This window comes from Massilia psychrophila (genome assembly GCF_002760665.1).
In the GTDB taxonomy this organism is placed as follows: Bacteria; Pseudomonadota; Gammaproteobacteria; order Burkholderiales; family Burkholderiaceae_D; genus JAFCUW01.
Genome location: NZ_PDOB01000006.1, coordinates 113,644 through 158,908 on the forward strand (window position 1 = coordinate 113,644; position 45,265 = coordinate 158,908).

Here is a 45,265-nt window from a genome sequence, read left to right on the forward strand (position 1 = left end):
TGCCACCACCTGCTGGGCAAAGCCGCCCTGGGCAGTGAAGGCGATCACCTGGTCACCGATCTTGATGCCCGCCACGCCGGCGCCGACTGCCTTGATGACGCCGGAAATTTCGCTGCCTGGCGTGAACGGCAATTCCGGCCTGACCTGGTACTTGCCCTCGATAATGAGGACGTCGGGGAAGTTGACCCCGGCCGCCTTGACGTCGATCACCACCTGGCCCGGTCCCGCCACCAGGTCAGGCAACTCCTGCACTTCCAGGCTGTCGGGCAGCCCCCACGCTTTGCATACTACCGCTTTCATTGCCGTCTCCGTCATGGTTGCTTTTAAAATAGTACGACCGTTTGATTTTAAGATTATGCCCGAAGTGTATGGCGCCAGCCATCGCCGATGAGCTGAGGGCGCGTTTGCGAAAACGCAAAGCGGTAAAAGTCGAGCTTGTTACAGTCTTGGTGGCGAGCGCGCGATGTTGACTTTTGTACATCGGGAGGGTGGAAATGGCAATCCGTTACGGCTGTTTCTTCAGCTATGCACATGGCCGCCGGGACTTGATGATGAACAAGTTCACCACCGAGCTGGCCGAATCCCTGCGTTGCTATCTCGAACCCTATTTTAACGACGAGGACGAGCTGTTCATCGACCGCGAACAGCTCGGCGGCGGCGACGACATCGACCACAAGATCGCCCGCGCGATGTGCGAAAGCGTCGCCATGATCATGATCTATACGCCGAAATACGAGGCCCACCTCTTCACCCGGCGCGAACATGCGGCAATGAAGTTGATCGAAGCCGAGCGCAGCACGTGGTATGCGATGCCGAGCCACCTGATCATCCCGGTCATCCTGACCCACCACCCGGACCACCTGCCGCCGCAAATTACCAGTTCCATGTACGTGGATTTCTCGCGCTTCACGATGGCCACCACCGACATGAAGTCCAATCTCGACTTTATCCCGGATATCAAAAAAATCGCCACTCGCATTGCCCAGCATTACGTGTGTCAAAAGAACCATACGCCGGCTAGTCACAACTGCAACCAATTTGTACTTCCCGCTGTCACACCGGAATGGCGTGAAAAGCCGGAAGTTTCGTTCCCAAAAATATAAGGAGTTCTATGGAAATTAACCGAATTACACTGCCGCCGATAACCGCTCCCGGCGACGTGACCACCTTCTATTCATTCGAGAGTGGAACGGCGCGCAGTGTCGCGCTGTCGAACATGGCGATGCTGCTCGCGGGGCGACAAAATGCCACCGTGCCAGTACTCATGATCGATTGGGATACCGAAGCACCCGGCCTGCACCATTTCTTCGAGCAGCCGGGGCAGACGCAAGGGAAACGGCCAGGCGTGCTCGAGTATTTCGAGGCCTGCCGCGAGCATCTGCACCTGGTGCAGCGCACCGCCCCTGGACTCGACGACGCCGCTCTTGCCATCCGGGTCCTCGAAGCGGTTGACTGGGAACCGTACGTCGAGCGGGTCGACCAGAGCCGTCCGTTGTACCTGATGCGCGCCGGCTGCTTCGACAGCAGCTATGGCGAACGGGCCGACCGGATGGACTGGGACAGCCTGTTTGCCGCCTGCCCGGCGTTTTTCCGCTGCTTCGGCGAACACCTGGCGCGCCAGTTCCGCCATGTGCTGATCGATGCGCGCAGTGGCCGCTCGGCCGCCGTCAGCATCTGCACCACGCTGCTGCCGCGCAAGCTGGTGGCGCTGTTTACGCCCAACCAACGCAGCCTCGAAGGCCTGGCCGGGGTGGTCAACCGCGCCATTGAATACCGTTGCAGCCACGAAGATGAACAGCGGCCGCTGCTGGTCTACCCGCTGCCGTGCTCGGTCGACAGCGCCGACTGCGGGCGCCGCCTGCAATGGCGCCGCGGCGACCCGCACAAAGGCGTCGGCGGTTACCAGCCGGTGCTCGAAAAACTGCTGCGCCAGACCTATGGCATGGCGCAGATATCGCTCGACGGCTATTTCGACGAAGTGCAGCTGCAGCAGACCAGCGCGATGTCCAGTGGCGACCATTTGACGGCCTGCCCGGAACGCGGAGGCGATCGCTTTTCACTGACGCGCACCTTTGAAATCCTGCTCGACTGGGTTGCTGACGGTCATTTTCCATGGCAATCGCGCGCCGAGATCGCGCTGCTGTCGAACATCGCCGCGGCCCGGGCGCTGTCGATCGACGGCATCGCGACGGCGGTGTCGATGCCGCTTGCGGCCGACCTCCTGCGGCTTGGCGAGCTGTACCGGCTGCAGGGCCGTTACCGGCAGGCCGAGCAATGTTTCGAGGAAAGCGTCACCTTGCGCGAGTGCCTGCTCGGCATTGATCATGCCGACACCCGCGCCAGCCGCGCCGGCCTGGCCGGTCTGCTGCGCGAGAACGGCAAGCCGGACGAAGCGAGTCTCCTTTACGCGCTGCTGGCCGGCGACTGCCGGCGCCTGCTTGGCGCCGACCATCCCGAAACGCTCGGCGTGCTGGCCGGGATGGCCGCTACGCTGGCCGACTTGCGAACATTCCCCCAGGCGCTGGCCTTGCACGGGGAAGTCACCGAGGCGTGGGAGCGGCTGGTCGGTCCCAACCACGTCCAGTTCCTGACCAGCCTTGCCGAGCAGGCCGGCACGCAGGCGCGCTCCGGCGAGCTGAGCCGGGCCCGTTATGGCTATGAACGGGTGCTCGAAGGGCGACAGCGCCTGCTCGGCACCGAACACGAGGACACTTTGCGCTGCACCGAGCAGCTAGCCACGCTGCTGTGCGAGCTGGGCGATCTCGGCAATGCCCGCAAATTGCAGGACGAAGTGGTACTGGCGCGCGAGCGGCATGTCGGCGCCGACCACGTCGATACGGTGCGCTCGCGCGAATCCCTGGCCGAAATCGTCGCCACGCTGGGCGACCTGGACGCCGTGCGCACCATCCAGGAGACGCTGGCCGGGTCGCGCGAACGGCGGCTCGGCGCCGAGCATCCTGAAACGCTGAGCATCAAGCTGCGGCTGGCGACGACGCTCGGCGAGCAGGGCGACCTGGAAGCGGCGCGCCGCATCCAGCAGCACGTCGTCAACCAGCAGGAGCGGATGTACGGAATGGACGATTTCGAGACGCTGCGCAGCAAGAAAATGCTGGCCGCTACTTTGTCGAGCCAGGGCAATGCCGATGCCGCGCGCCAACTGGTCGAGACCGTCCGCCTGGGCACCAACCGGCTGCGCAACATGGGCGGCATGGCCTCCGGCCCGCACGAGTCGGACTTCGGAACGGTCGGCTTGAAGGCGGCGATCCTCGAAGCGCGCGGCGGCAATGGCGACCCCGACACGCTCGACCATAAGCTGGCCCAGCTGCAGCAGTTGATCGACAACCAGAGTCCGCGCGAGGCGCGCGCGCTGGCCGACAGCCTGCGCGCAATGGTGCTGCAGCCGTGCGTTGCGCATCCCCTGCGGCGGCGCGGCGTGGCAATGATCAAGCAGGTCTATGAACAGGAGGGCGACCTCGGTGCGCTGGTGGCCTTTTTGAAGGCCGAATTGACGTCGGTGAGCGGGGCGCTGATCAATGCAGTCGGCGGCAAGACAGCAGTCGCCCAACAAGCCGATGCGTCAGGTTAAATCAGCCGGCCACCAGCTGCGCCAGCTTGGGACCGAAGTCGGCTCTGCCGTTGGCAGAGCCGACTTCGGCCATTGGCACAAGCAATTTTCTGCAAAGGGGAATCGGCGCCATTTTGCCCCCGCTGTCGGCGCTGCGACGAATGTTTTCCGCCACCCGCCGATGTGGGCTTCGGTTGGGGTAAAATTGCTGCATGAGAATACTAATCAGCAATGACGACGGCTATCTCGCCCCCGGTATCAACGCCTTGGCCGAAGCGCTCGCCCTTGTCGCCGAGATCGTGGTGGTTGCGCCCGACAGCAACCGTTCGGGCGCGTCGAATTCTCTGTCGTTGGACCGGCCGTTGTCAGTCCAGCGAGCCGCCAACGGCTTTTACTTCGTCAACGGTACGCCGACCGACTGCGTCCACGTGGCGCTCACCGGCATGCTCGACTACCGTCCGGATCTGGTGGTGTCGGGCATCAACAACGGCCCCAACATGGGTGACGACACCTTGTATTCCGGCACCGTCGCGGCCGCCACCGAAGGCTACCTGTTCGGCATTCCCGCGATCGCTTTTTCACAGGCCGAGCACGGCTGGACCAACCTCGACGCCGCCGCCCGCGTTGCCCGCGACCTGGTGCTGCGCCGCTTCGACGAGCTCGCCTCGCCCTATCTGCTGAACGTCAACATCCCCAATTTGCCGTACGAGCGTCTCGGCGCCATCACCGCTACCCGGCTCGGCCGGCGCCACCAGGCCGAGCCGGTGATCCGCGCCCTCGACCCGCGCGGGCGCGAGATTTTCTGGATCGGCCCGCCCGGCGCTACTCTTGACGCCGGCGAAGGCACCGATTTCCATGCGGCCGCGCATGGCCTGGTATCGGTGACTCCCTTGCAGGTGGACCTTACCCACAAGACCCAGCTCGCCGCGCTGGCACGGGGCCTCGCATGAAAGACCGGTTCGGCGCCGCGAAGAACAGCAATTTTCCCTTGCCGCTGTCGTCGCTGACCCGGCCGGCCGAACGCAACAAGGCATCGTTTTCAACCGCAGGCGTGGCCACGCCGCAAACTGCGACGCAGAACGCGGCGCAGTCCGTGCCAAGCCCGGCGCCGCACCGCGCTGCGTACCCCGGACAAAAAACCGGCGCCGCGCCGTCGAAGTCGCACAGCGAGGCCATGCAGCGGGCTCAGCCGGCAGCGCCGATCCCGCCGCGGCCCGATCTGATGGTGTCGGAAGCGATCCGGCGCGCGATGGTGGCGCGGGTGGCCAAACAGGGCGTGCAGGACCCGGTGGTGCTGGCCGCGCTGGAAAGCGTGCCGCGCCACATGTTCATCGAGCCGGCGATGTCGGCCCAGGCCTACGTTGACGCCTCGCTGCCGATCGGCCATCACCAGACTATTTCCCAGCCGTACATCGTGGCCCGGATGATCGAAGTGATGCTCAATGGCGGCAAATTCGGCGGCAAACTCGGCCGCGTGCTCGAGATCGGCACCGGCTGCGGCTACCAGGCCGCAGTGCTCGCCCGCGTGGCCCAGGAAGTGTATTCGATCGAGCGGATCAAGCCGCTGCACGAGCTCGCCAAGTCCAACTTGCGGCCGTTGCGCATTTCAAACCTGCGCTTGCAGTACGGAGATGGTATGCTTGGCCTGCCGCAGGTTGCCCCTTTCGACGGCATCATCTTGGCTGCGGCCGGCCTCGAGGTGCCGCGGGCACTGCTCGAACAACTCGCCATCGGCGGCCGCTTGGTCGCGCCGGTGGGCGCACAGGTCCAACACCTGCAACTGATCACTCGCAGCGGCAAGGCGGAATGGACGAGTGAGACGCTCGAGGGCTGTCACTTTGTGCCACTGCGTCCCGGCATCGCCTAAGCCCTGCCCAAGATTGCCGACACCCTATACAATGAGAATGAAACAAACACGAATCCTAGCCCTGCTGACCATTGCCTTTGGATTGTTGAGTGCCTGCAGCACCGCGATCCGCCGCGCGCCGGTCATCGACCGCGTCGCCCCTCCCGTAGCAAGCCGCCCGTTAGCCCCTGCAGCAGATGATTCCAAAGAAGACGGCCGCGGCACCTACACCGTCAGGAAGGGCGACACGCTGCTGCGGATCGCGCTCGACCATGGCCAGAACTACCGCGACGTGGTGACCTGGAACAACCTCGTCAATCCAAACGACATCAAGGTCGACCAGGTCCTGCGGGTTGCCCCGCTCGACCATGTAGCCAGTACCGTGACCGCCCCAGTGAGCATGCCGGAAATCCGCCCATCGGCGTCGCCAGCGCCAAAGAAAATCGCGCCGCGCGGCGACAAGCGGGCGTCCACCGACACCGCGCTTGTCGAGCTGAAGAAGGACGACAATGCCAAAGGCGAGCGCGACGAATCGAAGATCGACAAGCCGGTCATCGTGGCGGCTGCGCCGTCGATCGGCGCCGGCAGCATCGTACGCGCCGACGACGACGAGAAGCTGAGCTGGATGTGGCCCTCGGACGGCAAGGTCGTCGCCACTTTCGATGAAGGCAAGAACAAGGGCATCGACATCGCCGGCAAGCCGGGCCAGCAAGTGATGGCGGCGGGCTCCGGAAAAGTCATGTATGCCGGCAGCGGCATCCGCGGTTATGGTAATCTAGTCATCGTCAAGCATAGCAACAGCTTGCTTTCGGCCTACGCCCACAACCGCAGCATTGTGGTGAAGGAAGGCCAGAACGTAAACAAGGGCCAGATGATCGCCGAAATGGGCGACTCCGACGCCGACTCGGTCAAGCTGCACTTCGAGATTCGCCAGCAGGGCAAACCGGTCGATCCATCCAGGTTCCTGCCAACCCGTTAAGCCCATGCCATGAAGCGTCCATGACACCGCATCCGCCACACCCGCTGGAAGACGATCCAGTTGCAGACGACTTCGCCGACGGACGGTTGGATGACGGCGCCATCGATCCGGAGGAGGAGGGCGAGGGTGCCAATCAGGGTCGCGATGGCCACGATGGTCATGCGGTGCCGGTCCCGGAGGTTGCACTGGCTAGTGTCGATGAACTGAAAAAAGTGCTGGCGGCCGAGTTGTCGACCGACACCACCCAGCACTATCTGAACCAGATCGGCACCCGGCCGCTGCTGACGGCGCCGCAGGAAGTGCATTTCGCCACCCTCGCCAAGGCCGGCGAGTTCAGCGCCCGCCAGACCATGATCGAACACAACCTGCGGCTGGTGGTGTCGATTGCCAAGCACTACATCAACCGCGGCGTCGTCTTGCTCGACATGATCGAGGAGGGCAATATCGGCCTGATGCGGGCAATCGACAAGTTCGAGCCGGAGCGCGGCTTTCGCTTTTCCACCTACGCCACCTGGTGGATTCGCCAGAGCATCGAGCGCGCCATCATGAACCAGGCCCGCACGGTGCGATTGCCGGTGCACATGGTGCGCGAACTGAACCAGGTGTTGCGCGCCAAGTACCACCTCGAAGCCCGGCATCACAACGGCAAGGACGCCACCGCTGAAGACATTGCCCACCTGGTCGGCCGCCCGGTCGAGGAAGTACAGGACATCCTGGCGCTGTCCGAGCACGCCACCTCGCTCGACGCCCCGCTCGACAACGATCCTCAATCGAGCCTGATGGACATGCTGCCGGGCGACGCCGACGACAGCCCCGACGCCCGGGCCGAACACCACGAAATGACGGTACTGGTGCGCGACTGGCTCACCAAGTTGCCCGACAAACAGCGCATCGTCGTGATGCGCCGCTTCGGCCTCGACAATGACGATCCGGCCACGCTCGAAACCTTGGCCGAGGAGATGGGCGTGACGCGCGAGCGGGTGCGCCAGATTCAGCAGGAGGCGCTCGTCAAGCTGAAGCGGGCCATGGCCGCCCGTGGCGTGGTGCGCGATTCCTTGCTATGATGCGCCCGGGCCGACCCGCCCGGTTCACACCTTTTCCCTTCCATTCCAGTTCACTGGCGCCGTTTGCGCCTGCGACCGTTTTTTTGCCACCCCTGCTGCCACCCCTTTGCCTACTCACATGCCAGATACCCAGATCGACATCAAATCCCTCGACATGGACGCCCGCGGCGTAGGTCACCTGGTCAATGAGGATGGGTCGCAGGGCAAGGTGGTGTTCGTCGAAGGCGCGCTGCCGGGAGAAACGGTCAGCTTCCTGACGTTCAAGAAAAAGAAGAACTGGGAAGCGGCCCGCATGACCGAACTGCACCACGCCACGCCGATGCGGGTGGTGCCGCAGTGTCGCCACTTCGACAACTGCGGCGGCTGTTCGATGCAGCACCTCGAGCCGTCGGCCCAGGTGGCGATGAAGCAGCGGGTGCTGGAAGATAATCTCTGGCATATCAGCAAGGTCAAATCGGAAAACATCATGCGCCCGATCTACGGGCCGACTTGGGGCTACCGCTACCGCGCCCGCCTGTCGGTGCGCCACGTTGCCAGGAAGGACGTGGTGCTGGTCGGCTTCCACGAAAAACGCTCCGGCTTCGTTGCCGACATGAGCACCTGCAAAATCCTGCCGCCGCATGTCGACGCCATGCTGTTGCCGCTGCGCGCGCTGATCAAGGCGCTGTCGATTTACGACCAGGTGCCGCAGATCGAAGTGGCGGTCGCCGAAACAGTCACTGCCATGGTGCTGCGCATCATGGCCCCGCTGTCAAGCGCCGACGAAATTCTGCTCAAGGCCTTCGCCGACCAATGGAACATCCAGTGGTGGCTGCAGAGCAAGGGGCCGGAAACGGCGGCGCCGTTTTACCCGCAGGACAAAGAACTGTTTTACTCGCTGCCCGAATTTAACGTGAAAATGCCGTTCAAGCCGGTCGATTTCACCCAGGTCAACCCGATGATCAACCGGGTGCTGGTGTCGACCGCGCTGCGCCTGCTCGACGTGCAACCACATCACCGCGTGGCCGACCTGTTCTGCGGCCTTGGCAACTTTACTCTGCCGCTGGCCACCTTGTCAGCCGAAGTGGTCGGCATCGAGGGCAGCACCAGCCTGTCCGAGCGCGCGCGCGACAATGCGCTAGCAAACGGCCTGGCCGGCAAGACCAGCTTCCAGACGCGCAACCTGTTCGACGTCACTGTCGAGGATCTGGTCGCGCTGGGCAAGTTCGATCGCATGCTGATCGACCCGCCGCGCGACGGCGCGCACGCGCTGGCGCTGGCGCTGGCGGGCCTTGCCGCCAGCCGCCCCGACATGCTGCCGCAGCGCATCGTGTACGTGTCGTGCAGCCCGTCGACGCTGGCACGCGATGCCGGCATCCTGACCCATGGCGCCGGTTACGTGCTCAAAAAAGCAGGGGTGGTGAACATGTTCCCGCACACGTCGCACGTCGAATCGATGGCGCTGTTCGAGCTGCCAAAGTAGGGACGTAAAAAAGCCGACCCGCGGGTCGGCTTTTTTACACGCGCCGCAACGATCAATCGCGGCTGCCGCCACCCAGGCCCAGTAGGGACAGCAGACTGGTAAAGATGTTGTACACGTCGAGGTAGATCGACAGCGTCGCGGTAATATAGTTGGTTTCGCCGCCGTTGATGATGCGCTGCACGTCATACAGGATGAAGGCCGAGAAAATACCGATTGCCATCACCGAGATCACAATCGACAGCGCCGACATGCCCAGGAAGATGTTGGCGACCGACGCCAGGATCAACACGATCACGCCAGCGAACAGCCACTTGCCCATCATCGAGAAGTCACGCTTCGACACCGTGGCGACGCTGGCCATCACCGCGAAAATGCAGGCGGTACCGCCGAAGGCGGTCATGATCAGGCTGCCGCCATTGCTGTAGCCGAGGGTATGGCGCAGCAGCGGCGTGAGCATCAGGCCCATGAAGAAGGTGAAGCCGAGCAGGAAAGCGACGCCGGCTGCCGAATCCTTGGTTTTTTGGATTGCGTAGATGAAGCCGAAAGCCACCGCCATGAAAACCATGAAGCCCATGAAGCCGGCCGGCATAGGCAGTTGCATCGACACGCCGACGGCAGCGCCGATGACAGTGGGAATCATCGACAACGCCAGCAACCAGTAGGTATTGCGCAGCACGCGATGGCGTACCGCCTGGCTGTCGATCGCAGGTTGGTAACTTTGTTGCATGGTTGGAATCATAGTGCCTCCGGTACGTGAATGAGGTTGGGGCCCGCTTAAAGAATAGCACGGCGCGCGAAAAGCGTTTACAAATGCCGAAATTGCCGGCAGGATTTTGCTGCGCCACTCTATCACCTCAATGGCCGCAAGTGCAATACCAGTCAGGTGGGGTGTTGTATGGTAAAATCAAAGGTTGATTGAGTTCTTTTTTTCTCGATTTAAACCTTTCTTTTTATTGGAGTTTTTACACATGGCAATCGAACGCACCCTGTCGATCATCAAACCAGATGCAGTGGCAAAAAACGTCATCGGCCAAATCTACAGCCGCTTCGAAGGCGCTGGCCTGAAGATCGTCGCTGCCCGCATGACCCAATTGTCGCGCGAACAGGCTGAAGGCTTTTACGCCGCCCACAAAGAGCGCGGCTTCTTCAAAGACCTGGTCGACTTCATGGTGTCCGGTCCAGTCATGATCCAAGCCCTCGAAGGCGAGAACGCAGTTGCCGTTCACCGCGACCTGATGGGCGCAACCGATCCGAAAAAAGCAGATAAAGGCACGATCCGCGCCGATTTCGCCGATTCGATCGACGCAAACGCAGTCCACGGTTCCGACGCTGTCGACGCCGCGGCAATCGAAATCGCTTACTTCTTCTCGAAGTAAGCGCATTTTAGGCAGTAAGGCACGCATCAAGAACCGCTCGCCGAGTACCTCGGGTCCTGCGAGCGGGGTTCGCATCTGCTTCGCACCTGCTTTGCATCCGCTTTTAAGTATCAAATTTAAGTATTGAAAACATCATGACGACTCTCACCAACTTGCTGGACTTCGATCCCGCGCAACTCGTCGCTTACTGCGCCGGCTTGGGTGAGAAGCCGTTCCGCGCCAAGCAGCTGCAGCGCTGGATCCACCAATTCGGCGCCGCCGACTTCGACAGCATGACGGACCTCGCCAAATCGCTGCGCGACAAGCTCAAAACGCGCGCCGAGATCCGCTCACCAAGCGTCATCAGCGACAATACATCGACGGACGGTACCCGCAAGTGGCTGGTTGACGTCGGCAACGGCAACGCCGTCGAAACCGTGTTCATCCCGGAAGAAAATCGTGGCACGTTGTGTATTTCGACGCAAGCTGGCTGCGCCGTCAATTGCCGCTTCTGTTCGACCGGCAAGCAGGGCTTCAACCGCAACCTCACCGTTTCCGAAATCATCGGCCAGCTGTGGATGGCCGAATTCGAGCTGCGCCGCACCAAGGGGATCGAACCCGGCCCGAAAGGCGAGCGCCAGATCACCAACGTGGTAATGATGGGCATGGGCGAGCCGCTGCTCAATTTCGAGCCGACCGTCACCGCCCTCAAGCTGATGCTCGACGACAACGCCTACGGCTTGTCGCGCCGCCGCGTCACCCTGTCGACCTCGGGCGTGGTGCCGATGATGGACAAACTGTCGCAGGAAGTGCCGGTGGCGCTGGCCGTGTCGCTGCATGCGTCGAACGATGCGCTGCGCGACGGTCTGGTGCCGCTGAATAAAAAGTACCCGTTGCGCGATTTGATGGCCGCCTGCAAGCGCTACCTCGCATTTGCTCCACGCGACTTCATCACGTTCGAATACTGCATGCTCGACGGCGTCAACGATACCGACGAACACGCGCGCGAACTGCTGGCGCTGGTGAACGACCCGGTGCTCGGCGTGTCGTGCAAGTTCAACCTGATTCCTTTCAATCCCTTTCCCGAGTCCGGCCTGCTGCGCTCGAAAAACCCCCGCATCAAGGGGTTTGCCCAGGTGCTGATGGACGGCGGCCTGGTCACCACCATCCGCAAGACGCGCGGCGACGACATCGATGCTGCCTGTGGCCAGCTGGCCGGCGAAGTGCAGGACCGCACCCGGGTGCAGGAGCGGATGGAAAAGATGGACGAATATAAGAAGAAATTCGGCGCCAACTTCGGCCGCATCGTGGAGATCGCTTCTTGAGCGCCGGCCGGGCAGGGCGTTTTGCCGCGCGGCTCGCGCCGTGCTTATTTGTGTTGGCGCTGGCCGGTTGCGCCGCGGTCGGCAAGGGTAGTGCTGCCAGCGCCGGTGGCGAACTGAAAACCGCCTCCGACCAGACGCCGGCCGAAAAGCGCGCCGGCATCCGGCTGCAGCTGGCGGTCGGCTATTTCCAGGACGGCAAGCTGGAAGTGGCGCTCGACGAAGTCAAGCAAGCCATCGCCATCAATCCGGACCTCGCCGATGCGTACGGCGTGCGGGCGCTGATCTATTCGCAAATGGGCGAAACGCGGCTGGCCGATGAAAACTATGTGCGCGCGTTGAAACTGGCGCCGCGCAATCCGGAACTGGCCAACAACTACGGCTCCTTCCTGTGCCAGAACGGCCGCGGCGCCCAGGGCATCGATTACTTCGACAGCGCGCTGAAGAACCCGACCTACCAGTCGCCCGTGAAGGCGTACCTGAACGCCGGCTCGTGCAGCCTGAAAATGAAGAACCTCGACGCCGCCGAGCGCTACCTGCTCGACGCCTTGCGCTACGAGCCCGATCATCCGGCTACCAACGCCAACTTGGCGCGGGTCTACCATGAACGGCGCAACTACCAGCGCGCCGGGTTTTTTATCAGCCGCGTCAAAGCCGCTGCCAAGCTTGACAACCTGCCGGCCGACGTGTTGTGGCTGGCGATGCGGATCGATCGCAAGCTCGGCGACAAGGCCTCCGAGGCCAGCCTGGCGACCTTGCTGCGCCGGCATCACCCGGGTTCGCCCGAGTATGCCGCCTTCCAACGCGGTGCATTTGATGAATGAAACAGGATCGACAATGAGTTCAGAGTGGGCACAACAGCCGGCACATCCCGATAATAACGGCGTGCCGGGCAGGACCTTGGCAGCGCAGCGCGAGGCGACGGGCTGGACCGTCGAACAGGTGGCCGACCAGCTCAAGCTGGCGGTGCGCCAGGTCGTCGCGCTCGAGGCGGGCGACTATGCGTCGCTGCCGGGGCCGGCCGTGGTGCGCGGTTTCGTGCGCGCCTACGCCAAGATCGTCAAGCTCGATCCGATCCCGCTGGTGGCCCTGATCGCGCTCGACGCCCCAGGCCCGACCGACGCCACCGGCACCACGCTGCGGCGCGACAAGCCGGCCTCGTTCTCGGAAGTGCGCTTTCCCAGTTACGGCAAGCGCGCCTCGCTGCCCTTGGTGCCGATCATTGCCGCGCTGGTAGTGGCTGGCGCCGCCGCTGCCGCCTGGCACTTCAACCTGATTCCCCATGGCCTGGTGCACGGCACCGAGACCGCTGCCGTGCTGCAGCCGAATGTGACGGTTGCGGCGCTGACCGCCGGCGCGTCCGCCGCCCCGGCGGTCGAAGTGGGCACGCTGCAAAACCAGGCGGTGCCGCTCATTTCGGTGCCGCCGCCAAGTGTCACCGCTGCCGGCGTGGTGCCTGCGTTGCCAGCCGCTGCCGCCGGCGCCAACGCGCTGGTGATCGTCGTGCGCGAAGATTCCTGGATCGCCCTCAATCGCGCCTCGGGCGCTCCGCTCATTTCGCGCCTGGTCAAGGCCGGCACCACCGAAGCGTTCGACGTCACCGAGCCGGTCACGCTGGTGGTGGGGAAACCTGGCGCCGTCAGCGCCACCTTGCGCGGCAACCCGGTGGTACTGCCGCCGACCGCCGGCAGCGCGGTTTCGCGCATCAACCTCAAGTAGCCGATTGCCGTTTATGTCTTTATCCAATTTTGCGATTCCTTCCGGCCCGCTGGCGCGGCGCCTCTCCCGCTCGGTACTGGTGGCGTACGGCGCGCGCCAGGTCCGGGTCGGCGGCGACGCGCCGGTCGTGGTGCAGTCGATGACCAACACCGATACCGCCGACGTCATCGGCACCGCCATTCAGGTCAAGGAGCTGGCACGCGCCGGCTCCGAACTGGTGCGCATCACGGTCGACAGGCCGGAAGCGGCCGCCGCCGTGCCGCTGATCCGCGAGCAGCTCGACAAGATGGAGATCGACGTCCCGCTGGTCGGTGATTTTCATTACAACGGCCACACCTTGCTGCGCGATTTCCCGGAATGCGCGCGGGCGTTGTCGAAGTACCGCATCAATCCAGGCAACGTCGGCCAGGGCGCCAAGCGCGACAGCCAGTTCGCCCAGATGATCGAAGTGGCGGCGCAGTACGACAAGCCGGTGCGCATCGGCGTCAACTGGGGCAGCCTCGACCAGTCGCTGCTGGCCCGCATCATGGACCAGAACGCCGCGCGTTCGCAGCCCTGGAGCGCGCAGGCGGTGATGTACGAAGCGTTGATCACGTCGGCCATCGACAACGCGCTGCGGGCCGAAGAGCTGGGTCTGGCGCGCGACCGGATCATCCTGTCGTGCAAGGTGTCCGGCGTGCAGGACCTGATCGCGGTGTACCGCGAACTGGCGCGCCGCTGCGACTATCCGCTGCATCTGGGCCTGACCGAAGCGGGCATGGGCAGCAAGGGCATCGTTGCGTCCACCGCGGCGCTGGCGGTGCTGCTGCAGGAAGGCATTGGCGACACCATCCGCATTTCGCTCACCCCCGAGCCGGGCGGCGACCGCACGAAGGAAGTCATCGTCGCGCAAGAAATCCTGCAGACCATGGGCCTGCGCAAGTTCGCCCCGATGGTGATCGCCTGCCCGGGCTGCGGGCGCACCACGTCGACCACGTTCCAGGAACTGGCCGACAACATTCAGACCTATCTGCGTGAGCAGATGCCGGAATGGAAGAAATCGTATCCCGGCGTCGAAGGCATGAACGTCGCCGTGATGGGCTGCATCGTCAACGGCCCCGGCGAATCGAAGCACGCCAACATTGGCATCAGCTTACCCGGTACCGGCGAATCGCCGTCCGCGCCGGTGTTCGTCGATGGCCAGAAAACAGTCACCCTGCGCGGCGAGAACATCGTCCAGGAATTCCAGGCGATCGTCCTGAAATACGTACAAACGAATTACGGTAAAAAATAAATGACTGAAACTAAGACGCCTGAAAAAATCGTCGGTGTCGCCGGGGTCTAGAGCGGCATGCCGCTCGCCGGCGCAACGCTGCCGGCTCGCAGGCCGGGATTTCCTGGCGACATTCTGAAATTACAGAACAACAGAAAACATTGAAGCGAATAGAGAGATGTCCGAGAACAAAAAAGCTGAGAAAATCGTCGCCGTTAAAGGAATGAACGACATTTTGCCGGCCGAAGCGCCGCTGTGGGAACTGCTCGAAAACACCACCGAGTCGATCCTGAAAAGTTATGGTTACCAGAAAATCGTCACCCCGATCCTGGAAGAAACCGGGCTGTTCGCGCGCGCCATCGGCGCCGTCACCGACATTGTCGAAAAGGAAATGTACTCGTTCACCGACTCGATGAACGGCGACTTGCTGACCTTGCGTCCCGAAGGCACCGCCGGCACCGTACGCGCCGTGCTCGAGCACAACCTGGCCTACGACGGTCCGAAACGGCTGTGGTACAAGGGCCCGATGTTCCGCCACGAGCGTCCGCAGCGCGGCCGCTACCGCCAGTTCTTCCAGTTCGGCGCCGAAGCGATTGGTTTCACCGGGCCCGACATCGACTGCGAGCTGATCATGATGTGCCGGCGGCTGTGGGATGACCTGGGGCTGGAAAACATCCGCCTCGAACTGAACTCGATCGGCGACGCCGGCGAGCGCCTGCGCCACCGCGCCGACCTGATCGCCTACTTCGAAGCGAACATCGACACGCTCGACGCCGAAGCCACGCGCCGGCTGCACACCAACCCGCTGCGCATCCTCGACACCAAGAACCCGGCGATGCAAGAACTGGTCAATGGTGCGCCGAAGCTGCTGGCCTACCTCGAAGGCGAATCGCTGGCGCATTTCGAAGGCGTCAAGAAAATCCTCGACCATAACAACGTGCCGTACACCGTCAACACCCGCCTGGTGCGCGGCATCGACTACTACAACCGCACCGTGTTCGAATTCATCACCGACGAACTGGGCGCGCAAGGCACGGTCTGTGCCGGTGGGCGTTACGATCCGCTGATCGAAATGTTCGGCGGCAAACCAACCCCGGCGGTCGGTTTCGCGATGGGCATGGAACGCCTGGTCGAGCTGATGAAGTCAAGCGGCGAAATCGCCGCGCCCTCCCAATGCGACGTCTACATGGTGCACCAGGGCGAAGCGGCGCAGATGCAGGCGTTCGTGCTGGCCGAGAGAATTCGCGATGCCGGGCTCGATGTTGTGCTACATTGCGCGGCTGCGAGCGGCCCCGGCAGCTTCAAGACGCAGATGAAGAAGGCCGACGCCAGCGGCGCGGCGTTCGCCGTGATCCTGGGCGACGACGAACTCGCCAACCACGTGGCGGCGGTCAAGGCCATGCGCGGGGGCAGCAAAACCGGCGCCGATGCAGCACAGCAGCAGGCCACGGTGCCGTTCGACGACGTAGTCGACTACCTGGTCGACCAGATCGTCGGCGGCGACCATGACCATGACCACGTGCATTATCATCATTAAGCGCTGCCGCGGCAGCACCGAAGTTCTCCATTAACTACATCACGGCAAACCATGGCATACGATCTCGAAGAACAAGAACAACTGGCCGATCTGAAGGCTTTCTGGAACAAGTACGGCAACCTGTTGACCTGGGTGCTGATCGTCGTACTCGGCTCCTACGCTGCGTGGAATTTCTGGAATTACCACCAGCGCAACCAGGCAGCGGACGCGTCGGTGCTGTACGAAGAGTTGCAGAAGTCGCTGGCCGACAAGGACAACGTCAAGGTGCAGCGCATCGCCGCCGACGTTGAATCCAAGTTCGGCTCAACGGCCTACGGCGCGATGGCGGCGCTGGCGGCGGCCAAGGGCGCGTTCGACGCCAATGACCTGAAAACGGCCAAGGTCCAGCTGCAATGGGCCATCGACCATGGCACCGACGAGTACAAGTCGATCGCCAAGCTGCGCCTGGCCGGCGTGCTGCTCGACGAAAAAGCTTATGATGACGGCCTCAAGCTGTTGGCGACCAACTTCCTGCCGCAGTTCGCCGGCGCGGTTGCCGACCGCAAGGGCGACATTTTCGTGGCGCAGAACAAGCTGGCCGAAGCGCGTACTGCCTACCAGGCAGCGCTGACGGCAATGGACAGCAAAAACCCGGGCCGCAAGCTCGTCGAGCTCAAGCTCGAGTCGATCGGCGGCACAGTGGCGCAGCCGCCGAAAGCGGCGGCCTGACTGGTCGGCGTTTTAAAAAATAAAGACCCTCCACAAGTCCAAGAACAAGGTTAATGTCTATGCGTATTACCCAGAAACTGGTTGGCGTCGGCATGCTGGCACTGATGGCCGGCTGCTCGACGCTCAATTCGATCAACCCGTTCGCCTCGAAGTCGAAGGGCAACGTGCCGGCCCCGCTGGTCGAGCTGAAGGCTGCGATGGCAGTGCGTACGGCGTGGAAGTTCGATATCGGCAAGGCCCAGGATTTCGTGTTTTCGCCGGCGCTGGCCGGTACTTCGGTGCTGGTGGCCAGCGGCGACGGCAGCATCGCGCGGGTCGACGCCGCCAGCGGCAAGCAGATCTGGCGCATCAAGGCGGATAAACTGCTGTCGGCCGGCGTCGGCACCGATGGCACCATGCTGGCGGTCGGCGCCGTCAAGGGCGGGGTGATGACGTTCGACATGGACGGCAAGCCGCTGTGGAGCGCCCAGGTATCGAGCGAAGTGCTGTCCGCGCCGGTGGTGGGGCAGGGCTTTGTCGTGGTGCGCTCGATCGACAACCGCATCGTCGGTTTCGATGCAAAAACGGGCGAGAAGAAATGGACCGTACAGCGGCCGTCGCCGCCGTTGACCTTGCGGAACGCGCCTGGCATGGTGATCGCCGGCAAGGACGTCATCGTCGCCCAGCCGGGCGGCAAACTGTTGGCGCTGATCCTTGCCACCGGCGCGCCGCGCTGGGAAGTGGCGGTCGGCCAATCGCGCGGCGCGACCGAACTGGAGCGCGTCACCGACATCGGCGGCACGCCTGTCGTCATCGAGGGCGACGTTTGTGCTGTATCCTATCAGGGTCGGGCTGGTTGTTTCGACCTGCTCACCGGCACCGCTCGCTGGACCAAGGAAGTTTCGTCCGACGTCGGCGTCGCCGTTGATCAGCGCTTTGTCTTCGCCGCCGACGACAAAGGTGCCATCACGGCGTTCAACCGCGAAAGCGGCGCCAGCGCCTGGAAGAACGACAAGCTTGGCTACCGTCGTCTGTCGACGCCGGTCTCGTACGGCCGCGCGGTAGCGGTTGGCGATTACCAGGGCTTCATCCATTTCCTGTCACGGGAAGATGGCGCCTTTTTAGCACGAGCAGCAACCGATGGAAGCGCCGTCATGGCCACGCCGCTGGTCGCTGGTTCGAATCTTATTTTTCAAACACAATCTGGGACTGTGACCGCAATCGCGGTCGAATAACACCATGAAGCCGGTAATAGCATTAGTTGGTCGCCCCAACGTCGGGAAATCGACCTTATTCAATCGCCTCACCCGCTCGCGCGATGCGCTAGTGGCCGACCTGCCTGGCCTGACGCGTGATCGCCACTACGGCGAGGGGCGCGTCGGCGAACGCCCGTTCCTTGTCATCGACACCGGCGGCTTCGAGCCGATCGCCAAGGAAGGCATCATGCACCAGATGGCGCTGCAGACCAGGCAGGCCGTTGCCGAAGCCGACGTCGTCATCTTCATCGTCGACGGTCGCCAGGGCATGACGCCGCACGACAAGACCATCACCGACTTCCTGCGCAAGTCCGGCCGCAAGGTCATGCTGGTGGTGAACAAGGGCGAGGGCATGAAGTACAGCGCCGTCGTCGCCGATTTCTATGAACTCGGCATGGGCGACCCGTACGTGATTTCCGCCGCCCATGGCGACGGCGTCTCCGACCTGGTCGAGGAAGCGCTCAACGAAGCGTTCGCTTCGCGGCCCGCCGACGCCGAAGAGCTCGCGCCGGCCGAGCGCGGCGTCAAGATCGCCATCGTCGGCCGTCCGAACGTCGGCAAGTCGACCCTGGTCAATACCCTGATCGGTGAAGAACGCGTAATCGCGTTCGACATGCCGGGCACCACGCGCGACTCGATCGAGGTACCGTTCGAGCGCGACGGCAAGAACTACACGCTGATCGACACCGCCGGCATCCGCCGCCGCGGCAAGGTGTTTGAGGCAATCGAGAAATTTTCGGTCGTCAAGACGCTGCAATCGATCTCGGAAGCGAACGTCGTCGTGCTGCTGCTCGACGCCCAGCAGGACATCTCCGAGCAGGACGCCCACATCGCCGGCTTCATCCTCGAAACCGGGCGCGCGCTGGTAGTGGCCGTCAACAAGTGGGATGGCCTGCGCACCGACGAGCGCGACGAAATCAAGATCGACATCGACCGCAAGCTGGACTTCCTGTCGTTTGCCAAGACCCATTTCATCTCGGCGCTGAAGAACACCGGCATTGGCCCACTGCTGAAATCGGTCGACGCCGCCTATGCCGCCGCCACCGCCGACCTGTCGACGCCGCGCCTGACGCGCGCGCTGATCGAGGCGGTCGAAAAGCAGGAGCCGCGCCGCAAAGGCTCGATCCGGCCGAAGTTGCGCTATGCCCACCAGGGCGGGCAGAATCCGCCGATCATCGTCATCCACGGCAACGCCCTCGACTCGGTCGGCGAGCCGTACAAACGCTACCTGGAAAAGCACTTCCGCGATACGTTCAACCTGGTCGGCACGCCGCTGCGCATTGAGTTGCGTGTGGGTAAGAACCCCTTTGCCAGGACGCCGAAATAATTACGTGCGGACGACTGGGAGCGGGAAAACAGGTTACAGTAGCATGTCGACATCTTTGCTTTTCGGAGAAAGATCAGTTTGGCACTTGAATTCCTGCGAGTCGCCTCCAATTCTTAAACTACAACAATACATACGGAGCTGTTATGAGCAACAAAGGGCAACTGTTACAAGACCCATTCCTCAATGCCTTGCGCAAGGAGCATGTTCCGGTCTCGATTTACCTGGTTAACGGCATCAAGCTGCAGGGCCATATCGAGTCCTTCGACCAATACGTTGTCCTGCTGCGTAACACGGTTACCCAAATGGTCTACAAACACGCTATTTCGACGGTCGTGCCGGCACGCGCCGTCAATCTCAACCTTGAGCCTGAAGCTGAGTAAGGCCATGGGCATGGCCGCCACTGCCCGGACAAAAACATGCGCGCAGCACTAGTCGGCGTCGACTTCGGCGCAGGCGACTTCGCCGCCAGCGTGGAAGAGCTGTCTTTGCTCGCCCAGTCGGCTGGCGCGGAACCGATCACGACCATTACGGCGAAGCGTTCCAGCCCCGACGCCGCTTATTTTGTCGGCAGCGGCAAGGCCGACGAAATCGGCCAGGCATGCCTGGCCGAGAACATCGAAATCGTCATCTTCAACCATGCGCTGTCGCCGGCGCAGCAGCGCAACCTCGAAAAACGCCTCGATGTGCGCGTGCTCGACCGTACCAGCCTGATCCTCGACATCTTCGCCCAGCGCGCCAAGAGCCATGAAGGCAAGCTGCAGGTCGAACTGGCGCAGTTGCAGCATTTGGCCACGCGCCTGATCCGCGGCTGGACCCACTTGGAACGCCAAAAAGGTGGTATCGGCCTGCGCGGTCCGGGCGAAACCCAGCTCGAGACCGACCGCCGGCTGATCGGCGACCGCGTCAAGGCCCTGCGCGTGCGCCTGGCCAAGCTGCGCAAGCAGCACGAGACCCAGCGCCGTTCGCGCGGGCGCAGCCAGACTTTCTCGGTTTCGCTGGTCGGCTACACCAACGCCGGCAAGTCGACCCTGTTCAACGCCCTCACCAAGGCCGGCGTGTACGTCGCCGACCAGTTGTTCGCCACCCTCGACACCACCTCGCGCCGCCTGTACCTGGGCGCGGAAGTGGGCAACGTGGTGGTGTCCGACACGGTCGGCTTCGTGCGCGAACTGCCGCACCAGCTGGTGGCGGCGTTTCGCGCCACGCTCGAAGAAACCATCCACGCCGACCTGCTGCTGCACGTCGTCGACGGCGCCAGCCCGGTGCGGATGGAGCAAATCGAGCAGGTCAACTTGGTGCTCAAGGAAATCGGCGCCGACCATATTCCGCAAATTTTAGTGTGGAACAAGATCGACGCCGCTGGCCTGGAGCCGGCGACCGAGCGCGACGAAGCCGATAAAATCAGCCGCGTTTTCATCAGCGCCCGAAGCGGCGAAGGTCTCGACCTGCTGCGCGAGGCGATTGTGGAAGCTGCCAGGGCCGCACCCGGTCTGAGTCACCTTTTCGATCAGCAGGACGACGAAGTGCAGGACGATGGCAGCGAAGAATTTGCGCTTGATGCCGACGCCGAGAGTGGCCCTGCCGATAGCATTTCAACCAACAATAACGTCGGACCAACATAGCATGCTCGTTTCCCTCCTCAGGCGCCTCGGCGTCAAATTGTCGCTCAACGATCCTCGTTGGGGCCATCGCCCAGAAGGCGACAACAAACAACAAGAAAGCAAAAGGCCGGGAGAAGGTCCGCCCGACCTCGACCAGATGTGGCGCGATTTCAACCTGCGTTTGAACCGCCTGTTCGGCAAGAACACTGGCGGCGAACCCGGTGGCGGCGGCTACCGGCCCGACATGAAAGGCGCCGGCATCACCGCCGGCGTCATCGGCGCGATCGTCCTTTTCATCTGGCTCGCCAGCGGCGCGTTCATCGTGCAGGAAGGCCAGGTCGGCGTCGTCACCACCTTCGGCAAGCTCAGCCATACCACCGGTGCCGGTTTCAACTTGCGCTGGCCGACGCCGTTCCAGGCTCACGAGATCGTCAACGTGTCGCAGGTGCGCACCGCCGAAGTCGGTTACCGCGGCTCCGTGCGCTCGAAAAATACCAAGGAATCGCTGATGTTGACCGATGACGAGAACATCATCGACATCCAGTTCGCCGTGCAATACACGCTGAAGGATCCGGTCGCCTGGATCTTCAACAACCGCCGCGATAACGACGACGACACCGTGCGCCAGATCGCTGAAACAGCGGTGCGCGAAGTGGTCGGCAAGAGCAAGATGGATTTCGTGCTGTATGAAGGCCGCGAGAAGGTCGCGCTCGACACGCACAAGCTGATGCAACAGATCGCTGACCGCTACAAGCTCGGCGCGCAAATCACCAACGTGACGATGCAAAGCGTGCAGCCGCCAGAGCAGGTGCAAAGTGCGTTCGACGACGCCGTCAAGGCTGGCCAGGACCGCGCGCGCGCGCGCAGCGAAGGCGAAGCCTATGCCAACACCGTCATCCCGAGCTCGCGCGGCAGTGCGATCCGCCTGACCCAGGAGGCCCAAGCGTACCGCGCGCAAGTCACCGAGAGCGCCACCGGTAACGCCGCACGCTTCTCGCAGGTGCTAGCCGAGTACCAGAAGGCGCCGGGCGTGACGCGCGATCGCATGTACCTCGATACCATGCAGCAGATCTTCAGCAGCGCCACCAAGGTGATGATCGACGCCAAGTCGGGCAGCAACCTGCTGTACCTGCCGCTCGACAAGCTGATCGCGCAAACCGCCGCCAGCGACGCCGCCATCGGCGCCAAACCCGGCCCGGTGCAAGCGCCGGCCACGCCGCCACAGGAAATCATGCAGACAGTTGAACAGTCGCGTCCGCGCGAGAATCGTACTTCGCGCGATCGGGAGAGCCGCTAATGAACCGCATCGTCACCTTTAGCGTCGCCGCCTTCATCGCGCTGATGCTGCTTTCGTCGACCGTGTTCGTGGTCGACCAAAAACGCTTTGCCATCGTGTTCGCGCTCGGCGAAGTGCGTGAAGTGATCAGCCAGCCAGGCATCCACTTCAAGCTGCCGCCGCCGCTGCAAAATGTCATGTTTCTCGATAAACGCATCCTGACCATCGACACGCCGGACGCCGACCGTTTCATCACGGCCGAAAAGAAGAACATCCTGGTCGACGCCTTCGTCAAATGGCGCATCATCGATCCGCGCCTGTACTACGTCAGCTTTAACGGCGAGGAAAACCGCGCGCGCGACCGCCTGAATCAAATCGTCAAGGCGGCGCTGAACGACGAAATTACCAAGCGCACCGTACGCGAAGTGATCTCGGGCGAACGCGGCAAGGTCATGGAAGCCATCGTCGACAAGGTCGTCGCCGAGGCCAAGCAAATTGGCGTGGGCATCGTCGACGTGCGCCTTAAGCGGGTTGAATACGTCGAGCAAATCAACACCTCGGTGTACGAACGGATGAAAGCCGAGCGCACCCGGGTGGCCAACGAATTACGTTCGACGGGTGCGGCAGAATCGGAAAAAATCCGCGCCGACGCCGACCGCCAGCGCACCGTGATCCTGGCCGAAGCGTTCCGCGACGCCGAGAAGATCAAGGGCGAGGGCGATGCCAAGGCGTCCGAAATCTACGCTGGCGCGTTCGGCAAGAACCCCGAGTTTTACAAGTTCTACCGTTCCCTCGAAGCTTACCGCACCACGTTCAAGAACAAAGGGGACGTCATGGTGCTCGACCCGGGGTCGGAGTTCTTCAAGTATTTCCGTAGTCCGGGTGGTGCGGCGGCTGCCGCTGCTGCGCCAGCGAAGAAGTAATCAACCCCGCTAACAGTTGATCCGTCGTTTCTGCCATTGGCAGGAACGGCTTCCCGCGCGCACGGGAATCTCATTTCGTCGCTGAGCTGCGAAATGAGATTCCCGCTTTCGCGAGGACAACGTGACGTAGGACACCGCATTTTCCCGGTTGACCATCCAAACCTCGCTACCCATCCCCGTTTTCGGGTAAAATTGATGGTTGGGCGCACAATTTGCGCGAGCTTTCATGCTCCATCCGGCCCGAAATTTTATAACTCTTCGTTACCGCTTCCTGCCCATGCCGAACTGGCTCCTGCCCGAGAATATCGCCGACGTCCTGCCTTCCGAGGCGCGCAAGATCGAAGACCTGCGCCGCCACATGCTCGACAACTTCCGCCTGTACGGCTACGAACTGGTTATGCCGCCGATGCTCGAATACGTCGATTCGCTCTTGACCGGCGCCGGCAAAGACACCGACCTGCGCACCTTCAAGCTGATCGACCAGATTTCCGGGCGCATGCTCGGCCTGCGCGCCGACATGACGACCCAGGTGGCGCGCATCGACGCCCACTTGCTCAACCGTAATTCGGTCACCCGCCTGTGCTACGCCGGCAGCGTGCTGCACACCCGCCCGTCGGGCCTGCACGCCACCCGCGAGCCGTTGCAGATCGGCGCCGAGATCTACGGCCACGCCGGCCTCGAAGCCGACGCCGAGATCCAGGAGCTGGCGCTTGCCTCGCTGGCGATGGCCGGCTTCGCCGACGTCCGGCTCGACCTGTCGCATGCCGGCGTGCTGCGCTCGATCATCGCCGACGACCCCGCCGCGCGCATCGACGAAGCGGCGCTTTACGCACTGTTGCGCGCCAAGGACAGCCCGGGCCTGGAAGCGCTTACCAAACATTACGCGGCCGTTACCCGGGACGCCCTGTTGGCACTGCCGCAGTTGTACGGCGACGTCGACGTGCTGGCGCGCGCGCGCGCGGTGCTGCCGGCGTTCCCCGGCATCACCCGCGCGCTGGCCGAACTGGCTGCGTTGGCCGCGTCCGCCCTCGGCCGCGCCGAAGTGGCGATCGACCTGGCCGACCTGCGCGGCTACCAATACGAAAGCGGCGCGATGTTCGGCCTGTACGTGCCGGGCCTGCCGAACGCGGTTGCGCGCGGCGGACGCTACGACCATGTCGGCGAAGCGTTCGGCCGCGCCAGGCCGGCGACCGGCTTTTCGCTCGATTTGCGCGAACTGGCGCGGCTGCTGCCGAGCGCCGAACGCAAACATGCAATTCGCGCGCCGTGGGGCAATGCTCCCGAACTGCGCGAACAAATTGCCGAACTGCGCAGGACAGGCGAGGTCGTGATCCAGAGTATGCCGGGTCATGACGACGATCAGGACGAGTTCGAGTGCGATCGCGTACTCGTGCTCGAAGACAGTAACTGGATTCTCAAAAACTTAGGCTAAGTGTGATGTCAAAGAAAAACGTGGCAAAAAACGTCGTCGTCATCGGTACCCAATGGGGCGATGAAGGCAAGGGAAAAATCGTCGACTGGTTGACCGATCACGCAAAAGGCGTGGTCCGTTTCCAGGGCGGCCACAACGCCGGGCATACCTTGGTGATCAAGGGCCAGAAGACCGCGCTGCAGCTGATCCCGTCGGGTATCATGCGCGAAGGCGTGGCCTGCTACATCGGTAACGGCGTGGTGGTGTCGGTACCGGACGTCATGCGCGAAATCGACAAACTGCAGGCGATCGGCGTCGAAGTCGTTTCGCGCCTGAAGATCTCCGAGGCCTGCCCCGCGATTTTGCCGTACCACGTCGCCATCGACGTCGCGCGCGAAGCGGCGCGCGGCGACAACAAGATCGGCACCACCTGCAAAGGCATCGGCCCGGCCTATGAAGACAAAGTGGCGCGCCGCGCAATCCGCATCGCCGACATGCTCAACGAAGCACGCTTCGGCGACAAGCTGCGCGAAAACCTCGACTACCACAACTTCGTGTTGACGAACTACCTGAAGGTCGCCTCGGTCGACTACCAGAAGACGTTCGATGACGCGATGGCCCTGGTGCCGCGCCTGCGGCCGATGGTCGGCGACGTGCCATCAGCGCTGCACGCCACCTTCAAGGCCGGCGGCAATCTGCTGTTCGAAGGCGCCCAGGGTTCGCTGCTCGACATCGACCATGGCACCTATCCGTACGTGACGTCGTCGAACTGCGTGGCCGGCAATGCCTCCGCCGGTTCCGGTGTCGGCCCGAACATGCTGCACTACATCCTCGGCATCACCAAGGCCTACACGACGCGGGTCGGCTCCGGCCCGTTCCCGTCGGAGCTGCCGACCGACGCCGGCGTTGGCGAGCACCTGTCGCGTGTCGGCCACGAATTCGGCACCGTCACCGGCCGCGCGCGCCGCTGCGGCTGGTTCGATGCCGCGCTGCTGCGCCGCTCCGTGCAGATCAACGGCGTCTCCGGCATGTGCCTGACCAAGCTCGACGTCCTCGACGGCATCGAAACGCTGCGGCTGTGCACCGGCTACACCATCGACGGCCGCGAGGTCGACATTTTCCCGGTCGGCGCCGAGGAAGCGGCCAACTGCGTGCCGGTGTACGAGGAGATGGCAGGCTGGACGGAGAACACCGTCGGCGCCAAGTCGCTGGCCGAACTGCCGGCCGCCGCCCGCGCCTACATCAAGCGCATCGAAGAACTGGTCGGCGTACCGATCGACATGGTATCGACCGGTCCCGACCGCGTCGAGACGATCGTCCTGCGCCACCCGTTCGAATGATCCCAAATTAAAAGAGGACCTGGCATGACAACCCCACCATCGACCGACAAAGACCTCTGGGTTTCCTGGGACGAGTATCATCGCCTGATCGAGCGCCTGGCGCTGAAGGTCTACGAATCGGGCTGGAAGTTTGACCAGGTGCTGTGCCTGGCGCGCGGTGGTGTGCGCCCGGGCGACGTTTTCTCGCGCATCTTCGATGTGCCGCTGGCGATCCTATCGACCAGTTCGTACCGCGAAGAAGCCGGCACCGTGCGCGGCGACCTCGACATCGCCAAGTACATGACGATGACCAAGGGCCCGCTGGCCGGCAAGATCCTGCTGGTCGACGACCTGGCCGATTCCGGCGTCACGCTCGACAAGGTCACGCGTCACCTGAGCGAAAACTTCACCGGCGTCACCGAAGTGAAGTCGGCCGTCATCTGGGTCAAGGGCACCTCGTCGATCAAGCCCGACTACTTTCTCGAAGAGCTGCCGCACAATCCGTGGATCCACCAGCCGTTCGAAAACTACGACGGCCTGCGCCCGCACCAGCTGGCGGCGTGGATGAAAAAAGGCAGCGGCGCGCGGTAAGCCAGGCGCCAAGCTGCAATCGAATCGCAAAAGGCCAGGGACAGCATCCCTGGCCTTTTTTTCATTTCGACGTAAGAACAGCATGGTCGATCCGCAGTAGACTGGCGTTTGGATTGAAAATACAGGACAGTGACCATGCAAAAAATCGCCCTGATAGTCGGCTCGAGCGGTATCGCCGGCAGTAACCTGGCCACCGAGCTGCTCGCCAACGGCTGGCAAGTCCACGGTCTTGCACGCGGCGCGCAAGACGATGCGGGCGGGCTGCGCCCGGTCGCGGCCGACTTGCTCGATCCCGCCAGCCTGCAAGCGGCCTTGGCGAGCGTCACGCCGACCAACGTGTTCATCACCGCCTGGCTGCGCCAGCAAAGCGAGGCTGACAACATCCGCGTCAACGGCGCCATGGTGCGTAATGTGCTGGGTGCGCTGGCTTTAAAAAAATCGGTGCGCCATGTGGCACTAGTCACCGGGCTGAAGCACTACCTCGGCCCGTTCGAGGCGTATGCCAGCACGGGGACGTCGCCGCAAACCCCATTGCGCGAAGAGCAGCCGCGGCTGCCGGTCGAAAATTTCTATTACGCGCAGGAGGACGAAGTCTTCGCCGCGGCCGCGCGCGACGGCTTCAGCTGGACCGTTCACCGCCCGCACACGCTGATCGGCAAGGCGGTCGGCAACGCCATGAACATGGGCACCACGCTGGCCGTGTACGCCTCGATCTGCAAGGAAACCGGTCGTCCCTTTCAATGGCCGGGCTCGCAAGCACAGTGGCAGGGCTTGTCCGATGTGACCGATGCGCGCCAGCTGGCAAGGCAACTGGTGTGGGCGGCCGACTCGGAAGCGGCCCACGACACCGCCTTCAACATCGTCAACGGCGACGTATTTCGGTGGCAATGGCTGTGGGGCAGGCTGGCACAGTGGTTCGGCGTCGAAGCGGCCGGCTTCGACGGCACCATGCGCCCGCTCGAGCTTGAGATGTCGCGCCATCACGCGCTGTGGCGGCAGATGGCAGCGCGGCACGGCCTGCTGGAGGCGGACCTGGGCCGGCTGTCGTCGGCCTGGCATACCGATCTCGACCTTGGCCGGCCGATCGAAGTCATGACCGACATGGGTCGCAGCCGCAAGCTCGGATTTACCGGCTACCAGTCGACCGAGGCGTCGTTTTACGACTTGTTCGCACAATTGCGGGCTGATCGGCTGATTCCGTAACGGCAGTGCGTCATCCGGGGTCAGTTCTTCGCGTGTCTGAATGTCGGAACTGACCCTGACCCTGGGTCTGCTGCTGAGTTCGTGTCTGAATGTCGGAACTGACCTTGGGTCTGCTGGGTCTGCATCGACGAAAAAAAGCCGCGCTCCAGCCGACAAGGCCGAGGCGCGGCAGTGGTGCGGTGTTACTTCGACGCCGGCTTGAGCTTGCGATCGAGCCAGTCGATCACGGTGTGATGCCACAGCACCGAGTTGGCCGGTTTCAGCACCCAGTGGTTCTCGTCCGGGAATACCAGCAGCTTGCTTTCGACGCCCTGGCGCTGTAGCGCGGTGAAGGCACCGATGCCTTGGCTGACGGGAATGCGGAAGTCTTTTTCGCCGTGGATCACCAGCATCGGCGTCTTCCACTTGGTGACGTGATTGACGGGATTGAATTTCTCGTGCTTTTGCGGCGCGCTGAAATAGGTGCCGCCGTTTTCCCATTCGTTGAACCAGAGTTCTTCGGTCGAGTAATACATCGAACGGTTGTCGAATACGCCGTCGTGGTTGACGATGCACTTGAAGCCGTTCGACCAGTTACCCTGGATCCAGTTCATCATGTAGCCGCCGTACGAGGCGCCCAGCGCGCACGCGTTGCCGGTGTCGAGCCACGGATACTTCGCGCCCGCCGCGGCCAGGCCTTTTTTCAGGTCTTCCAGCGGCGCGCCGCCCCAGTCGCCGCTGATGGAGTCGGTGAACTTCTGGCCGTAACCGGTCGAGCCATGAAAATCAATGAACACGGTGGCGTAGCCGGCGCCGGCGTATACCTGGGGATTCCAGCGGTAGCTCCAGCTGTTGCCGAAGCTGCCTTGCGGGCCGCCGTGGACGATGAAGGCGACCGGATACTTCGCTCCCTCCACCGCATTCCACGGTTTCATCACGTGGCCATATACCGTTTCGCCCTTGGCGCCCTTGAACGAAAACTGCTCGTACTGGCCGAAGCGAACCTCGGCCAGTGCCTGCTCGTTCAGGTGGGTGAGTTGGGTTAGCGCGGCATTGGCCGTATTGGCCCCATCCGCGCTGCGCTTGAACAGCTGCGCGCCCGACGCCAGGCTGGCCTGGCTGATCACGACCGTATCGCCCGCAATATCGAAGGCGCCGACATAGCCCTTGTCGGTCAGCGGCGTGACTTTGCCATTTGCGGCGTCGATCGAGAACAGGCGGTGCTGGCCGACATCGTCGGCGTTCGCCAGCAGCGACTTGCCGTCGGGCGACCAGCGGAAGTCGGAGACGGAGCGGTCCCAGTCGGCCGCCAGAACGCGCCTCTTGCCGCTGGCAACATCGAGCAGCATGAAGTGAAAGCGGTCGGCCTCGAAGCCGGGACGCTTCATCGCCAGGTAGGCCAGCGTGCGTCCGTCAGGCGAATAGATCGGCTTCGCGTCCCACGCCGGGTTGTCCGCCGTCAGGTTGCGCGGCGCTTCGCCACCGATCGAGGGTACCGAGTAGACGTCGAAGTTGGTCGACCAGGATTCGGTTTTGCCAGCGACGCGTGCCGAAAACACGACGGTCTTGCCGTCGGGGCTGAAGTGGTATTCGTCGGCGTCGCCGAAGGGTTTTGACGGCACGTCGCCGTCGAGCGTGCCGGACAGGCTGACCGGCGCGGCGCTGACGCGCCCGCTGCTGTCGATCGGCGCCGAATACAGCACGTTGTTGCGCTGGTCCGACCAGGTGTCCCAATGGCGGACGAACAGGCGGTCGTAGACCAGGCCGCTGGATTTTTCCTTGGACTTGGCGTCGATCCGTTGTGCGCTGCACGCCAGGTCGGCGCAGTCGCGGAATACCGACAGGCTCAATGCGAGCCGGTCGCCCTGCGGCGACAACCGGAAGTTGTCGACGTCGACCGGCAGGTCGGTGACCTTGGATGCAAGGGTAGCGGTAACTGCGCCGGTGGCCGGCATGCGCCACACTTGCGAACGCGAGAGGTAGTAGATGGCGTCACCGGCTGGCGACCATGCCGGATCGGTGCTGCTGGCGTCACCTTGGGTCAATCGCCGCGGCGCCGCGCTCGGGGTGCGCAGGTCGAGCAGCCACAGTTCGGTATGGCCGCGGTTCTTCGCCATGTCGGTCGCGCGCACCGTATACACCACGCGGGTGGCGTCGGGCGAGAGCACCGGGCTGCCGACACGCTCCATCCTGACCATGTCTTCCACGGTGAATCCACGCGGCGCGGCGAGCGCACCACCGGCCACCAGGGCGGCTCCAAGTACCAACGAACGTAATCTCATGCGGTGTCTCCGACGAAAAATAAAAAGTGCCGGCTTGTGGCCGGTCGCCGGACATGATACCAAGGATGTTGTTGCGAGGACAGATGCGCTGCCTCGCGGGAGGTCACCGAAACAAGTCAGCGATAAAACGCTTCGACCTTGCCTTTGATTTTGATGAGCATCGCTTGGCCCTTGCGGTCGAGCGTCTTGCCGGCGGGGACGCGGATCCAGCCTTCGCTGATGCAGTATTCTTCAACGTCGGTGCGCTCCTTGTCGTTGAACTTGATGCCTACTTCATGTTCAAAAGCGGCGGCAATATGGAAAGGACTGCGTGGGTCGATCGACAGGCGGTCGGGCAGAGGGGGGAGGGTAGGGGTATCGGTCATGGCCAAATTATCGCCCACAAACCGGATCGGTACAACTGCCTGTCATGTGTTGTTGCAACGCAGCCGGCGTAATTGGGCGGCCTGGTAGGCGCCGAAAACGTCGTTGAACAGGCAGCGGATCAGCGGATCGTCGACTATATCGGCGGTCTCGATGTCGGCTTCGATGGCGGCCTCGAATGCCGCGTCGTTGATGCGCATGTACATCGATGTCAGCGACTCGCCCATCTCAAGCGCCGCATACAACTTCGACACCGGAATCTCCGTAGTCCAGGCCAAGCGGCCTTCGCCTTCGCCATCCGACACCGGCGCGATCTGGTCGCCCTGCACGTGAAAACTGAAATGCGTCGCCGCGCCCGCGTGGTCGTACACGGAAAGGCGCCAGAGGCGCCCGGTTTCGAAATAACTGTCTTCGGGCAGTTCCATTTCCCGGTATTTTTCCAGCATGCCGGAACGGCAGTAATCCATGACGCGCTCGTGCTGCGCCGCGGTGAGCGGCGCGAAATGGCGCGCGATGTCGGCCGTATGCGGCGGCGTCGCATCCGGCCGATAGTCGTAGTCCACATCCTGGTCGCCAACCGGCATCACCCAGGCCAGCGGTGCGGCGCCGCGCAGCGATGTCTGGTCCAGCAGCACCGACACCGAGGGATTGAGCCTGGCAACGCGCGCGTCCGGCAGCGCCGCTTCGACCTCCTGTTGGAACTGCCGGTAGGTGACCGGGAAAAATGCGTGGTTATACCAGGACCACGGCTCCTGCAGGAACTGGCAAGAACTCGGCACCACGTATCGCGGGTTGAGAATTTGCAGTTGCTCGATCCAGTCGGCCGGCAGACTGGATGGCGCCGGCGCAGCCCTGCGCGGCGACAGCACGTCGATCTCGCGCATCGTCTGGAACGGCCACAACACCATGTCCCAGGGGGCGTCCCGCGCCAGTTCGGCAAGCGCCTCCGGATCGATCCAGGAGTCGACGACATTCAACACGTTCAGACCATGCGCCTTGATGTGAAACATCGAATCGACGTCCGCATCGAGGGCCGCGCGCGGGATGACGTCGAACGGGCCGACCCTGACCGGCGCATCGATGTGCAACCGCTGGACGTTGACGAAGCCGAGCTCGCGCACCATGGCGAACAGTTCATCGAACAGGCAGTAGAGGTAGATCGGCGTCGCCCGGTCGAGCAAATCGAGGCTCTCGAGCGAGCAGTGGTCGTCGTGGAAATGCGAGATGAACACGGCCGCAAATGTCTGTTGCCGAATTTGCTCGTGATCGAAGCGGACCGCGGGAAAAGCGTGGCAGTTGCGGCTGAAGGGATTTTCGAAGATGGGGTCGAAGGCGATCAGTGTATCGTCGCATTCGAAAACGTAACCGGCATGCAGGACTCTGGAGATTTTTAGTGGCATTGACTAGTTGTTAATGTAAGGCCGTCGTCCCCGCGTGCGCGAGAACGACGTGTTAGGTTAGCGTGCCGGGCTTATTTACCCAGCATCGACACCACATTATCCGTCCCCGGCGCCCCAAACGCCTGCTGTTTCAGCACATGCAACTGGTCGCGCACCTGGGCTGCTTTTTCGAACTCAAGATTTTTGGCATGGTCGACCATCAGTTTTTCGAGCCGCTTGATCTCCTTGCCCATCTGCTTCTCGCTCATCGACTCGTACTTGGCGGTTTCCTCGGCCACTTCAAGCGTCTCGCGCGCCTGCTGCGGACTGTACACGCCGTCGATCATGTCGCGGATCGTCTTCTTGATGCCGACCGGCGTGATGCCGTTTTCCAGGTTGAAGGCGATTTGCTTGTTGCGGCGGCGCTCGGTTTCGTCGATCGCCTTGCGCATCGAATCGGTAATGCGGTCGCCGTACAGGATCGCCACGCCGTTCAAATTGCGGGCGGCACGCCCGATGGTCTGGATCAGGCTGCGCTCGGAGCGCAGGAAGCCCTCTTTGTCGGCATCCAAAATCGCCACCAGCGACACCTCCGGCAAATCGAGGCCCTCGCGCAGCAGGTTGATCCCGACCAGCACGTCGAAGGTGCCCAGCCGCAGGTCGCGCAGGATTTCGACCCGCTCGACCGTCTCGATATCGCTGTGCAGGTAGCGCACCTTGATGCCATGGTCGCTCAGGTAGTCGGTCAGCTGCTCGGACATGCGCTTGGTCAGTGTCGTCACCAGCACCCGCTCGTCCTTCTTGACGCGCTCGGCGATCTCCGACATCAGGTCGTCGACCTGGCTTAATGCCGGCCTGACGATGATCTGCGGGTCGACCAGGCCGGTCGGGCGCACCACCTGCTCGACGACGTTGTCGGCGTGGGTAGTCTCATACTCGGCCGGGGTGGCGGAAACGAACACGGTCTGGCGCAACTTGCCCTCGAACTCGGCGAACTTGAGCGGACGGTTGTCGAGCGCCGACGGCAGCCGGAAGCCGTAGTCGACCAGGTTGGTCTTGCGCGAGCGGTCGCCGTTGTACATCGCGTTGAGCTGGCCGACCAGTACGTGCGACTCGTCGAGGAACATCAGCGCGTCCTTCGGCAGGTAGTCGATCAGCGTTGGCGGCGGCTCACCTGGCATGGCGCCCGACAGGTGGCGCGAGTAGTTCTCGATGCCCTTGGTAAAACCGATTTCGGCCATCATCTCCAGATCGAAACGGGTGCGCTGCTCGAGCCGCTGTTCTTCGATCAGCTTGTTCTCCTTGCGGAAGTACTCGAGCCGGTCGCGCAGTTCGAGCTTGATGGTTTCGATCGCCCGCAGCACCGTGCTACGCGGCGTGACGTAGTGCGAACCAGGATAAACGGTAAAACGCGGGATCTTCTGGCGCACCCGGCCAGTAAGCGGATCGAACAGTTGCAGCGACTCGATCTCGTCGTCGAACATCTCGAGCCGGATCGCCAGTTCCGCATGCTCGGCGGGGAAAATGTCGATGGTGTCGCCGCGCACGCGGAAGGTGCCGCGGCCGAAGTCGATTTCGTTGCGGGTGTACTGCATCTGGATCAGCCGCGCGATGACGTCGCGCTGCGCGACCTTGTCCTTGGCGCGCAAAGTCAAGATCATCTGGTGATATTCTTTTGGATTGCCGATACCGTAAATCGCCGACACCGTGGCGACGATGATCACGTCGCGCCGCTCCATCAGCGACTTGGTGCACGACAGGCGCATCTGCTCGATGTGCTCGTTGATCGACGAGTCTTTTTCGATGAACAGATCGCGTTGCGGCACGTAGGCTTCGGGCTGGTAGTAATCGTAGTAGCTGACGAAATACTCGACCGCGTTTTGCGGGAAGAATTCGCGGAACTCCGCATACAGCTGGGCCGCCAGCGTCTTGTTCGGCGCGAATACGATGGCCGGCCGGCCGGCGCGCGCAATCACGTTGGCCATGGTGTAGGTTTTGCCGGAGCCGGTAACGCCGAGCAAGGTCTGGAACGACAGGCCGTCGTCGATGCCCTCGATCAGGCCGTCGATCGCGGTCGGCTGGTCGCCGGCGGGCGCGAAGGGCTGGTGCAGCTTGAAAGGCGAGCCGGGAAAGCTGACCACCGTCGGCTCAGCGTCTTTTGAGACTAGTTCTGCCATAAAATCAGACCTTTGTTAAAATGGGAGTCCGCTTGCGACCCCTGAGCCTGGGGGGCGCTGTCTATACAACCCTGCTGCGAACCAGCCGATAATCAAGTTTATAACACGATGACTTCTACAGCCTCCGTCAGCATCTTCAGCGCCATTGCCATGGCCCCGCGCGACCCGATTCTCGGTATTACCGAGGCGTTCAACGCCGACGCCAATCCGGCAAAAATCAATCTGGGAGTTGGCGTCTATTATGACGACAACGGCAAGGTTCCGCTGCTCGCATGCGTGCGCAAGGCGGAGGCTTTGATGATCGAACAACAGACGCCGCGCACCTACTTGCCGATCGAAGGACTGGCCGCGTACGACAAGGCGGTGCAAGAACTGGTATTTGGGGCCGACAGCCCGATTATTCAAGACAAGCGCGCGATCACCGTGCAAGCGGTCGGCGGCACCGGCGCTTTGAAAATCGGCGCCGATTTCCTCAAGCGGTTTGCGCCCGAAGGCGCCCAGGTATTCATCAGCGATCCGAGCTGGGAAAACCACCGCGCGCTGTTCGAGAGCGCCGGCTTCGTGGTCAACAATTACGCCTATTACGATGCCGCGACCTGCGGCGTCGACTTTGACGGCATGCTGGCGTCCCTCAAGGCGATGGCGCCCGGCTCGATCGTGGTGCTGCACGCCTGCTGCCACAACCCGACCGGCGCCGACATCACGTCAGGGCAGTGGGATGAAGTCATCGCGGCAGTCAGCGCTGGCGGCCTGATTCCTTTCCTCGACATGGCTTACCAGGGCTTTGGCGCCGGCATCAGCGAAGACGGCAGCGTGGTGCGTCGCTTCGCCGCGGCCGGCGGCGCGCTGCTGGTGTCGAACTCGTTCTCGAAGTCGTTCTCGCTGTACGGCGAACGCGTCGGCGCACTGAGCATAGTCGGCGCCAGCGCCGACGAGGCGGCGCGCATCCTGTCGCAGGTCAAGCGCGTGGTGCGCACCAACTATTCGAACCCGCCCATGCACGGCGGCAAAATCGTGGCGACCGTGCTCAGCACTCCGGAGCTGCGCCAGCTGTGGGAAGACGAGCTGGCCGGCATGCGCGTGCGCATCAAGGAAATGCGCGGCGAGTTCGTGCGCAAGCTGAAACAGAAGGCTCCTGGCCGCGACTTCGAATTCGTGCGCCAGCAGGTCGGCATGTTCTCGTACTCCGGCCTGACAAAAGACCAGGTCGAGAAACTGCGCGCCGAATCGATTTACGCGGTCGATACCGGACGCATCTGCGTGGCCGCCTTGAACTCGAAAAATATCGATCTCGTCATTGACGCGATTGCGAAAGTCCTTTAAGATCTTGCTTCTTCGGATCAACGAAATGGTTGATTCGAAAGGGCAACAGAGCAGTAGTTTGGTAGCCGCGCCAGCGTCGGAAGTTTGACAGGCCAGTTTCTAAAATATATAATGTTGCCTCTTTTCCCTGATAGCTCAGTTGGTAGAGCGACGGACTGTTAATCCGCAGGTCCCTGGTTCGAGTCCAGGTCGGGGAGCCAGAATTTGTAGTTGCAGTAAAATAAAAGAGTTACATGCTTCGCGGCATGTAGCTCTTTTTTTATTGCGCGCCGGTTCATCTTGTGACGTAGTTGTGTCGTACAGCAGGACGCTAATCACCGCCGCATGCCTGCCCATCTGCGCCGGCGTCAGATGGACATAGCGGCGCGCCATCATCACCGACTTCCAATGCCCATTTTTGCATGGCGCTCCGTTCTGGATCAGCCAGATTGCCCACGGTGACTCGTATTCTCCAGCCCGACGTCCGGGCGTTGCGCCAGAGGCGACTATCCGCAGGCGCACGGTGCATGCACACGACAGCAGTACTTGCATGTAGAACTGCGTGCATTATCGGTTTGCTTTCAGTTCCTGGTTTGTGCTGAGTGGCGGCGCAAGCACATCCGGGCGCCGGTACCGTCTCAGCACACCAGCTTCAGACGGGTACGGCGGCGAGTAGCAAACACGTAGGCAGTGGCGTCGCATGGCGGGCGTCCCAGCGCCGGCTGCACGTGTAGCGACAGACCGTCGATCCCGGTGCGCATGTCGACCGCTGCCGTCGCCAACCAAATCGCATCGGCTGACAGCCGCATCACAGGGCGCGCATTAAATCGGCCAGCCAGGCGGCCGGCACATCACCGGGCGGCGTCGACGTCCAACCATTCTTCCTGAGCAGGGCGATCGGCGATCGGCGCCGCTGCCGCAACGGGCGGCCCTACCCGCACCTGCAAACGCCAAACCCAGTAACCGACCTGGCGTATGGGGGAACCCTGTTCGATCGCGTAAGCGCCTGTAATGGCCCGCTCGCATGCCACTGCGTCACACGTTGTTGCCAAACCTTTTCTCGTCCTAAATGTGGCGGGTAATCGAAAGGGCAAGTGAGGCTGGACCGATCATGAAATCAAAGCTAGCGCGGCTGGTCACTTACAATTTTAGCGCGTTATGGGCCAGCGGAGAGATGCGTAACTCAGGCAATAATTAAAGTAGATATTATTAGTAATATATTGACTGGATTTAGGAATTGGCTGACATTCGCTGGTGTTTTCTCTGTTCTTTGCTACTCTCACTGACACGCCCACTCTTACTTTCGGGATTGCCATGACCCGCTACGACAGCATTGCCCACGAACGTTTTGCGGCCCAGGTGCGCGAGGACGGCATCGCCATCCTGCCTGGTCATTTCAGTGCCGAGCTGGTCAAGCAGTGGGCCGACGCCTTCGCGCCGCTGCTCGCCGCCCGTCTGGCCGAGCATCCGGACGAAAACCGCGGCGCGCACCGTCACTACATCACGCTGCCGTTTTCCGGCTTGTTTGCCGATCCGGCCGTGTTCGCCGATCCCGACATCGTCGCCATCGTCAATTTGCTGGTCGGCCCGCAACCGGTGATGTGCCAGCTGGCCGCCGACACGCCCTTGCTCGGCTCCGACTACCAGCCGCTGCACCGCGACAGCGGTTCGCTTTTTCCCGAAACCGCGTTCGACACGCCGCCGTACCAGCTGGCCGTCAATTTCCCGCTGTGCGACGTCACGCCGGAAAACGGCCCTTTCGAAACCACCCGCGGCACCCAGCATATGGAGCGCGCGCGGGCGTTGGCGCTGATCGAATCGGGCGAGCTGGCGCTCGAGCCGGTCTTCATGACGATGGGCGACGTGATGATTCGCGACGTACGCGCCATCCATCGCGGCACGCCCAACCGCAGCGACACGGCGCGCCCGATGGTGGTGCTCGGCTACAGCCGGTCGTGGCTGATGCGCCCCGAAGTCCATATCGACGTGCCGCGCGCGGTGCTCGAGGCGCTGGCGCCGGATGCGCGCGAGCTGTTGCGTTTCAATCCGGTAAGCGACGGCGCGCCGGCGCCGGCCGGCGAGAATTACAAAACCTTCATGTACTAGTTCCCAGCTGGCGCCGCGGCCCTGACGTCTGTCGCGCCACGCCCGCCCGACGCCGGCACTGCCCGCACGCGTACCTGAAAACGCGCCACATGGTATTGCTCGCCGAGCTGGGCCGCCGCCACGCGATCCTGCAGGCCGCCAAGGCCTTCGGACTGACTCGAAAAGGCCGTTGCCACCCACTTGATCAGGATCGCGCCCGCCGCGGTAAAAGTCGGCCCGGCACATGGTTTGCCACAGGTCGTTGATGCGCGCCGGGCCCTGCCCGATCAGGAACGGCGCCATCGCCCGCACCGCCGTCTCGACGGTGCGGGCACGGGCTTCGATGACCGGTTCGCCCCAGCCGAAGACGCCTTCGTCGGTCTCGATTTTCAGCAGCATCCAGCGGGGAGGCACGCGGTAGGTGGTGAGCTTGGCGATTTTCATTCGTCATTCGTTTATCTCGGCAGGGGCGATATGAAAACGCTAGCGCGCTGCAAGGGTAAAAAAATATACGGAATGCTTCCGGTTTTATACGACGACGTCATAGGTCACTCCGGCCTGGAGGGCGGTTGAAGCGGTCTTGTCCTACAGCGCTGCGCCATGCCCGCCGACAGCAGGCGGGGGCGGCAGCGCGCATGATGGCGCAGACTCCACTATGAACATCATCGTGAAAGGAATCGTTATGGGTACGCAAAATGCAGCAGGTGGCGGTAGCCAGTCGGTCGGCTCCGGCCGGGACAACGACAGCGGTGAACAATCGCAGCGCGGTAGCGGCGGCAGCGGCGGCGCCCAGCCGACGCGCAATCTCGAAGACGTCGACGGCGAGGCGCTATCGACCCCGGCCGAGCTGATCGATGAGGCGGCGCCGGAAGGCGCCGGCACTGCGGCGACCGCTAGCACCCGCGGCGCGCAAGACACCCACGCCAGCCAGGCCGGGTCGACCAGTACGGGCCTGGGCGCGCCGGAAACTGGCGCCAACCAGCAGATGAGCGACTTGGCGCCGCCGCGCAAGTAAAATGTAGCTTGCCATCGCCGGCTTGGCACAGCCGCAAAACCACGCGCAATCGTGGTTTTTTTATGCCGGCCTCCTTGTCAATTGAATATTCCGCCAAAGATCGGTCGTTCATTGACTAAGGAAAATATATGGAAGCCAAACGAGCGCGCTTCATCAAGACTGCGATTCTGGCCATTGTAGTCATCGGGCTCGGCACCACCATGCGTTCGAAGACCGCCGAGACGCATGCGCCGGTGCGGGTTGCGGCCGGCTGGCTCCTGAGCGCGTGGGTGGCGCTGAAGCTGGCGATGGCGCTGAAGCGCGGCTACGCGAATTTTCGCGCTGATGCCGGTACCAGCGCTGGCACCGGCATCAGCCTCGACAATATGGACAAGCTGACGGACCAATGTGCTCATCGCGTTGACGGGCCGGACGACGCTGGCGATCACGTCGTCCGGCTCACCGCGCGCCATCAGCACGCGCTTCATTGCGCTGTACGTCGACCAGCCTGGCGCTTTTGCCGATGCCGTGCTGCGGGCCAGCGGCCAAGGAGCGCGCGCAGCCATTGCATAAACCGCCGGCGGGCAGCTATAATGCGCGCTCTTTTCCCTGATAGCTCAGTTGGTAGAGCGACGGACTGTTAATCCGCAGGTCCCTGGTTCGAGTCCAGGTCGGGGAGCCAGAATTCAAGGGCCGCATCGTGAGATGAGGCCCTTTTTTCTATTGCAGTTTTACTTATTTGGACAACCATGAACGATCTCGCGAACAATGTGGAATTCTGGGATGAATGGCAGTTGGCGGCGGTGGCCGCCGGCGTTGCCGTGCCGTTGGCGGAACTGGGCTGCGAGGTGTTGCGCACCCATCGCAAAAACCGCTGGAGCAAAGAGTTTCTGGGTGTCGAGGACGATGCTCCGGTGATGCTCGAGATGTGCCTGGACGAGCCGGCGCAGGCCGAGATGCTGTTTCTCGAAAACCTGCATCCCTACGACGTTGCCCTGCTGGCCGCCGCGCGCAGCCGTCTCGGCCTGACCTGACCGGATCCGGCCTTGCGGTGGTTCCGGCGGTGAACTGAACGGCAAGATGGTCGCGGTCAAGGCAGCGGAACAGTCCGCAAACTGGGCGGTAATTGCGCGCGAAGCGTTAATCGACGCCGACCGTGGGGCTGCCGTTTATGTAACGGCGATCAACTCTATCTTCAGCCCCGGCATCCCATCCGGTGCGTAAACGGCGAGCGTACCTGCATCGAGCGCCTTTTCATACAGCGCGCTTTTCGTCGACAACGAGAAATAATAGGTATTGGGCCGCATCGGGATTGCCGAGGGAACTTGCGGCATATGAGCCAAGGGTACGCCCGGCAAGGCCGATCCGACAATGCGTTCCATATTGTCGGGCGCGGCGACCTTGAGCCGGATCGGCACCGTCGCCACCAGTTCGAGTGCCGGCATATCGGCAGTGACCGCCAGATATAGCTGTGTCTGTTGCGTGACCTTCGCCGGGTCGAGAATCGCTTGAAAGTATGCGCGTCGGCTCCTGTCGGCGACGAGGGGAATAAAGAAGTATTTTGTCCCGATGACCGTATCGACCAGGTCGCGCAGCAATGCGTCGAGCGCCACGAACGCCTCGCCCGGCGCATCGTGACCGTAAGCGGGCAGATCGGCCGTCTTGTAGCGGTCGGAAAAAGTCATCAGCCCGCCGGCGACGGCGAGCATCTGTTGAAACATGGCTTCCCGATGAAGTCCGGGGGATCTGGCGCAGTGCGTGAGCAGTGCGTTCGCCGTACTCACGATGTTGAGCATCCACCACGACGAAATATCGCCGGTTGCCACTTCATACACGTCGTTGTTCGCCTTGCGGTGCATGCGCTGAAGCGATTCGATCTTCGCGGTCATTACGCTGATCAGTCCATCGAGCATGCGCGTGAGGGTAGGTGTGGCGCCAACCGTGACGCTTGGCGGAACGAATCCCGGGACGATCTCGAACCCGCCCTGCGGCGCGCGGCGAACCTGGACTACGGCAACGCTGGTCTGCGGCGCGCGCGTTTCAACCTGTGCCACCAGCCGCGCCTGTTTTTTCATGAATGGCACGTCGATCTCCAATGCCTCACTGAACAGATCGGACGTGCCTAGATCGCAACGCACATAGCGCCCGTTCTCGTCGGCGTTGCCGCCGTGCGGCTTGAGCAGGGCAAGCGCGGCGTGGAACGTGAACGCATCGACGTCCGCCGGCAAGCGCGACAGGTCCACCGGTTCCGGCAACAGGTCGGCGCCCGGCGCCTCGTATATCTCCCCGTCCGGGAAGATGACTGACATCGCGTCCGCACTCAGGCGGTTGTGTCCAAGCCCGTCCAGGTTCCACTGCACCGCGCGCACGCCCCAAAAATATGGGTTGAGCGCCGACGCGATTTTCTGCAGCCGCGTTTCGTGGTAGAGATCCTGTCGCTGGAAATGTTGCGGACCCAGTGTCAGGCCTTCTGACCACATGATCTTCGATGTCGCGCTCATGGCTTCCTCCGCCGTAATGATTTCTCGTTGAACAGATTTTTGGAAGCATGGGCCACCCCTACTGACGGTTGTGGATCTTGCTCATCCCGCTGCGATGTTGGCGCACACCTGTGCTCCTATTGCGAAATCACAATGTTTCCCTAGTTCAAGGATCAATAATGACTGCCGTGGTCGCTTCTGGCCTCATCGAGGAGAACGCGATGCAAGGCTTTACTACCGGCTTGTTCGACCGCCTGGACGATGACAGCGAGCATGCGCCAGCCAACAGACGCGAAGAGCGCGCGCGTGCATTCAAGGATGCCATGCGAAGCGTGACACGCGATCTTCAAGCGCTCCTCAACACCCGGACGGCCGTGTCGGCGGCGTCGCTGGTGCCCTACCCGGCAGTATCGGGCTCCATTGTGAACTACGGGCTCATCGATTTCGCCGGCATGTGCATGAACAGCGACACGGATCAGAAAGAAATCTGCAACGCCGTTCGAATGGCAATCGAACGTCATGAACCGCGATTGCACAAGGTCGCGGTGTCGCTATTGGCAACCCGGGACGCGATAAATCGCGTCGATTTCGTTATCACGGCCAGGCTCAAAAGCGAACCGCATACCGAACCAATGTCTTTCAATGCCGTGTTTCGTCCTTCCCTCCAGCAGTATTCGATCGAAAGCAAAAACTAGAAAGCGGGAGCCACCGAGCCTATGGACGAACTGTTCACGAAGTACGAGCGCGAGCTCGTGATCCTGCGGTCGCTGTGCCGCGAATACGCGCAGCGTTATCCCAAGGTCGCCGCACAACTGCAGATGGGCGGCGACACCTGCGATGACCCGCACGTGGAGCGCCTCATTCAGGGCGTCGCTTTGCTCAGCGCGCGTGTCGCGAAGCGCCTGGACGATTCGTACCCGCAGTTCACCGAAGCGCTGCTCAACCTGATCTTCCCCCACTACTTGCGTCCGTTTCCGTCGTGCGCAATCGCGCGCGTTTTCAGTGCGCCAGGCGTGGCGGGAGAATCCAGATCCGTCGCTGAAATGCTCCGCGGCACCCTGCTCGAGTCCGCGTCGATACATGGCGTGCCGTGCACGTTCACGACCGTCTACGATGTCAGGCCTTCCGCAGTGGTGCTCGCCGAGGCAAGCTTCGAGACCTTCATCTGCGCACCTGTCGCCACACGCCTGCCCGACGGCGTCACGTCGTCGCTGACGCTGAAGTTCGAATCGGCACAGCCGGGAGAGCCGCTCTGCCAGAGCACGGCCACTGTCATTCGCATGTACGCCGATGGCGACGCGTCGTTCTGCGCCGCGCTGCGCGATGCCCTTTTCATGCATACCCGGGCCGCATACCTGCAGCGCGACGACGACGGCACCTGGGAGCGGCTGCCGGTTGTCCCGGTCATGCCGGCCGGTTTCGCGGACGATGAGGCCCTCATTGCGTTTGATGCGCGCTCCCACAAGGCTTACCGCATCCTTGCCGAGTATTTCGCCTTTCCCGAAAAATTCAATTTTTTCGACATCGATATTGCCGCGCTGCTCGCCCGAATGCCGGCCGACCAGACGCGCTTCACGCTACACCTGGCGATAGCTGATGTTGAACCCGACGGCAACCGGGCGCGCATGCTGGCAAGTTTATCGAAAAAACATCTTCTGCAAGGCTGTACGCCGGTTGTCAACCTGTTCAGGCAGCCGGGCGTACCGATTACGTATGACCAGCTCTCCGCCGAGTACACCCTGCTTGCGCACGGCAATTTTCCGCAGGCGTACGAGGTGTACTCGGTCGACAAGGTGCATATGGTGCGCCAGAGCGGACGCGACACGAAAATGACCGAATTTCGCCCTTTCTATTCTCTGCGGCATGGCGAAGAAGAGGGCGTCGAGCGAGGGCGCTACTGGCTGATGCGCCATGACGAGACACTTGCCCTCTGCAGCCCCGGGCACGAAAAGTCGATCACGCTCGTCAACGCGGATGGCGAGCCGCTCGAGATCGGAAGAAACATCCTTTCCATCGAGCTAAGCTGCACCAACCGCGATCTGCCGTGCTCGCTCAAGACCGGCGCGGCCGAGGGCGACTTGTTCATTCCTGGCGCGGCGCGCAGCGACGTGATTCGCCTGCTGCGCCGGCCGACCCGCCCGGCCCGGCTGACGAACGGACCCGGCATGCATTGGCGTCTTGTTTCGCATCTCGCGCTCAACCACCATTCGCTGGCACTGGAAGGCGCGGAAGGCCTGCGCGAAATGCTGACCCTGTACGACCTGGCGTCGTCGGCTGTTTCGCGCCGGCAGATCGGCGGCATCAAAGCCCTCGAGCAGGATCCCGCCACTGCATGGATCAGGCACAAGCGCGGATCGTCGCTGATGCACGGTACCGAAATTCGCCTCACGCTCGACGAGGAAGCTTACGCCGGGGCTGGCCTGTACTTGTTCGTGCAGATTCTCGACCAATTTTTCGCGTTGTACGTTCACCTGAACAGCTTTGTCGAACTCGTCATCCTGTCCCATCAAAGCGGAAAGGAACTGTGCCGATGCAAGCCACGAAGCGGAAGCATGAATCTGGTGTGATCGGGCTGCTGCTGGACCAACCGCACCGGTTCAAATTCACCCAGTTGCTCAACCTCCTGTTGCGCGATTTGCGGCGCCAGGGCGTCAGCTACGAGCGCGCGTTCCGCCAGATCATCTCGTTTCGGAACAGTCTGTCCTTATCATTCCCGGCCAGCGAAGTCCAGGCGCTCGACGTCGAGCCGAAAACGCGGGATGCCCTTGGTGCGATGCCCGCCGGCGAGCTCAAACGCATCCGTATCACCCCTGCTTTTATCGGGCTGCTGGGCGCCGGCGGAACCCTTCCTTTGCACGACACCGAGCGAATCGCCATGCGCAAGGCAGATGGTGGCGATGCCAGCCAGCGCGATCTGCTCGATGTCTTTTCGAATCGATTGATCGGGCTGTTCTATGAAGCATGGGGCAAGTACCGGGTCGAACACAGCCTGAACGTGCGCGACCACGACCTCTTGCTGCCGATGCTGAGCGCCTTGGCGGGCACGAGAACGAGGCCTGCCGGAGAAATTGGCCGGCCGCTCGGCCGGGTGAGACCGGAGACCACGGCCTACTTTTCGGGGCTGCTCAGAACCCGCCCCGTATCGGCTGGCACCGTGGAACAGGTGTTGAGCGCCTACTTTGGGATACCGATCCGATTGGAGCAGTTCGTCGGTTGCTGGGATCGAATCGCTGAAAACCGCCGCAGCACGCTCGGCACCACGACGCCGGTTCTCGGCTTCGGCGCGGCGCTCGGCGTGCGCCTGTGGCGCCACGACTTGAGCGCGCGGCTGCACATCGGCCCGCTGGATGAAGCGCAGGTCCAGGGCTTTCTGCCTGGCGGAAGCGCGCTGGCGGCTCTCGAAGAAATGACTCGCCTGTTTGCCGTGCCGACGTTGCGGTACGAAGTGCGCCTGTTGCTGGCGCCTCCTTGCATCAAGCCGCTCACTTTGAGCACGAGAACGACGCCACGCCGCCTTGGCTGGAGCACTTTCCTGACCGGAACGCCCGGCCTCGCCGGCCGCCCTGAAATCAGGTCGGCGCTTCGCCTGCCGTCCGCACTTTTCCAAGCCTGACGCAGATAGCGGCGCTTAAACCACGCTGGCCGCAAGGGTGCCGGCCCGGTACGGTTTCGGCACAGGCACGTCGCCCTGTAGCTGGTCCGCGTGAATCAGCACCGGCGCCACGAAGATGAGTTTGCGCTGCTGGTTGCCGGCGCCAAAGGGCTGCATTCGAAAATGCCCGCGGCGCCAGTGCGGCGCCACGGCGCTTCCCGCGCCACCTGCCGCCGTGGCCAAAGGCACGGACGCGGGGCCGACGAGGATGCTGTTGTACCGGGAGGCGCACTTGCGTAACAGTTTGGCGCGCTTGCGCTCGCCCAGGCCGGCGGCGCGCCGCAGCGCTTCGTCATATTCGGGCTGTTCCATCACGCGCGCCTGCTTCAAGGCCATGTACAGGAACACCCTCACCACGTAGCTGACAGCGGCATGCATCGACTGATGGAACTCGTCCACGGGCTGCTCGGCGACAGTGTTAAGCACGTTGGAGAGCCATTCGCCGACCGTGGTGCTGCCCCGATCCGTCTCGCCGAGCAGTGCGACATGGCCATTGTGGCAATCCTGCCGCTTGCTGATAAAGACGAGTTCCAGCGTCCAAACTGCTTCCCCTTTGGCATGACGGGCGGGGTCCGGGGTGAAAAAACAAAAAACCCCGTCGAAGACGCTGTCGGCGGCTTGCGAATCCGGCACCGTCAGGTAGTGCATTGCCGCTTCGCCAAAGCGCAGATACTGGGCTGGATATGGTGGCGCCACCATGCTCATTGGAAGACTGGTGTCCACGTCCGAATTCGTCAGCAGCGTTTCCAGTGCCGCCGTGGCCTCGATCACCGTCCCTTTGTTCAAGTGATACTTCAGGTTTGCGCTGATCTCGACCGCGAGCATCCGGCGATTCGCAGTCACTTTCTCGGTCGCTTGCTTTGGTACCAAAGACATG

The 45,265-nt window shown here is 62.5% G+C and carries 41 protein-coding genes, 2 tRNA genes and 1 pseudogene (1 of these 44 cut by a window edge); 33 read left to right on the plus strand and 11 right to left on the minus strand.

All coding sequences use genetic code 11. The annotated features are described in order from the left end of the window. Positions 1-300, minus strand: the 5' end (the start) of a protein-coding gene (locus CR103_RS06135) for an NADPH:quinone oxidoreductase family protein (RefSeq protein ID WP_099915116.1). 675 nt of this gene lie to the left of the window's left edge; the window shows 300 of its 975 coding nt (coding positions 1-300); it begins with the start codon at positions 298-300; the stop codon falls past the left edge of the window. Positions 301-494: 194 nt separating this feature from the next. Between CR103_RS06135 and CR103_RS06140 the strand changes: the two genes are divergently transcribed. The 7 genes from CR103_RS06140 to rlmD all read left to right on the plus strand — a co-directional run bounded on the left by CR103_RS06140 (position 495) and on the right by rlmD (position 8,916). After that, entirely contained in the window at positions 495-1,103 is a 609-nt protein-coding gene (locus CR103_RS06140; RefSeq protein ID WP_099915117.1) for a toll/interleukin-1 receptor domain-containing protein, read from the plus strand. Positions 1,104-1,111: 8 nt separating this feature from the next. Further along, positions 1,112-3,586: a tetratricopeptide repeat protein gene (locus CR103_RS06145; RefSeq protein WP_099915118.1), complete on the plus strand. Its 2,475-nt coding sequence runs from the start codon at positions 1,112-1,114 to the stop codon at positions 3,584-3,586. A gap of 191 nt (positions 3,587-3,777) precedes the next feature. Beyond that, the gene (gene surE / locus CR103_RS06150) at positions 3,778-4,515 is read left to right on the plus strand and encodes a 5'/3'-nucleotidase SurE (RefSeq protein ID WP_099915119.1); all 738 of its coding nucleotides are present in this window, start codon (positions 3,778-3,780) and stop codon (positions 4,513-4,515) included. After that, positions 4,512-5,432, plus strand: coding sequence for a protein-L-isoaspartate(D-aspartate) O-methyltransferase (locus CR103_RS06155; protein ID WP_099915120.1), 921 nt, complete (start codon positions 4,512-4,514; stop codon positions 5,430-5,432). Before surE ends, CR103_RS06155 begins: the two co-directional genes overlap by 4 nt. A 37-nt stretch (positions 5,433-5,469) precedes the next feature. After that, positions 5,470-6,390 carry a peptidoglycan DD-metalloendopeptidase family protein gene (locus CR103_RS06160; RefSeq protein ID WP_099915121.1) on the plus strand — a complete coding sequence of 307 codons (921 nt, stop codon included), beginning with the start codon at positions 5,470-5,472 and terminating at the stop codon, positions 6,388-6,390. Positions 6,391-6,410: 20 nt separating this feature from the next. After that, entirely contained in the window at positions 6,411-7,454 is a 1,044-nt protein-coding gene (gene rpoS, locus CR103_RS06165) for an RNA polymerase sigma factor RpoS (protein WP_099915122.1), read from the plus strand. Positions 7,455-7,572: 118 nt separating this feature from the next. Next, the gene (gene rlmD / locus CR103_RS06170) at positions 7,573-8,916 is read left to right on the plus strand and encodes a 23S rRNA (uracil(1939)-C(5))-methyltransferase RlmD (protein WP_099915123.1); all 1,344 of its coding nucleotides are present in this window, start codon (positions 7,573-7,575) and stop codon (positions 8,914-8,916) included. 52 nt (positions 8,917-8,968) lie between these two features. Here the strand turns inward: rlmD and CR103_RS06175 are convergent, their stop codons facing one another. Beyond that, on the minus strand, positions 8,969-9,655 hold the full coding sequence (locus CR103_RS06175; protein WP_099915124.1) for a Bax inhibitor-1/YccA family protein: 687 nt from the start codon (positions 9,653-9,655) through the stop codon (positions 8,969-8,971). Between the two features lie 229 nt (positions 9,656-9,884). Between CR103_RS06175 and ndk the strand changes: the two genes are divergently transcribed. The 17 genes from ndk to CR103_RS06260 all read left to right on the plus strand — a co-directional run bounded on the left by ndk (position 9,885) and on the right by CR103_RS06260 (position 27,695). After that, complete coding sequence (gene ndk, locus CR103_RS06180; RefSeq protein WP_099915125.1) at positions 9,885-10,292, plus strand: nucleoside-diphosphate kinase; 408 nt, start codon at positions 9,885-9,887, stop codon at positions 10,290-10,292. A gap of 131 nt (positions 10,293-10,423) precedes the next feature. Next, positions 10,424-11,596 carry a dual-specificity RNA methyltransferase RlmN gene (gene rlmN, locus CR103_RS06185; RefSeq protein ID WP_099915126.1) on the plus strand — a complete coding sequence of 391 codons (1,173 nt, stop codon included), beginning with the start codon at positions 10,424-10,426 and terminating at the stop codon, positions 11,594-11,596. Beyond that, positions 11,593-12,417, plus strand: coding sequence for a type IV pilus biogenesis/stability protein PilW (pilW, locus tag CR103_RS06190; protein ID WP_099915127.1), 825 nt, complete (start codon positions 11,593-11,595; stop codon positions 12,415-12,417). Before rlmN ends, pilW begins: the two co-directional genes overlap by 4 nt. Positions 12,418-12,430: 13 nt before the next feature. Then, the gene (locus CR103_RS06195; protein ID WP_099915128.1) at positions 12,431-13,312 is read left to right on the plus strand and encodes a helix-turn-helix domain-containing protein; all 882 of its coding nucleotides are present in this window, start codon (positions 12,431-12,433) and stop codon (positions 13,310-13,312) included. A gap of 13 nt (positions 13,313-13,325) precedes the next feature. Beyond that, a complete protein-coding gene (gene ispG / locus CR103_RS06200; RefSeq protein ID WP_099915129.1) occupies positions 13,326-14,585 on the plus strand; it encodes a flavodoxin-dependent (E)-4-hydroxy-3-methylbut-2-enyl-diphosphate synthase in 1,260 nt (419 codons plus the stop codon). Positions 14,586-14,742: 157 nt separating this feature from the next. Then, complete coding sequence (gene hisS, locus CR103_RS06205; protein WP_099915130.1) at positions 14,743-16,101, plus strand: histidine--tRNA ligase; 1,359 nt, start codon at positions 14,743-14,745, stop codon at positions 16,099-16,101. A gap of 51 nt (positions 16,102-16,152) precedes the next feature. After that, positions 16,153-16,809, plus strand: coding sequence for a YfgM family protein (locus CR103_RS06210; RefSeq protein ID WP_099915131.1), 657 nt, complete (start codon positions 16,153-16,155; stop codon positions 16,807-16,809). Between the two features lie 59 nt (positions 16,810-16,868). Beyond that, entirely contained in the window at positions 16,869-18,023 is a 1,155-nt protein-coding gene (bamB, locus tag CR103_RS06215) for an outer membrane protein assembly factor BamB (RefSeq protein WP_099915132.1), read from the plus strand. Between the two features lie 4 nt (positions 18,024-18,027). Next, entirely contained in the window at positions 18,028-19,371 is a 1,344-nt protein-coding gene (gene der / locus CR103_RS06220; protein WP_099915133.1) for a ribosome biogenesis GTPase Der, read from the plus strand. A 143-nt stretch (positions 19,372-19,514) separates the two neighbouring features. Next, positions 19,515-19,751, plus strand: a complete 237-nt coding sequence (hfq, locus tag CR103_RS06225; RefSeq protein ID WP_099915134.1) for an RNA chaperone Hfq — start codon at positions 19,515-19,517, stop codon at positions 19,749-19,751. 36 nt (positions 19,752-19,787) lie between these two features. Beyond that, the gene (gene hflX, locus CR103_RS06230; protein WP_099915135.1) at positions 19,788-20,993 is read left to right on the plus strand and encodes a GTPase HflX; all 1,206 of its coding nucleotides are present in this window, start codon (positions 19,788-19,790) and stop codon (positions 20,991-20,993) included. A gap of 1 nt (position 20,994) precedes the next feature. Next, positions 20,995-22,269: an FtsH protease activity modulator HflK gene (gene hflK, locus CR103_RS06235; RefSeq protein ID WP_099915136.1), complete on the plus strand. Its 1,275-nt coding sequence runs from the start codon at positions 20,995-20,997 to the stop codon at positions 22,267-22,269. Beyond that, the gene (gene hflC, locus CR103_RS06240; protein ID WP_099915137.1) at positions 22,269-23,171 is read left to right on the plus strand and encodes a protease modulator HflC; all 903 of its coding nucleotides are present in this window, start codon (positions 22,269-22,271) and stop codon (positions 23,169-23,171) included. The genes hflK and hflC overlap by 1 nt, the downstream gene beginning before the upstream one ends. A gap of 277 nt (positions 23,172-23,448) precedes the next feature. Beyond that, complete coding sequence (locus CR103_RS06245; protein WP_099915138.1) at positions 23,449-24,603, plus strand: ATP phosphoribosyltransferase regulatory subunit; 1,155 nt, start codon at positions 23,449-23,451, stop codon at positions 24,601-24,603. Positions 24,604-24,608: 5 nt separating this feature from the next. Continuing rightward, on the plus strand, positions 24,609-25,922 hold the full coding sequence (locus CR103_RS06250; RefSeq protein WP_099915139.1) for an adenylosuccinate synthase: 1,314 nt from the start codon (positions 24,609-24,611) through the stop codon (positions 25,920-25,922). 24 nt (positions 25,923-25,946) lie between these two features. Next, a complete protein-coding gene (locus CR103_RS06255; RefSeq protein ID WP_099915140.1) occupies positions 25,947-26,492 on the plus strand; it encodes a phosphoribosyltransferase in 546 nt (181 codons plus the stop codon). Between the two features lie 135 nt (positions 26,493-26,627). Beyond that, positions 26,628-27,695, plus strand: a complete 1,068-nt coding sequence (locus tag CR103_RS06260; protein ID WP_099915141.1) for an SDR family oxidoreductase — start codon at positions 26,628-26,630, stop codon at positions 27,693-27,695. A 182-nt stretch (positions 27,696-27,877) separates the two neighbouring features. On the opposite strand, the gene CR103_RS06265 is transcribed toward CR103_RS06260, so the two are convergent. The 4 genes from CR103_RS06265 to uvrB form a co-directional block, all read right to left on the minus strand. After that, positions 27,878-29,956 (minus strand): S9 family peptidase, encoded by a 2,079-nt coding sequence (locus tag CR103_RS06265; protein WP_099915142.1) that lies wholly within the window; start codon positions 29,954-29,956, stop codon positions 27,878-27,880. A gap of 116 nt (positions 29,957-30,072) precedes the next feature. Then, positions 30,073-30,321, minus strand: coding sequence for a DUF3297 family protein (locus CR103_RS06270; RefSeq protein WP_099915143.1), 249 nt, complete (start codon positions 30,319-30,321; stop codon positions 30,073-30,075). A gap of 42 nt (positions 30,322-30,363) precedes the next feature. Continuing rightward, a complete protein-coding gene (locus tag CR103_RS06275) occupies positions 30,364-31,719 on the minus strand; it encodes an MBL fold metallo-hydrolase (protein WP_099915144.1) in 1,356 nt (451 codons plus the stop codon). Positions 31,720-31,790: 71 nt separating this feature from the next. Continuing rightward, the gene (gene uvrB, locus CR103_RS06280) at positions 31,791-33,875 is read right to left on the minus strand and encodes an excinuclease ABC subunit UvrB (RefSeq protein WP_099915145.1); all 2,085 of its coding nucleotides are present in this window, start codon (positions 33,873-33,875) and stop codon (positions 31,791-31,793) included. A gap of 108 nt (positions 33,876-33,983) precedes the next feature. Between uvrB and CR103_RS06285 the strand changes: the two genes are divergently transcribed. Both CR103_RS06285 and CR103_RS06290 read left to right on the plus strand, forming a co-directional pair. Continuing rightward, positions 33,984-35,198, plus strand: coding sequence for an amino acid aminotransferase (locus tag CR103_RS06285; protein ID WP_180279296.1), 1,215 nt, complete (start codon positions 33,984-33,986; stop codon positions 35,196-35,198). 124 nt (positions 35,199-35,322) lie between these two features. Beyond that, a tRNA-Asn gene (locus CR103_RS06290) sits at positions 35,323-35,398 on the plus strand. 417 nt (positions 35,399-35,815) lie between these two features. Here CR103_RS06290 and tnpB read toward each other — a convergent pair. After that, positions 35,816-35,986 (minus strand): IS66 family insertion sequence element accessory protein TnpB, encoded by a 171-nt coding sequence (gene tnpB, locus CR103_RS06295; protein ID WP_099915146.1) that lies wholly within the window; start codon positions 35,984-35,986, stop codon positions 35,816-35,818. 505 nt (positions 35,987-36,491) lie between these two features. On the opposite strand from tnpB, the gene CR103_RS06300 reads away from it, so the two are divergent. Next, the gene (locus CR103_RS06300; protein ID WP_099915147.1) at positions 36,492-37,283 is read left to right on the plus strand and encodes a phytanoyl-CoA dioxygenase family protein; all 792 of its coding nucleotides are present in this window, start codon (positions 36,492-36,494) and stop codon (positions 37,281-37,283) included. 195 nt (positions 37,284-37,478) lie between these two features. On the opposite strand, the pseudogene CR103_RS06310 reads toward CR103_RS06300, so the two are convergent. Continuing rightward, positions 37,479-37,706: pseudogene (locus CR103_RS06310) on the minus strand (galactonate dehydratase); the annotation flags it as partial. Between the two features lie 238 nt (positions 37,707-37,944). On the opposite strand from CR103_RS06310, the gene CR103_RS06315 reads away from it, so the two are divergent. After that, positions 37,945-38,277 carry a hypothetical protein gene (locus CR103_RS06315; RefSeq protein ID WP_099915167.1) on the plus strand — a complete coding sequence of 111 codons (333 nt, stop codon included), beginning with the start codon at positions 37,945-37,947 and terminating at the stop codon, positions 38,275-38,277. A gap of 77 nt (positions 38,278-38,354) precedes the next feature. Here CR103_RS06315 and CR103_RS21980 read toward each other — a convergent pair whose 3' ends face one another. Then, on the minus strand, positions 38,355-38,822 hold the full coding sequence (locus CR103_RS21980; protein WP_143752534.1) for a hypothetical protein: 468 nt from the start codon (positions 38,820-38,822) through the stop codon (positions 38,355-38,357). Positions 38,823-38,862: 40 nt separating this feature from the next. On the opposite strand from CR103_RS21980, the gene CR103_RS06320 reads away from it, so the two are divergent. Beyond that, positions 38,863-38,938: transfer RNA gene (locus tag CR103_RS06320), tRNA-Asn, on the plus strand. 67 nt (positions 38,939-39,005) lie between these two features. Next, positions 39,006-39,290: a hypothetical protein gene (locus tag CR103_RS06325; protein ID WP_099915149.1), complete on the plus strand. Its 285-nt coding sequence runs from the start codon at positions 39,006-39,008 to the stop codon at positions 39,288-39,290. Positions 39,291-39,425: 135 nt separating this feature from the next. On the opposite strand, the gene tssK is transcribed toward CR103_RS06325, so the two are convergent. Beyond that, positions 39,426-40,757 (minus strand): type VI secretion system baseplate subunit TssK, encoded by a 1,332-nt coding sequence (gene tssK / locus CR103_RS06330; protein ID WP_099915150.1) that lies wholly within the window; start codon positions 40,755-40,757, stop codon positions 39,426-39,428. 200 nt (positions 40,758-40,957) lie between these two features. Between tssK and tssE the strand changes: the two genes are divergently transcribed. The 3 genes from tssE to tssG are packed head-to-tail and all read left to right on the plus strand — an operon-like array spanning position 40,958 to position 44,349. Beyond that, positions 40,958-41,431 carry a type VI secretion system baseplate subunit TssE gene (gene tssE, locus CR103_RS06335; RefSeq protein WP_099915168.1) on the plus strand — a complete coding sequence of 158 codons (474 nt, stop codon included), beginning with the start codon at positions 40,958-40,960 and terminating at the stop codon, positions 41,429-41,431. Between the two features lie 21 nt (positions 41,432-41,452). Continuing rightward, on the plus strand, positions 41,453-43,303 hold the full coding sequence (gene tssF / locus CR103_RS06340; protein WP_099915151.1) for a type VI secretion system baseplate subunit TssF: 1,851 nt from the start codon (positions 41,453-41,455) through the stop codon (positions 43,301-43,303). Further along, complete coding sequence (gene tssG, locus CR103_RS06345) at positions 43,267-44,349, plus strand: type VI secretion system baseplate subunit TssG (protein ID WP_099915152.1); 1,083 nt, start codon at positions 43,267-43,269, stop codon at positions 44,347-44,349. Before tssF ends, tssG begins: the two co-directional genes overlap by 37 nt. Positions 44,350-44,364: 15 nt before the next feature. On the opposite strand, the gene CR103_RS06350 is transcribed toward tssG, so the two are convergent. Beyond that, a partial coding sequence (locus tag CR103_RS06350; protein WP_099915153.1) for an AcrVA2 family anti-CRISPR protein occupies positions 44,365-45,265 on the minus strand: 901 nt, incomplete at its 5' end.

Excerpts from the sequence above, each read along its gene's own strand:
- hflX (WP_099915135.1), top strand. The coding sequence starts at position 19,788 with ATGCGCGCAGCACTAGTCGGCGTCGACTTCGGCGCAGGCGACTTCGCC.
- CR103_RS06255 (WP_099915140.1), top strand. The coding sequence starts at position 25,947 with ATGACAACCCCACCATCGACCGACAAAGACCTCTGGGTTTCCTGGGAC.
- CR103_RS06195 (WP_099915128.1), top strand. The coding sequence starts at position 12,431 with ATGAGTTCAGAGTGGGCACAACAGCCGGCACATCCCGATAATAACGGC.
- hfq (WP_099915134.1), top strand. The coding sequence starts at position 19,515 with ATGAGCAACAAAGGGCAACTGTTACAAGACCCATTCCTCAATGCCTTG.
- CR103_RS06265 (WP_099915142.1), bottom strand. The coding sequence starts at position 29,956 with ATGAGATTACGTTCGTTGGTACTTGGAGCCGCCCTGGTGGCCGGTGGT.
- tssG (WP_099915152.1), top strand. The coding sequence starts at position 43,267 with ATGCAAGCCACGAAGCGGAAGCATGAATCTGGTGTGATCGGGCTGCTG.
- bamB (WP_099915132.1), top strand. The coding sequence starts at position 16,869 with ATGCGTATTACCCAGAAACTGGTTGGCGTCGGCATGCTGGCACTGATG.
- CR103_RS21980 (WP_143752534.1), bottom strand. The coding sequence starts at position 38,822 with ATGGCTGCGCGCGCTCCTTGGCCGCTGGCCCGCAGCACGGCATCGGCA.
- tssF (WP_099915151.1), top strand. The coding sequence starts at position 41,453 with ATGGACGAACTGTTCACGAAGTACGAGCGCGAGCTCGTGATCCTGCGG.
- der (WP_099915133.1), top strand. The coding sequence starts at position 18,028 with ATGAAGCCGGTAATAGCATTAGTTGGTCGCCCCAACGTCGGGAAATCG.
- rpoS (WP_099915122.1), top strand. The coding sequence starts at position 6,411 with ATGACACCGCATCCGCCACACCCGCTGGAAGACGATCCAGTTGCAGAC.
- tssK (WP_099915150.1), bottom strand. The coding sequence starts at position 40,757 with ATGAGCGCGACATCGAAGATCATGTGGTCAGAAGGCCTGACACTGGGT.
- tssE (WP_099915168.1), top strand. The coding sequence starts at position 40,958 with ATGCAAGGCTTTACTACCGGCTTGTTCGACCGCCTGGACGATGACAGC.
- CR103_RS06275 (WP_099915144.1), bottom strand. The coding sequence starts at position 31,719 with ATGCCACTAAAAATCTCCAGAGTCCTGCATGCCGGTTACGTTTTCGAA.
- CR103_RS06140 (WP_099915117.1), top strand. The coding sequence starts at position 495 with ATGGCAATCCGTTACGGCTGTTTCTTCAGCTATGCACATGGCCGCCGG.
- rlmD (WP_099915123.1), top strand. The coding sequence starts at position 7,573 with ATGCCAGATACCCAGATCGACATCAAATCCCTCGACATGGACGCCCGC.
- ispG (WP_099915129.1), top strand. The coding sequence starts at position 13,326 with ATGTCTTTATCCAATTTTGCGATTCCTTCCGGCCCGCTGGCGCGGCGC.
- CR103_RS06160 (WP_099915121.1), top strand. The coding sequence starts at position 5,470 with ATGAAACAAACACGAATCCTAGCCCTGCTGACCATTGCCTTTGGATTG.
- CR103_RS06175 (WP_099915124.1), bottom strand. The coding sequence starts at position 9,655 with ATGATTCCAACCATGCAACAAAGTTACCAACCTGCGATCGACAGCCAG.
- CR103_RS06250 (WP_099915139.1), top strand. The coding sequence starts at position 24,609 with ATGTCAAAGAAAAACGTGGCAAAAAACGTCGTCGTCATCGGTACCCAA.
- CR103_RS06270 (WP_099915143.1), bottom strand. The coding sequence starts at position 30,321 with ATGACCGATACCCCTACCCTCCCCCCTCTGCCCGACCGCCTGTCGATC.
- CR103_RS06260 (WP_099915141.1), top strand. The coding sequence starts at position 26,628 with ATGCAAAAAATCGCCCTGATAGTCGGCTCGAGCGGTATCGCCGGCAGT.
- CR103_RS06155 (WP_099915120.1), top strand. The coding sequence starts at position 4,512 with ATGAAAGACCGGTTCGGCGCCGCGAAGAACAGCAATTTTCCCTTGCCG.
- CR103_RS06145 (WP_099915118.1), top strand. The coding sequence starts at position 1,112 with ATGGAAATTAACCGAATTACACTGCCGCCGATAACCGCTCCCGGCGAC.
- CR103_RS06210 (WP_099915131.1), top strand. The coding sequence starts at position 16,153 with ATGGCATACGATCTCGAAGAACAAGAACAACTGGCCGATCTGAAGGCT.
- hisS (WP_099915130.1), top strand. The coding sequence starts at position 14,743 with ATGTCCGAGAACAAAAAAGCTGAGAAAATCGTCGCCGTTAAAGGAATG.
- uvrB (WP_099915145.1), bottom strand. The coding sequence starts at position 33,875 with ATGGCAGAACTAGTCTCAAAAGACGCTGAGCCGACGGTGGTCAGCTTT.
- CR103_RS06245 (WP_099915138.1), top strand. The coding sequence starts at position 23,449 with ATGCCGAACTGGCTCCTGCCCGAGAATATCGCCGACGTCCTGCCTTCC.
- hflC (WP_099915137.1), top strand. The coding sequence starts at position 22,269 with ATGAACCGCATCGTCACCTTTAGCGTCGCCGCCTTCATCGCGCTGATG.
- tnpB (WP_099915146.1), bottom strand. The coding sequence starts at position 35,986 with ATGCGGCTGTCAGCCGATGCGATTTGGTTGGCGACGGCAGCGGTCGAC.
- surE (WP_099915119.1), top strand. The coding sequence starts at position 3,778 with ATGAGAATACTAATCAGCAATGACGACGGCTATCTCGCCCCCGGTATC.
- ndk (WP_099915125.1), top strand. The coding sequence starts at position 9,885 with ATGGCAATCGAACGCACCCTGTCGATCATCAAACCAGATGCAGTGGCA.
- CR103_RS06285 (WP_180279296.1), top strand. The coding sequence starts at position 33,984 with ATGACTTCTACAGCCTCCGTCAGCATCTTCAGCGCCATTGCCATGGCC.
- CR103_RS06325 (WP_099915149.1), top strand. The coding sequence starts at position 39,006 with ATGAACGATCTCGCGAACAATGTGGAATTCTGGGATGAATGGCAGTTG.
- hflK (WP_099915136.1), top strand. The coding sequence starts at position 20,995 with ATGCTCGTTTCCCTCCTCAGGCGCCTCGGCGTCAAATTGTCGCTCAAC.
- CR103_RS06315 (WP_099915167.1), top strand. The coding sequence starts at position 37,945 with ATGGGTACGCAAAATGCAGCAGGTGGCGGTAGCCAGTCGGTCGGCTCC.
- CR103_RS06300 (WP_099915147.1), top strand. The coding sequence starts at position 36,492 with ATGACCCGCTACGACAGCATTGCCCACGAACGTTTTGCGGCCCAGGTG.